Genomic DNA, 56138 nt, shown 5'->3' on the forward strand with positions numbered 1-56138 from the left:
GGCCGTGCCGCGGGCGGTCATCTGGCCGATGAGCTCCTCGGTCAGGCCGGTGCCGTGCTCGATGCAGTCGATGCCGGCCGCGATGAGCGCCGGCAGCGCGTCGGTGCCGAAGGTGTGCGCGGTGACCCGGGCGCCCTCCTCGTGCGCCGCCGCGATCGCCGCGGCCACGACGTCGGCCGGCCACTCGGGCGCGAGGTCGCCCACCGAGCGGTCGATCCAGTCCCCCACCAGCTTGACCCAGCCGTCGCCGCGGCGGGCCTGCACGCGGGTCTGCTCCACGAGGTCCTCGGGCTCGATCTCGATGCCCAGCCCGGGGATGTACCGGCGGGTGCGGGCGATGTGCCGACCGGCGCGGATGATCGTCGGCAGATCGGGGTCGTCGTCCAGCGCGCGGGTGTCCACCGGCGACCCGCAGTCGCGCAGCGCGAGCACCCCGGCGTCCCGTTCGGTCAGCGCCTGGGCGCGCGCCTCGGAGAGGTCCTCCGCATGTCCGCCGCCCCGCAGGATGCCGACGTGGCAGTGCGCGTCGACCAGGCCCGGAACCAGCCACCCACCGCGGCTGACCGTCTCGGCGCCCGGCACCGGCTCGAAGGTGAACCGCCCCTCGCGCACCCACACGTCGCGGTGCTCGCCCGCGGGCAGCACCACACCGGACAGGTGCAGCGGGGGCAGCGGCCGGCTCACCGGCCGTTGCCGTCCTTGAACTGGTCGAAGTTGAGCTTGGTGAGGTCCGGCAGGCCCTGACCCGGAGGCAGGCTCGGCATCCCCCCGGGCGCGCCACCGAAGGGGTTGCCGGCGCCGGCCGGGAGGCCCGGGGCACCGACGGGACGGCGGGCGGGCCCACCCTTGCCCTTGCCGCCCTTGCCCTTCTTGCCCTTCTTGGACTGCGCCTGCATCTGGCGGCCGCGGGCCTTCTTCGACATCGGCCCCATGCCGGGCATGCCCATGCTGCCGGCCATCTGGCCCATCATCTTCTGGGCCTGGGCGAACCGCTCCAGCAGCTGGTTGACGGCGGTGACGCTGACGCCGGACCCGTTCGCGATGCGCACGCGCCGCGAGGCGTTGATGATCTTGGAGTTGACCCGCTCCTCGGGGGTCATCGACCGGATGATCGCCGCGGTGCGGTCGAGGTCGCGGTCGTCGACCTGCTTGAGCTGCTCCTTCATCTGCCCCGCGCCGGGCAGCATGCCGAGAAGGTTGGCGATCGGCCCCATCTTGCGGATGGCCATCATCTGCTCGAGGAAGTCCTCGAGGGTGAAGCCCTCGCGCGAGGCGAGCTTGCCGGCGATGCGCTCGGCCTGGTCGGCGTCGAAGGTCTTCTCGGCCTGCTCGATCAGGGTGAGCACGTCGCCCATCCCGAGGATGCGCGAGGCCATCCGCTCGGGGTGGAAGACGTCGAAGTCGGTGAGCTTCTCGCCGGTGGAGGCGAACATGATCGGCTGGCCGGTCACGTGCCGGACCGACAGCGCGGCACCACCTCGGGCGTCGCCGTCGAGCTTGGTCAGCACCACGCCGCTGAAGCCGACGCCGTCCTGGAACGCCTGCGCCGTGGTCACGGCGTCCTGACCGATCATCGCGTCGACGACGAACAGGGTCTCGTCGGGCTTCACGGCGTCGCGGATGTCGGCGGCCTGCTGCATCAGCTCGGCGTCGATGCCGAGGCGGCCGGCGGTGTCGACGACGACGACGTCGTGCATGGTGCGCCGCGCGTGGTCGATCGAGTCGCGCGCCACCTGCACCGGGTCGCCGACGCCGTTGCCCGGCTCGGGGGCGTAGACGTCGACCCCCGCCTGGCCGGCGACGATGGACAGCTGGTTGACCGCGTTGGGGCGCTGCAGGTCCGCGGCGACGAGCAGCGGGGCGTGCCCCTGCTCCTTCAGCCAGCGGCCGAGCTTCCCGGCGAGGGTGGTCTTACCGGCACCCTGCAGACCGGCCAGCATGATCACCGTCGGCGACTGCTTCGCCAGCCGGATGCGGCGGGTCTCGCCGCCGAGGATCGCGATGAGCTCCTCGTTGACGATCTTGACGACCTGCTGCGCCGGGTTGAGCGCCTGGGAGACCTCCGCGCCGCGGGCGCGCTGCTTGACCGCGTCGATGAAGGCCCGCACGGCGGGCAGGGCGACGTCAGCCTCGAGCAGCGCGATGCGGATCTCGCGCGCGGTGGCGTCGATGTCGGCGTCGGTCAGCCGACCCTTGCCCCGCAGGCCGGTGAAGACCTTGTCCAGGCGGTCGGAGAGGGTCTCGAACACAGCACGTCCTCAGCTGGAGTCACGGGCACGGGAGACCCGCGCCACCTGACCCCAGGGTATCGACTGCGCTCAGGCGGCGACGCGGGCGCGCACGGTGTCGGCCACCACGGCCGGCTGCGCCACGACGACCCCGGTCAGCAGCGCGCCGCCGCAGTCGACGCAGGCCCACTCCGGGCACGGCCCGCCGTCGTCGGTGTGCCCGTCGGTGCACAGCGGCTGGACGAACTCGCGCTCGTCGCCGCAGTCGGAGCAGTGCCACACCTGGCTGTCCACGATCTGTCCTTCCCCCGATGGGACCGTTCCGTCCCGCTCGACCCCGACGGTCGCACGGGCCACCGACAGTTCCCAGGACGGCGGGGCGGCGTGTCGCCCACCCCGCGGCCGGAGGACCTAGGCCCGCGGCGTCTCCACTGCCGGCCGCATCGCCGTCACGAGGGCCGCGTCCACCCGCTGCCGCTGCTCCGGGTCGACGGCGTCGCCGGAGGGGTTGCACACGTAGAAGCAGTCCACCGCGTCGGCGCCCAGGGTCTCGATGCGCGCCGAGGTGACGTCGAGTCCCTCCCCCGCGATCGCCGCCGTCAGCCGGTACAGCAGCCCGGCGCGGTCCCCGGCGCGCACCTCGACGATGCCGGTGGCCGCACCGCTGACCTCGCTGTTGTGCCAGGAGATCCGCGGCGGCGCGGACCGCACGCCGTCCTCGCGGTAGTCGGCCTCCCGCTGCCGGAGGCGCTCGGCCAGCGGCAGGCTCCCCTCCAGTGCGGCGCGCACGCCATCGGCCAGGATCTCCGGAACCGGGGCCCGCCCGAACCGCGGGCGCACCGCGAACACGCTGGTGGCGTACCCGTCGGTGACGGTGATCTTCGCGGCCCGGACGTCGAGCTGGTTGAGCGCGAGCACGCCGGCACAGGTGCTGAGCAGGCCCGGCCGGTCAGGCGCCCCGATGGTCACCTGCTGGCCGTCGGCGACGTCCTCGATGCCGACGGTCACCAGCCCGGTCCACCCCGGGACGTCGGGGATGGTGGCGGTCACCGTCGGCGTGACCGGGTTCAGCACCGGGCTGGCCTGGTCAGCGGGCCCGCCGACCAGCTTCGCCTGCACCCGGGCCACCAGCGCGGCGACGAGGTGGGCCTTCCACGGCGACCAGGCCGAGGCGCTGGTGGCGGCGCCGTCGGCCTGCGCCAGCGCGTGCAGCAGCTGCAGGACGGCGGCGTCGGCGCCGATCGTGGCCGCCACCCGGTCGATGGTCGCGGGGTCGTCGATGTCGCGGCGGGTCGCGGTCGCCGGGAGCAGGAGGTGGTGGCGCACGAGCGTGCCGACCACCGCGACGTCGGCCTCGGTGAAGCCCATGCGGGCGGCGATGGCGGCCGCGATCGGCTCCCCCACCTCGCTGTGGTCGCCCGGCCAGCCCTTGCCGATGTCGTGCAGCAGCGCGGCCACCAGCAGCAGGTCGGGGCGGTCGACGTCCCGGGTGAGCTCGGCCGCGGCGGCCGCGGCCTCGACGAGGTGGCGGTCGACGGTGAACCGGTGCCACGGGTGGCGCTGCGGCAGCGACCGGACGCGGTCCCACTCCGGGATCAGGCGGGACAGCAGGCCCTCCTGGTCCAGCTGCTCGAGCACCGGGACGGCGGAGCGTCCGCTGGCCAGCAGGCGCAGGAACGACCAGCGCACCTCCGCCGGCCACGGCTCGGGGAGCTGCTGGCTGTGGACCGCCAGGACCTTGAGCGTGTAGGGCGACAGCAGGAGGTCCACCCGGGCGGCGGCGGCAGCGGCTCGCAGGAGCAGGCCCGGATCGGCGCCCGGGCGGGCGTCGCGGGCGAGCACGACCTCGTCGCCGTGGCGCACGACCCCGTCGGCCAGCGGCTCGCGGCGCACCCGCCGGTACCGGCTCCGGGGGCGTCGCACGAGCGCGGCCTCCACCCGCCGCCAGGTCTCGTCGGCCACGAAGGCCAACCGCCGGCCGGCCAGGCTCACCTCGCGCAGCAGGGCGTCCTCGCCCGGCAGGCCGAGCGCGACGGCGACTGGCCGCTGCTCCTGGCGGACCAGGACGTCGGTCGGCCGGCCGCTGCGCCGGCGGAGCTCGTCGCGCACGTCGAGCAGGAAGGAGTAGGCGGCCTCGACCTCGGCCGTGGGCTCGTCGGCCAGTTGCGCAGCGGCCACGGCGCGCAGCACCTGGCCCTCGCGCAGCCCGCCGAAGGCCTCCTTGAGATCGGGCTCCAGCAGGAAGGCCAGCTCCCCGACCTGGCGGGCTCGGGCCCGCCGGAGGTCGCGCAGCGCGGGCAGCAGACGCGAACCGGCCTGCCGCCAGCTGCTCAGCGTCGCGGTGCGCAGCCGGCCGGCCAGCTCGGGGTCGCCGGCCACCAGGCGGGCGTCGAGCAGCCCGAGCCCGGCCTTGACGTCGCTGGAGGCCACCGCGACCGCCTCGTCCACCGAGCGCACCGAGTGGTCCAGCCGGAGACCGGCGTCCCAGACGGGGTACCAGAGCGCGTCGGCGATCGCGGCGATCTCCGGGCGGCCGTCGTGGACGAGCACGAGGTCGAGGTCGCCGTAGGGCGGCAGCTCGCGGCGGCCCAGGCTGCCGACGGCCATCAGCGCCAGGCCCTCGGTGCCCGTGCGGGGCGGGGAGCCGCCGCGGCGCGGCAGCGGTGGCGGGGTGCCCGCGACGGCGTCGTCCAGCAGGCCCGCGAGCCAGGTGTCGACGGCCTGCACGCGCTCGGCGCGGCCCAGCCCCGGCAGCGCCTCGGTGTCCAGCACGCGTCCCCCTCCGGTCGAGCAGCAGCGGAAAGTGCGGCGGCCGGGGTGATGGACGGTCCCACCACCCCGGCCGCCGGGTGTGCTCAGCGCGTCAGAGCGCGTCGTCCCCGCGCTCGCCGGTGCGGACGCGCACGATCTCGTCGATCGTGGTCACCCACACCTTGCCGTCCCCGATCTGGCCGGTCGAGGCGGCCTCGACCACGGCGTCCACCACGCGGGCGGCGTCGACCTCACCGACGACGACCTCGATGCGGACCTTGGGGACGAAGTCCACCTGGTACTCCGCGCCGCGGTAGACCTCGGTGTGGCCGCGCTGGCGGCCGAAGCCCTGGACCTCGCTGACGGTGAGCCCGGCGACGCCGATCAGCTCCAGGGCGTTCTTGACGTCGTCGAGCTTGAAGGGCTTGACGATGGCGGTGACGAGCTTCATGCCAGGGTCCTCTCGGTGTTGCGGGCCTCGGCGCGCGCCTGGCCGGCCAATGGGGCGGTGGAGCCGCTGCTGCCGAGCGAGGCGAAGTCATACCCCGACTCCGCGTGCACGACGTTGTCGATGCCGGTGATCTCCTCATCCTCGCTGATCCGGAAGCCGATCGTCTTCTGGATCACCCAGCCGATGATCACGGTGACGACGAAGGAGAAGGCGAGCACCGCGAGGGCGCCGAGGACCTGCCTCCAGAGCTGGTCCAGGCCGCCGCCGTAGAAGAGGCCGTCGACGCCGGAGGGGGCGTCCGCGGAGCCCAGGAAGCCGATGGCGATGGTGCCCCACAGGCCACCGACGAGGTGGACGCCGACGACGTCGAGCGAGTCGTCGTAGCCCAGCTTGTACTTCAGGCCCACGGCCAGGGCGCAGAGCGCACCCGCGATGACCCCGATGAGGATCGCGCCGATCGGCGAGACCGCGTTGCAGGCCGGGGTGATCGCGACCAGGCCGGCCACCACACCGGAGGCGGCACCGAGCGACGTCGAGTGCCCGTCGCGCAACTTCTCCACCAGGAGCCAGCCCAGGATGGCGGCGGCGGTGGCGACCAGCGTGTTGACCCAGGCCACGGACGCCGTGTTGTTCGCCGCGAGCGCGGATCCGGCGTTGAAGCCGAACCAGCCGAACCACAGCAGCCCGGCGCCGATCATGACGAGGGGCAGGTTGTGCGGGCGCATCGCCTCGCGGCCGAAGCCGCGCCGCTTGCCCAGCACCAGCGCGAGCGCGAGGCCCGCGGCACCGGCGTTGATGTGGACCGCGGTGCCACCGGCGAAGTCGAGGGCCGCGAGGTCGTTGGCGATCCAGCCACCGACGACGTCGTCGCCGTCGAACGCGAACACCCAGTGCGCGACCGGGAAGTAGACGACGGTCGCCCAGATGCCGGCGAAGACCATCCAGGAGCCGAACTTCGCGCGGTCGGCGATGGCACCGGAGATCAGGGCCACGGTGATGATGGCGAAGACGGCCTGGAAGCCGACGAACGCCATGGTGGGCAGGCCGCCCTCCTCGCTCGTCGTGTCCTCCATGAGGCCCTTGAGACCGAAGTACTCGCCCGGATCGCCCAGGATGCCGGCGCCGCCGACGCTGTCGCCGAAGGCGATCGAGTAGCCGTAGAGCACCCAGAGCACGCTGATCAGCGCCAGCGCCCCGAAGCTCATCATCATCATGTTCAGCACGCTCTTCGCGCGGACCATGCCGCCGTAGAAGAGCGCGAGGCCTGGGGTCATCAGCAGCACGAGCGCCGCGCTGGTGAGGATCCAGGCGGTGTCGCCGGTGTTGACCACGGCAACCTCCTGAGGGGGTCGTCGGCCGGACGGCCGGTCGGTGGCGCCGGTCCCTGCGAGGTGAGGGCGACGTGGCGTTCACCGTGCCGCGCGCATGTTTCTGCTGGCAGCGCGCCGGTGTTTCGCCGCGGTGAACTCCGCACCGCGTGTCGGCACCCCAGGTTGCGACCGTGTTGCGCGGCCCCGTGCGGGCGGCTCCGCCACCGTCGCGTGGCTAATTGCAAACGACAGGCAATAAGGTCGGGGCGTGCACGTACCCGACGGATTCCTCGACGCCCCGACGTCCGCCGCCACCGGAGTGCTGGCCGCGGGGACCGTGGCCCTGGCCCTGCGGAAGGCACGCGAGGAGCTGGACGAGCGCACGGCCCCGCTGGCCGGCCTGACCGCGGCCTTCGTGTTCGCGGTGCAGATGATGAACTTCCCGGTCGGCGCCGGGACCAGCGGCCACCTGATGGGTGGCGCACTGACCGCCGTCCTCGTCGGGCCCTGGACGGCGGTGCTCTGCATGACCGTCGTGCTCCTGGTGCAGGCGGTGCTCTTCGCCGACGGCGGGCTGACCGCGCTGGGCACCAACGTGACCCTCATGGGGCTGGTGGCCGTCGGCGTGGGCTACGGCCTGTTCCGCCTCCTGGTGGCCGTGCTGCCGAGGAACCGGACCGGCTTCCTCACCGCGGCCGGGGTGGGTGCCTTCGCCTCCGTGCCCGTTGCCGCACTCACCTTCGTGCTGCTCTTCGCGGCCGGCGGCGTCGCCGACATCCCGGTCGGCACGGTCGCCGCGACGATGGGCGGCATCCACGTGCTCATCGGCCTCGGGGAGGCGGCGATCACCGTCGTGGTGCTCGGGGCCGTGCTCGCCGCCCGGCCCGACCTCGTCCACGGGGCCGCCCACCTGCGGAGCGCCGACGCGCTGCTCCGCCGTCCCGAGGCCGTGCTGCCGCGATGACCGACGCCCCCGTGAACCGCCGCGGCCGGACCACCGGCTTCCTCCTCGTCGGTCTGCTCGTCGCCCTGCTCGTCGCGGGCGTCGGCAGCTACTACGCCAGCAGCTCCCCCGACGGCCTGGAGTGGTCGGCCGAGGAGGAGGGCTTCCTCGACACCGCGGAGGACAGCGCGGCCGCCGACTCGCCGCTGGCCGACTACGCGGTCTCCGGCGTGGACGACGGCCGGCTCTCCGGGGGCCTCGCCGGGGTCATCGGGGTCGTCGTGACGCTGGTCCTCGCCGGCGGCATCACCCTGCTCGTCCGCCGCCGCTCCGGCAGCCCGGCCGACGACACCGCGGACGAGCGCGCCGACGCGGGGACCCCGCCCAGCCCGAGGTCCTGACGTGGGCGCCCGCCACGGCGGCGCGCTGAGCGCCCGGTACGTGGCGGGCACCAGCCCCGTGCACCGGCTGCCCCCGCACGTGAAGCTCGTCGCGGTCCTCGCGTACGCGCTGGTCGTCGTCGCCACCCCGGTGCACGCCGGCTGGGCCCCGTGGGCGTACGCCGGCTACCTGGTGGCGGTGCTCGCCGTCGCCGCGGTCGCGGGTGTGCGGCCGGGCCGGCTGGCCCGCAGCCTCGTCGTCGAGACGCCGTTCGTGGTCTTCGCCCTGTTGCTCCCCTTCGTCACGCGCGGGCCGCGGGTCGAGGTCGCCGGGCTGTCGCTCTCGGAGAGCGGTCTGCAGACCGGCGGCGCCCTGCTGGCCAAGGCGACGCTGTCGGTGCTGGCCGCCACCGTGCTGGCCGCGACGACCGAGCCCCGGGCGCTGCTGCGCGGCCTCGAGCGCCTCCGGCTGCCCGCGGCACTGGTGCAGATCCTCGGGTTCATGATCCGGTACGTCGACGTCGTCGGCGGCGAGCTGCACCGCATGCGGGTGGCCCGCGAGTCCCGCGCCTTCGACGGCCGGCGCCGGGGAGCGCTGCGGGTGGTCGGAGCGGCGGCGGGCGCGCTGTTCATCCGCTCCTACGAACGCGGCGAGCGGGTGCACCTGGCGATGCTGTCCCGCGGCTACACCGGCCGGCTGCCCGGCGGGCCGGCCGTCGCCGTCCCTCCACGGGACTGGGCGACCGGGCTCACCCTGCCCCTCGCCGCGGCCGCGGTCCTCGCGACGGGGATGCTGCTGGGGTGAGCACCACCCCCTCCCTGCTGGTCGAGGACGTCGCCTTCGCCTACCCCGACGGCCACCAGGCGCTGTACGGCGTGGACCTGCGCATCGAGCCGGGCGAGCGGGTCGCCCTGCTGGGCCCCAACGGGGCGGGCAAGACGACGCTGGTGCTGCACCTCAACGGGATCCTGCGGCCCGGGCGCGGGACGATCAGCGTGGCCGGGCTGCCCGTCACGAAGACCAACCTGCGGGAGGTCCGCCGCCGCGTCGGCATCGTCTTCCAGGACCCGGACGACCAGCTGTTCATGCCGACCGTCGGCGAGGACGTCGCGTTCGGTCCCCGCAACCTCGGGCTGCCGGAGCCCGAGGTCGCGGCTCGGGTGGCCGCCGCCCTGGAGCAGGTCGGCATGGAGGGGTACGCCGACCGCCCGCCGCACCACCTCTCGTTCGGGCAGCGGCGGCGGGTCGCCGTCGCGACGGTGCTGTCGATGCACCCCGAGATCCTGGTGCTGGACGAGCCGTCGTCCAACCTGGACCCGGCCGGCCGCCGGGAGCTCGCCGAGGTGCTCGACGCGCTACCGGTGACCCTGCTGATGGTCACCCACGACCTGCCCTACGCGATGCAGCTGTGCGCACGGTCGGTGGTGCTCGACCGCGGCGTCGTCGTCGCCGACGGCGGGACCCGGGGGCTCCTGGCCGATCCCGCGCTGCTGGCGCGGCACCGGCTGGAGCTGCCCTACGGGTTCGGCCCCACCCGGGCCTGACCCGCCGGCGTCAGCCGACGACGGCACTGGTCGGCTTCCGCCCCCGGTCCGCTCCTCGCTCGCTGGCGCTCGCTGCGATGCTCCCGCCGGCGTCAGCCGACGATCGCCTCCGCGAAGGCCTTCGGCTCGAACGGGGCCAGGTCGTCGGCCCCCTCCCCCAGCCCGACCAGCTTCACCGGGATGCCCAGCTCCTGCTGCACCCGGACGACGATGCCGCCCTTGGCGGTGCCGTCGAGCTTGGTGAGCACCACGCCGGTCACCTCGACGGCCTCGGTGAAGACCCGGGCCTGGACGACGCCGTTCTGCCCGGTCGTGGCGTCGAGGACGAGCAGCACCTCGGTGACCGGCGCCTGCTTCTCGACGACCCGCTTCACCTTGCCGAGCTCGTCCATCAGCCCCGACTTGGTGTGCAACCGCCCGGCGGTGTCGACGACGACGGTGTCGACCTCGGCCTCGACGCCGGTGCGCACGGCCTCGAAGGCGACCGACGCCGGGTCGCCGCCCTCCCTGCCGCGGACGGTGAGCACGCCGACGCGCTCGCCCCACGTCTCGAGCTGGTCGGCGGCGGCGGCGCGGAAGGTGTCGGCGGCGCCGAGGATCACGCTCTTCCCGTCGCCGACGAGGGCCCGCGCGATCTTGCCGACCGTCGTCGTCTTGCCGGCCCCGTTGACCCCCACCACGAGGACGACGCCCGGGCGGCCGTCGCGCCGCTCGGTGCCCAGGGTGCGGTCGAGGTCCGGGCCGAGGACGCCGGTGAGCTCGGAGACGAGGAGGTCGCGCAGCTCGGTGCCCGACGCGGTGGCCAGGACCATCGACTGGGTGCGCAGCCGCTCGACGATCCGGGTGGTGGCGCCGATCCCGATGTCGGCGGCCAGGAGGGTCTCCTCGATCTCCTCCCAGTCGTCCTCGGTCAGCTTCTCCCTGGCCAGCACGGTGAGCAGGCCGCGCCCCAGGGAGGACTGCGAGCGCGCCAGCCGGGAGCGCAGCCGCACGAGGCGGCCGGCCGAGGGCGGCGGGGTGTCGAAGACCAGCCCGGGCTCGGGCTCGGCCGGGGGCAGCTCGACGGTCTCCGGCGGCAGGCCGAGACCGGACGCGGTCGACCCGTGCGGCGTCGGCGGGGACTCCGGGGCCTGGGGCGCGGGCGGCCGCGGGCGGGTGAGGGTCGTGCCGGCCACGGCGTCGTCGTCCAGGCGGGTGGTGCGCCGTCCGGCGCTGACGAGCAGACCGATCCCGGCGACGAGCCCGACCACGAGGATCGCGATCGCGATCAGCACGAATTCCATGTCCCCGAGTCTCCCAGCCCGGGCCGGTACCGCAGCGGCGGCTCCCGGGGGGCGCGGCTCACAGGTCCGTAGGTCAGGCTTGGTCCATGGCACCGACCGCGGCGAACCCGCCCGCACTCCTCCTCGGCCCCCTGCTGCGGCACGTCGACCCCGTGTCGGCAACGGTGTGGGTGGAGACCGACCGGCCGTGCGTGGTCGACGTGCTGGGCCGCACGGCGCGCACCTTCTGCGTCGCCGGGCACCACTACGCGCTCGTCGTGGTGGAGGACCTCGAGCCCGGCAGCACCACGCCGTACGAAGTGCGGCTCGACGACGTCCGGGTCTGGCCCCCGGCGGACTCGGAGTTCCCGCCGAGCCGGATCCGCACCGCGGGAGGTCCCGGGCCCTTCCGGCTGGCGTTCGGCTCCTGCCGCTACGCCAGCCCGCGCACCGTGGAGGAGAGCGAGGGCATCCCGCCCGACGCGCTCGACCTCTACGCCCAGCAGATCGCCGCCCAGCCGGAGGACCGCTGGCCCGACGCGCTGGTGCTCCTCGGTGACCAGGTCTACGCCGACGAGCTCACGAAGCAGACGAAGTCGCTGCTGCACCGGAGGCGCGACCGGCACGCCGGGCAGGTGGCGCCCGAGGACGAGGTCGCGGACTTCGAGGAGTACACGCGCCTCTACTACGAGTCCTGGCAGGACCCCCAGGTGCGCTGGCTGCTCTCCACGATCCCGTCCTCGATGATCTTCGACGACCACGAGATGATCGACGACTGGAACACCTCGGCGGCCTGGCGCGCGACCGCGTCCCGGGAACCCTGGTGGACCGGACGGATCACCGGCGGGCTGGTCAGCTACTGGGTCTACCAGCACCTGGGCAACCTCAGCCCGCAGGAGCTGGACGCCAACGAGACCTGGCAGGCGATCCAGGACATGGCCGAGGACGACGAGGTGCGCGACGCCGAGCCGATGCTGCGCGGGATGGCCGAGCTGGCCGATGCCGAGCCGGCGACGATCCGCTGGAGCTTCGTCCGGCACTGGGGCGACGCGCGGCTGCTCATGATCGACAGCCGGGCCGGCCGGGTGCTCGAGGAGCAGCACCGCCGGATGCTCGACGAGGAGGAGTTCGCCTGGGTCGAGGCCGCCATGCGGCGGGCCGTCGACGAGGGTGTCGAGCACCTGATCCTCGGCACCTCGCTGCCCTGGCTGCTGCCGCACGCGATCCACAACCTGGAGCGGTGGAACGAGACGCTCAACGTCCGGCACCACAACCGCTGGCGCGGCCGGATCGCCGAGAAGGTCCGCCAGGGAGCGGACCTGGAGCACTGGGCCGCCTTCGGGCACTCCTTCGAACGCCTGGGCGCGGCGCTGACCTCGGTCGCCCGCGGCGACCACGGCCGGGCCCCGGCCACCGCGCTGGTCCTCTCCGGCGACGTCCACCACGCCTACGCCGCCGAGCTCGTCGAGCCCGGTGACCTCGAGGCGCGGGTGCACCAGCTCACCGTCTCCCCGCTCCACAACCAGGCGCCGCACCCCATCCGCGTCGGCTTCAAGATCGGCTGGAGCCGGACGGCGCGGCGCTGGACCGAGCGCCTGGCGCGCTTCGCCAAGGCCGAGCCCACCGACCTCCGGTGGGACAAGCAGGCCGGTCCGTTCTTCGGCAACCAGATCGGCGAACTGGTGCTGGAGGGCCGGGGAGCGCGCTTCCTGCTGTCGGTGTCGGAGATCGGCGACACCTCCCTGCGGCAGGTGCTCGACACCCCGTTGTCCGACGCCTGAGAGGCTGGGGCGGTGACCGACCCCTTCGGCATCCGCCCCGCCCCCGGGCCCGACCAGCCGCCCATCCCGGTCCGGCTGGTCACCTTCAACACCCACCACGGGGTCGGTGAGGACGACCGGCACGACCTCCCGCGGCTGGCCAAGGTGCTGGCCGCGGCCGACGCCGACGTCATCTGCCTGCAGGAGGTCGACCGCTGGTTCGGCGAGCGCAGCGAGGACGTCGACCAGGCGCTGCTGCTCTCCCGCGCGCTGGACATGCAGCTGGCCTGGGGGCCGGCCATCGACGAGCCGCACCCCGGGGACCGGCCGCGACGCCAGTACGGCAACGCGCTGCTGTCGCGACTGCCCATCCTGATCAGCGACGTGCACCGGCTGCCCGGCACCGGTGAGCCCCGCAGCGCCCTGCGCACGATGCTCGAGCTCGACGGCGGCACGCTGTGGGTGACCGCGACCCACCTCACCACCCGGTCGGCCGCCGAACGGGCGGAGCAGGTGGCCGCCCTCGCCGCGCTGCACACCGAGCAGATGGCGTCCGGCGTCCTCGTGGGCGACTTCAACGCCCGGCCCGACGCCCCGGAGCTGCACCCGCTGCGCGAGCGGTTCACCGACGCCTGGGAGCTGGCCGAGGACCGCGGTGACCAGGCCGGCTGGCGTTTCTGGCAGCGCGACGAGGGGCACACGCACCCGGCGCACTCCCCGCACCGGCGCATCGACCAGGCGTGGGTCTCCGCCGGCGTCACCGTCGCCGAGGCGCGGGTCCTGGATGCCGAGGGCGCGTCGGACCACCTGCCCTTCCTGGTGGACCTGCGCATCCCCTCCGGCGTCTGATGCCCGCGGCCGCGGTCGTCGGCGGGGACGACCCCCTGGGCCGCACCGTCGGTCGCACCTTCTACCGCGCCGTGGACCCGGCCCACCGCGACGCCGCGCTGGCCGGCTCGCGGTCGGCCGGCCGCTATTCGCGACCGGACGTGCCCACGCTCTACCTCAGCGCGTCCCGCGCCGGCGTCGCCGCCGCGATGATTGCCCACACGGATGCCCGGAGCCCGACCCTGGACGTGCTGGGCGTCGAGGTGGAGGCCGACCGGATCGTCGACCTGCGCGCACACGAGGCACTGCGATCCATCGGCATCGACCCCGCGGACGCCGCTGTCGACTGGCAGGAGATCGTCGCGGCCGGCGGCTCGCCCCCGTCATGGCGCGTCCGCGAGGCCGTGGAGCGGCAGGGAGCGCACGGCCTGATCGACCCGTCACGCAAGCAACCGGACCTCTGGCACCTGGTGCTCTTCAGATGGAACCACCCGGGTGCGCCCGGCGTCCGCGTGATCCCGGGCTGAGCGACCCCTCCGGCGTGGAGTGCGGTCGACTACGCCGGCAGGTCGTCCCAGCCGGCCGGCAGCCGCGGCGTGGCCCAGGCGGGGTCCGGACGCCAGCTGTCCCAGTCCTCGCCGAACGGCGGCTCGTTCCCCTCCAGCCGACGGATGACGTCGGCCGCCTCTGCGCGCACGCGCTCCCCGGTCGCGGCGTCGAAGACCCCGCGATCCACGAGCTGGTCGAACTCGTCGGCGTCCTTCCACCACCAGACCCGGTCGGGCGTGGCGACGACGTCGAGCGCCAGGTCCATCGACTCGATCCCGATCGCCGTCCTGCGGAACGGGCGCTGGAGGTTGACGTACCACCCGTACCGCTCGCCGGTCGGCAGCCAGCTGGCCCACACGGCGTGCCAGTCACCGGGCCGGAGGATCCACAGGCACGAGACGTCCCACACTTGCTCCACGTGCACCCAGTCGCCGCGTTCGAGCAGGTCGATGATCCTCGCCGTCCGGTCACCCGGGTCCTCCCGGTGCGGCGGGGTCATGGGCACCTTCCGCACCGTGCCGGCGGGGAGCCAGAACAGCAGGCGGTCGGGGGTGTCCTCGACGACCACGAGCGGACGGGCCGCCCACACGCGGTCCAGCCAGACCTCGTGGTGCACGACGACGTCCCCGGGCGCCCATGTCATGGGCCCGATCGTGGCAGCACCGAGCCCGATCAGGCGGCCGGGAGCTCCCGGAGCCGCTGGCTGATGACGCCGGTGATGCCGTCGCCACGCATGCTCACGCCGTAGAGGGCGTCGGCGATCTCCATCGTCCGCTTCTGGTGGGTGATGACGATCAGCTGGGACGTCGAGCGCAGCTGCTCGACCAGCGTGAGCAGCCGGCCCAGGTTGACGTCGTCCAGCGCCGCCTCGACCTCGTCGAGGACGTAGAACGGCGAGGGCCGGGCCCGGAAGATCGCCACCAGCAGGGCGACCGCGGTCAGCGAGCGCTCGCCGCCCGAGAGCAACGAGAGGCGCTTGACCTTCTTGCCCGGCGGGCGGGCCTCGACCTCGATGCCGGTGGTGAGCATGCTGTCGGGCTCGGTGAGCACCAGCCGGCCCTGCCCGCCCGGGAAGAGCGTGGCGAAGACGGCCTCGAACTCCCGGGCGACGTCGGCGTAGGCGGCGGCGAAGACGTCGTGGATGCGGTCGTCGACCTCGCGGACGACGGTGAGCAGGTCACGCCGGGTGCTCTTGAGGTCCTCGAGCTGGGTGGCGAGGAACGTGTGCCGCTCCTCCAGCGCCGCGAACTCCTCCAGAGCGAGCGGGTTGACCTTGCCCAGGGTGGCCAGGTCGCGCTCGGCGCGGGCGGCCCGCCGCTCCTGGACGGCACGGTCGTAGGCGGTGGGCTCGGGCGCCTCGGTGCCCGCCGACTCCGCTGCCGCCACCTCCGCCGGGGACGGCGGCACGGGCGCGGCCGGCCCGTACTCGGCGACCAGGGTCGGCAGGTCGACGCCGTACTCCTCGGCGGCCCGGCCCTCCAGCGCCTCGATGCGCAGCCGCTGCTCCGCTCGGGCCACCTCGTCCCGGTGCACCTCGTCGGTGAGCCGGTCCAGCTCCGCGGTCGCCGCACGCACCCGCCCGCGGACCTCGAGCAGCTCGGCCTCGCCGGCCGCCCGCTCGGTGGCCAGCGCGTCCCGCTCGGTGGCCGCACGGGCGAGGGACGTGCCGAGGGCGGTCAGGGCCAGCTCGGCGTCGGCACGCACCCGCTCGGCGACGGCTGCTCCCCGCTGGCGGGCGGCCCGTGCCTGGGCCGCGCGCTCGCGGGCGGCCCGCTCCTGCCGGGCCTGGCGCCGCAGGGACTCGGCCCGCCCGTGCAGCGCCCGTGCGCGTTCCTCGGCCGTGCGCACCGCGAGCCGGGCCTCGGTCTCGCCCTGCCGCGCCGTCGCCACCTCGGCGCGCAACCGGTCGCGCTCCTCGGTGGGCGGCTCCTCCTCCACAGGCGCCGCCTCGGCCTCGGCGAGCCGGGTCTCCAGCCCGGCGAGGGCGAGCTGCGCGGCCTCGAGCGAGCCCTCGGCGCGGACGCGGGCGCTCTCGTGCCGCTCCGCCTCGGCGGCGGCCGAGCGCGCGGCGGCACCCAGCTCGGCCAGCTCGGCGGCCACCTTCGAGCGACCGCGGTCGGCGGCCTGCCGGGCGGCCTGGGCCTCGTCGACCTCGGCGGAGCGGGCACGGGCCGCGTCGCGCGCGGCCGCCAGCTCGTCGGCGAGGGACGCGGCGCGGGTGATCGCCGCCTCCAGCTCGCGCTCCGCCTCGTCGACGCGGGCCCGCACCTCCAGGTTCGACGGGGCGTCGCGCTGCCCGCCCAGGGCCCAGTCGGCGCCGAGCAGGTCGCCGTCGGCGGTGACGGCCCGGACCCGCGGGTGAGTGGCGACCAGCTCGACCGCCGAGGGGAGATCGGGGACGAGGGCGACCCGTTCCAGCGCCCGGGCCAGGGCGGGCCGCAGCTCCTCGGGTGCGGTGACCGCGTCCAGGGCCCACCGCGATCCCCCGGGCAGCTCGGGCCAGCCGTCCCGGGGCACCGGCGGCAGCCCGCCGGTGACCAGCAGCCCGGCGCGACCGCCATCGGTGGTCCGGAGCCGCTCCAGAGCGGCGGCGGCGTCGGCCACGCCCGCGACGACGACGGCCTCGGCCATCCCGCCCAGGGCCGCGGCCAGCGCCACCTCGTCGCCCGGGTGCACGGTGAGCCGCTCGGCCACCGGACCGAGGACCCCGGGCAGCCCGGCGCCCAGGACGGCGGCGGCGCCGTCGACCGGGGCGAGACCCAGGGCGAGCGCGTCGCGGCGGGCCTGCCAGGAGGCGCGGTCCCGCTCGGCGGCCCGCTCGGCCGCGGTCAGCTCGGTGACGGCCTTGGCGGCGGCGGCGTGCGCCGCGACGGCGTCCTGGTGTGCGGTGACCAGGGCGACGTCGGAGTCCTCCTGCTCGGCCACCGACGAGCGGCGGTCGGCCAGCAGGTCGGCAGCCCGCTCGGCGCGCTCGGCCGCCTCGGCCGCGGCCAGTGCCAGCCGCTCGATCTCGGCCTGGCCGGCGGTGACGCGGGAACGCGCCGCCGCCACCTCGCCGGAGAGCCGGGCCAGCCCTTCGCGGCGGTCGGCCAGGGCCCGGGCGGCGGCGACCCACGCGCGCTCCGCCTCGGTGAGAGCGGCCTCCAGCCGGCCGCGCTCGGCGACGACGCCGGCCAGGCGGGTCCGCTCCGCCTCGAGCCCGGCCGCGAGCTCGGTCTCGTTCGCCTCGACCCGGTCGGCCTCGGCGTCCAGCTGGTCGGGGTCGCGGCCGGCGGTCGTCTCCGGCGCGGCCGCCGACAGGTGCCGGGACCGCTCGGCGGCCAGCGAGGCCACGCCACGGAACCGCTCGGTGAGGGCCGACAGCCGGTACCAGGTGTCCGAGGCGGCGGCGAGCCGCGGCGCGCTCTCGGCCAGACCCGACTCGAGCTCGGCCTCGCGCCGCGAGACGACGGCCAAGGTCTGCTCGACCGCGGTGCGGCGCTCGCGGGCGGCGGTCTCGTCGGCGACGTCCTTGTCCAGGGCGTCGCGCAGCTGCACCAGGTCGTCGGCGAGCAGCCGGAGCCGGGCGTCGCGCAGGTCGGCCTGGACGCCCGCGGCGCGCCGGGCGACCTCGGCCTGCCGGCCCAGCGGCTTGAGCTGCCGGCGCAGCTCGGCGGTCAGGTCGGCCAGCCGGTCGAGGTTGGCCTGCATCCCGTCGAGCTTGCGGAGCGCCTTCTCCTTGCGCTTGCGGTGCTTGAGGACGCCGGCGGCCTCCTCGATGAAGGCGCGACGGTCCTCCGGGCGGCCGGAGAGGACTGCGTCGAGCTGGCCCTGGCCGACGATGACGTGCATCTCCCGGCCGATGCCGGAGTCGCTGAGCAGCTCCTGCACGTCCAGCAGGCGCACCTTGTCGCCGTTGATCTCGTACTCGCTCTCCCCGGAGCGGTACATGCGGCGGGTGATCGACACCTCGGTGTACGCGATGGGCAGCGCGCCGTCGGTGTTGTCGATGGTCAGCGTCACCTCGGCCCGGCCCAGCGCTGGTCGACCGGCCGTGCCGGCGAAGATGACGTCCTCCATCTTGCCGCCGCGCAGGCTCTTGGCGCCCTGCTCGCCGAGGACCCAGGCGATGGCGTCCACGACGTTGGACTTGCCCGACCCGTTGGGGCCGACGACGGCGGTGATCCCGGGCTCCAACCGGAGCGTCGTCGCGGACGCGAAGGACTTGAAGCCCTTGAGCGTCAGGCTGGAGAGGTGCACGGGACGAGGAGCTTAGTGGCGCCGGCCGCCCCGTAGGGGCCGCTCGGGGCCGGTGGTGCGGGTGGGACGGTTCAGGCGAGCGCCGGCTCGCCCGAGCCGGTGAGCGAGAGCAGCTCGTGCGCGATGGCGGCGTCGCGCTGGGCGCGCAGCTCCTCGAGCTCCTGCTCCAGACGCCGCACCCGGGTGCGCAGGACGGCGTTCTCCTCGACCAGCCGGAGCTGCGCGGGGGCGACGACGTGACCGAACAGGGCCTTGGCCATGGCAGGGACGGCCTTTCAGACAGCGGGAGGATGAGCCGGCGCCCCGGGACCCGGTCGGCGCGGCTGTGGTGGTACAAGCGTGACAGGCGCGCATCCGCAGGTCAACGGCGGCACCGCACCCTCACCGTGTCCGGGGGATGTCGGATTCGTCACGTCGCGGTGACACCTACCGGCTCAGGCCGGGCGTTTCCGGGCCGAGGACGCGCGCGGGCGGGGCTGGCAGGCCGGGCAGCTGTAGCTCGACCGGTTCATGAACGACTCCCGGCGGATCGGCGTCCCGCACCGGGGGCACGGCCGGTCCTGCTGCCCGTACACGGCCAGGAAGCGGGAGAAGTAGCCGCTCTGCCCGTTGACGTCGACGTACAGGGAGTCGAAGGACGTACCGCCCTGCGCCAGGGCCTCCCCGAGCACGTCGCGGATGCCCTCGAGCAGGTCGGCGACCTGCGCGCGGGCGAGCTTCTCCGTGGGCCGCGCCCCGTGCAGCCGCGCCCGCCACAGCGCCTCGTCGGCGTAGATGTTGCCGACGCCGCCGATCAGCGTCTGGTCGAGCAGCGCCCGCTTCACCTCGGTCCGGCGGCGCCGGAGGGCGGCGGAGAAGGCGTCCACGTCGAAGGCCTCGTCCAGCGGGTCGATGGCGATGTGCGCCAGACGCGGCGGCACGGAGTCGCCGTCACCGAGGTCCTCGACCGCCAGGCCGCCGAACGTGCGCTGATCGACGAAGCGCAGCTCGCGACCGCCGTCGGTGAAGGTGAACCGCGCCCGCAGGTGCGTCTCGTCGGGGGACGACGCCTTCTCGACCAGCAGCTGCCCGCTCATGCCCAGGTGCGCGACGAGCGCGCGGCCGGTGGACCTGCCGTCGGGCTCGGCGACGGGCAGCCAGAGGTACTTGCCGCGGCGGTGCGCGGCGACGAAGGTGCGGCCGGTCAGCGCCTGCACGAAGGAGTCGGCGCCCTCGAGGTGGCGCCGGATCGCCCGCGGGTGGTGCACCTCGACGGAGGCGACGGTGCGGCCGGTGACCCACTGGTCCAGACCGCGGCGCACCACCTCGACCTCGGGGAGCTCGGGCACGGCTCAGGCCTCGGCGGACAGGGCGCGCCAGGCGGCCTCGGCGGCCTCCTGCTCGGCGGCCTTCTTGGTGCGTCCCCGGCCCCGGCCGCGCACCGTCCCGGCCAGCACCACGCTGGCGGTGAACGTCTTGGCGTGGTCGGGTCCCTCGTCCTGCGTCTCGTAGCCCGGGGCGCCCAGGCCGAGCGACGCACCGAGCTCCTGGAGGCTGGTCTTCCAGTCCAGGCCGGCCCCGCGGGTCGCCGACTCGGCCAGCAGCGGGTCGAACAGCCGGTGGACGAGCCCGGAGGCGGTGTCCAGACCGCAGCCCAGGTGCACCGCGCCGATCAGGGCCTCGACGGCGTCGGCCAGGATCGAGTCCTTCTCGCGGCCGCCCGTGGTCTCCTCGCCGCGACCGAGGAGCAGGTGCGGCCCCACGCCGTCCTCCCCCAGCCGCCGGGCCACGCGGGCCAGCGACGTCATGTTCACGACCGAGGCACGCAGCTTGGCCAGCTGGCCCTCGGGGAGGTCCGGCTGGCTGCGGTAGAGCTCGTCGGTCACGACCAGGCCGAGCACCGAGTCGCCGAGGAACTCCAGGCGCTCGTTGGTCGGCAGGCCGCCGTTCTCGTACGCGAACGACCGGTGGGTGAGGGCCAGGCCCAGCAGGTCACCGGGAAGCTCGACACCGAGGGCGGATCGCGCCCACTCGGCGGCGCGTGCGGCGTGCTCCGGACCGCCGGGGGGACGGCCGGCGGTGCTCCCCTCGTCGGGGTGCGTCACGGCGGCCGTCCTCCCTCCGGCGGTGCGGTGGTCGGTCAGACCGACAGGACCTGGCGGCCGGCGTGCTGACCGCAGTTCGGGCACGCGATGTGCGGCGGCTTGAGCTCACCGCACGCGCGGTTGGGGCAGGGTGCCAGCGTGGTGGCGGTGGTCTTCCACTGCGAGCGGCGCATGCGGGTGTTGGCGCGGGACATCTTCCGCTTCGGAACAGCCACGATCAGTTCTCCTTGGTGGTGTCGTCACCGGGGGTGCCCGGTGAGGAGGCGAAACGTTCGGCGAGGCCGGCCCAGCGCGGGTCGGTGATCTCGTGGGCGTGGTCGGCGGGCAGGTCGTCGATCCGCTGGCCGCAGTCGACGCACAGCCCCGAGCAGTCCTCGTCGCAGACCGGCGACAGCGGCAGGCTGAGGACGACGGTGTCGCGGACCATGGGCTCCAGGTCGAGGAAGTCGCCCTCGACGAGGCGGACCTCGTCCTCCTCGCTGGTGGCCTCGGTGGTGCTGCCCTCGTAGGCGTACAACTCCTGCACGTCGAGCGTGAGGGTGTCCTCGATCGGCTCCAGGCAGCGGGCGCAGGAGCCGACCAGCAGCGCCTCGATCCCACCGGAGACGAGCACGCCCTCCATCACCGACTCCAGGCGCAACCGCAGGTGCACGTCGGCGCCCGCCGGGACGCCGATGAGCTCGACCTTCCACGCCTCGGGCGCGGGAATCGTGCGGTCGATCTCCTGCATCGTGCCCGCGCGGCGGCCGAGCTCGCGGAGATCGAGCCGCCAGGGGTTGGCGGAGGGACGCCGGCCCGGAGAGGGCGTGGCGTCGCGGCGGGGCGCAGGAGCGGCAGGCATGTCGGTACTCACGGTAGGTAGTGGGGGGACGGCCCGACCCGGGGCGGACCCACCGGTGGTCGAACCAGTGGACCAGCCTACCCGACCAGCCGGAAGGCGCCGCTGCGGGCGAGGGAGATCACCCCGCGGATCGCCACGCGGCGCGGGACTACAGCCGCAGGACCGCCGCGACGGCCAGCCAGAACAGGTCCCGCCGCGCGGACGACGTCTGCCACTGGCGGCTGTCCCACTCGCCTCCGCTGACGTCGTCGCCCGCGTACAGGTACTGGCCGAAGGTCACCGATCGATGACGGGCGACCGCGAAGAAGGCCGCCGTCTCCATCTCCACCGTCAGGCATCCCTCGGCCCGTCGCGCGGCGATCCTGGCGTGCGTCTCCCGGTAGGGGGCATCGGTCGTCCACGTCTTGCCCACGACGTGCGGGACGTCGCGTTCCGCCAGCACTGCGGAGAGGACGGCGGTCACCGCCGGGTCCGCGGCGACCTCCCGGCTCGCCGGCAGATAGTGGTACGAGGTCCCCTCGTCACGGACGGCGGAACTCGGGACGACGACGTGCCCCAGCGCCAGGCCGGGGATCACGGCTCCCGCACCGCCGCAGGCGACGAACGTGCGGCAGCCCGACGCGATCATCTCCTCGAGGACACCGCTGGCGAGCGGGGCTCCGACACCGGGGTGGAAGACCCCGACGTGACCGCCCTCCACCGGCAGCCGGTACAGGCGGTGCACACCGCTCTCCCACGTCGTCTCGGCCACGACCTCGGCGCGGCCGTCCCCGCAGACCTCGTCGATCACGTCGCGGAAGAAGCACACGACCGCGCGCTCGGGCACGTCCCCGGTGGCGGCGATGGCCGCGGGTTCGATCAGTGCAGGCGAGTTCCCGTCGAACTCCGCGAGCGGGAAGTCGGAGGCCGTCACGGCTACTCGCGCAGGGTGGTGCGGGCCTTCTCGACCGAGCGGAGCATCCGCTCGAGGGTGGTGCCGAAGTCGGCCAGCCGGGTGTCGACGTACTCGTCGACCTCGGCGCGCATGCGGGCGGCGTCGGCGTGTGCCCGGGCCCCGAGCTCGTCGGCCCGGTCGACCGCGGTGCGGTAGACCTCGGTCTCGGTGATCAGCCGCTCGTGCTCGCCCTGCGCCTCGGCGATCATCGCCTCGCGGCGGCGCCGACCGTCGGCGAGGAGCACCTCGGCCTCGGCCTCGGCCTCCAGGAGCAGCTGCTCGGCGTCGGCCTGCGCCTGGGCGATCAGCTCGTCGCGCTGCCGGCGGGCGGTGCCGAGCAGTTCGTCTCGCTGGCGGCGGCCGGCCTCGAGCAGCCGCTCGGCCTCCTCGCGGGTCTGGGTGGTCAGCCGCTCGGCCTCGGCCTGGGCCTGCTGGAGGATCTCGGTGCGCTGCTCGACGATGGCGCCGGCCGCCTGCACGTCCTCGGGCAGGGACTCCCGCAGGTCGTCGAGCAGGTCAAGGACGTGGTCGCGCGGGACCATGCACGAGCTCGACATCGGGACGCTGCGGGCGTTCTCGATGACGGTGGTGAGCTCGTCGACGGTCTCGTAGAGGCGGTAGACGACCTCGGTGGTGTGCGTGCGCCCGGGGCGCGTCATGCCTTGTCCCGGGCGGCGCGCTCCCGCAGCCGGTCGTCGACGACCTTGGGGACCAGCCGGGAGACGTCCCCACCGAAGGTGGCGATCTGCTTGACCAGGCTGGACGAGAGGTGACCGACCTGCGGGGCCGTCGGGACGAAGAGCGTCTCGATCGCGGCCAGTTCCCGGTTCATCTGGGCCATCTGCAGCTCGTACTCGAAGTCGCTGACGGCACGCAGGCCCTTGACGATCACCGGGATCTCGTGGGCGCCGCAGTAGTCGACGAGCAGCCCCTGGAAGCTGTCCACCCGCACGTTGGGCAGGTGGGCGACGGCCTCGCGGAGCAGCTCCATGCGCTCCTCGACCGGGAAGAAGCCCGCCTTGCCCGGGTTCACCAGCACGGCCACGACCAGTTCGTCGTAGAGCGTGGCGGCGCGGTTGATGACGTCGACGTGGCCGTTGGTGACCGGGTCGAACGAACCGGGGCACACGGCGCGTCTCACGACAGCCGACCGTACCGGAGCACGGCCTCTCCGTACCGCCGATCGCGCACGCCGATCAGGGGTGTCGGCCATTCCCAGGGATCCTCGCGCCGGCCGCGCTCCACGACGACCACCGCCTCGGGGGCCAGCCAGCCGCCCGTGACGAGCGATCCCAGTACCGCGAGCACCTCCTCGACCGGCGTCGCGTAGGGCGGATCGGCGAGCACGAGGTCGTACGCCTCCGGCGCCGGGCCGGCGACGACGGCGGGCACGGACCCGGCCTTCACCCGGCCGCCGGGGAGCCCGACGGTGGCGAGGTTGGCGCGCAGCACCGGCAGCACGCCGCCGCCGTTCTCCACGAACAGCACCGAGCGCGCGCCGCGGCTGAGCGCCTCGAGGCCCAGCGCACCCGAGCCCGCGTAGAGGTCGAGGACGGCGGCGCCCTCGAGGTCGAGCATCGAGGCGAGGCTGTTGAACAGCGCCCCGCGGGCCTTGTCGCCGGTGGGCCGGACGCCCGTGCGCGGAACGGCCAGCTTCCGCCCTCCGGCCACGCCCGCGATGATCCGGGTCACGCTTTCTCCAGGTAGTCGGCGCGCTCGTCGGTGGCCAGCGCCGCGACCTCGGCGGCGAGCCCGGGGTGGTCGGCCAGGCCGCGGTCGGTGGCGAGCAGGGCGGTGGCCTCGGTGCGGGCGGTGGCGATGAGCTCCTCGTCCTCGAGCAGCGACAGCAGCCGGATGCCCGAGCGCCGGCCGGACTGGGCGGCCCCGAGCACGTCGCCCTCCCGGCGCGTCTCCAGGTCCAGCCGCGCCAGCTCGAAGCCGTCGGAGGTGGCCGCGACCGCGGCCAGCCGCTGCCCCGTGGGCGACGAGGTGGGCGCCTCGGTGACGAGCAGGCACAGGCCCGGGTGCCTGCCCCGGGCCACGCGGCCGCGCAGCTGGTGCAGCTGGCTGACGCCGAACCGGTCGGCGTCCATCACGACCATGACGGTGGCGTTCGGGACGTCGACACCCACCTCGACGACGGTGGTGGCCACCAGCACCTGGGTCTCCCCGGCCGCGAAGGCGCGCATGGTGGCGTCCTTCTCCTCCGGGGTCATCCGGCCGTGCAGGACGTCGAGCCGCAGCCCGGCCAGCGGCCCGGAGCGGAGCAGCTCGGCCACGTCGAGGACGGCGAGCGGCGGACGCCGGTCGCTGCGCGGCCCCTCCTCGTCCTCGGGCGGGGCGCCGTCGGCGTCCTCGGGCTCGTCACCGGCGACGTCGCCGATCCGCGGGCAGACGACGTAGGCCTGCCGCCCGGCACCGACCTCCTCGCGCAACCGCTCCCAGGCGCGGTCCACCCAGCCGGGCTTCTCGACCGCCGGCACGACGGAGCTCGAGACCCCGCCCCGGCCACTGGGCAGCTGCCGCAGGGTGGAGATCTCCAGGTCGCCGTAGACGGTCATGGCGACGGTGCGCGGGATCGGCGTCGCGGTCATCACCAGCACGTGCGGCGGCCGGTTGCCCTTGGCCCGCAGTGCGTCGCGCTGCTCGACGCCGAAGCGGTGCTGCTCGTCGACCACCACCAGCCCGAGGTCGGCGAACTCCACGCCCTCCTGCAGCAGGGCGTGGGTGCCGATGACGATGCCCGCGCTCCCGTCGGCCACCTCGGCGCGCGCCTGCCGCCGGGCCGCCGCCTTGAGCGAGCCGGTGAGCAGGACGACCCGGGTGCCCGCCGGGTCGCCGTCCAGCTCGCCGGCCCGGCCCAGGGTGCCCAGCAGCTCGCGGATGCCCCGGGCGTGCTGGGCGGCGAGCACCTCGGTGGGTGCGAGCAGCGCGGCCTGACCGCCGGCGTCGACCACCTGGGCCATCGCCCGCAGCGCGACCACCGTCTTGCCCGAGCCCACCTCGCCCTGCAGCAGCCGGTGCATCGGCTGGTCGCGGTCGAGCTCGGCGGCGAGCTCCTCCCCCACCTCCCGCTGGCCCTCGGTCAGCGCGAAGGGCAGGGCGGCGTCGACGGCGTCGAGCAGTCCGCCGGACCGTCGCGGCCGCGCGATGCCGGGCTCGAGGGCGGCCGCGCGCCGGCGGGCGGCGAGGGTGAGCTGCAGGACCAGCGCCTCGTCCCACTTGAGCCGGCCCACCGCCCGCTCGACGTCGTCCAGGGTGGTGGGCCGGTGGATGTCCAGCAGGGCCCCGGCCAGCGGGAGCAGGCCGTGCCGCGTGCGGATCTTCTCGGGCAGCGGGTCCTGCACCAGCTCCTCGAGCCCACCGGAGGCGCCCAGCAGGAGCTTCACCGACTTCTGGATCACCCAGCTCGAGACGTCCTTGCTCGCCGGGTAGATCGGCACCAGGGCCCGGGCCCAGTCGTCCTCGTCGTCGGTGCCCTCGAGCAGGTGCATGTCGGGGTGGGCGAACTGCTTCTCCCCGCGCCATTCGCCCACGGTGCCGGCGAACATCCCCCACGCGTTCGGCTTCAGCTGCGCGTGCCGGTGGTTGAAGAAGACCAGCTTCATGCGCCCGCTGCCGTCACCCACGACGACCTCGGTGAGCGACCCCCGCCGGTTGCGCATCGGCCGGGTGGTGACGCTGCGGACCTGCGCCAGCACCGTCACCCGGTCGCCCACCTGGACGTCGGCGAGGTCGGCCTGCTCGCCGCGGCTGGCGTACCGGCGTGGGTAGTGCCGCAGCAGGTCCCCGACGGTGTGCAGGCCGAGCTGGTCGGCCATGCTGCCGGCGGTCTTCGGGCCGAGCACGCGCGTCAGCGGCGTCCCCATGGTCACGGCCACGTCAGCTCCGCCGGCTCACTCGACGCCCACCTGCAGGGGGATGCCGGCCGGTCCACCGCCGTAGCGGACGACCTCGATGGTGGGGTGCCGCGAGGAGAGGTGGCGGCAGACGGCGTCGCCCAGCTCCTCGTCGGCGCCCACGAGGAGCGTGGCCATCTCCCCGCCGGCGGAGAGCAGCCGGTCGAGCAGGTCCCGGGCCACCTCGGCGACGTCCTGCCCGATGAGCAGGACGTCGCCCTCGGCCGAGCCCAGGGCGTCCCCGGGCTGGCAGCGCCCGGCGGAGGTGAGCGCCTCCTGCTCGGCGCGGGTCACCTCCGCCCACCGCGTGGCGGCGGCCGCCTCGGCCATGGCGATGACGTCGTCGCCGAAGCGCCGTCCGGGGTCGCCGACCGCGCAGGCGGCCAGCCCCTGCACCGGCGCGCGCGTCGGCACGACCCCGACCTCGCGGCCCAGCTCGCGGGCCCGGGCGGCGGCCCTCGCCGCGACGGGGATGAGCTCGGCGTCGTTGGGCAGGACGGCCACCTCGTGCGCCGCGGAGGCGAGGATCTCGTCGAGGACGTCGTCCTCGGTCACGCCGTCGGGGCCGCAGGTCACCACGCGGACGCCCGCCTCGGCGAACAGCTCCGCCAGCCCGTCGCTGGACACGACGGCGACCAGCGCACGGGTGCCGGGCTCCGGCTCGGGCGGGAGGACGGGGGCCAGCGGCTCGACCGAGATCCGGTAGGGCCGGCCGGCCTCGATGCCGGCCTCGATGGCCGCGCCGATGTCGGAGACGTGCACGTGCACGTTCCACTCGCGGCCCGTGGGGGTGTCGACGCCGACGACGACGAGGCTGTCCCCGAGGGCGGCGAGGCGGGTGTGCAGCCGGGTGACGGACTCCTCGTCGGCGTCGGCGAGCAGGTACTGCACCTCGCTGCCCGGCCCGGGTGGGGGCTGGTGCGGGACGTGCCGCGGGTCGGGGCGGTGGGCGTGCAGGTGCCCGGCCTCGCGGCGGGAGGCCAGCGGCGGGCGGGCCGGCTCGACGCCGGTGACGGTGGTGACCAGGGCGTCGAGGACGGCGCACAGCCCGGCTCCCCCGGCGTCGACCACGCCGGCCTCGCGCAGCGCCGCCAGCTGGTCCGGCGTGCCCTCGAGCGCGATCCGGGCCCCGTCGGCGGCGGCGGTGACGACGTCGGCCAGCGCGGTGCGCCCCTCGGCGACGCAGGCCATCGCGCTCTCCGCACCGCCGCGGGCCACGGTGAGGAAGGTCCCCTCCTCCGGGTCGGCCACGGCGGTGTAGGCGGTCTCGGCCGCCTTGAGCAGTGCGCCGGCGAGGGCCGGGCCGTCCGCCGGCGGCTGGCCGGCGAGCTGGTCGGCGAGACCGCGAAGCAGCTGGGCGAGGATCGTGCCCGAGTTGCCCCGGGCACCCAGCACCGCGCCACGGGAGAGCACCGACCAGGCCGGCTCGGTGGTGCGGGTCCCCTCCCGGTCGAGGGCGGCCAGGGCGGCCTGCGCGGTGAGCAGCAGGTTGGTGCCGGTGTCCCCGTCGGGCACCGGGAAGACGTTCATCGCGTCGAGGCGGCCGCGGGCTTCGGACAGCGCCTCGACCGCGGTGCGGCACCAGTGGCCGACCGCGGCCTCGTCCAGCGCCTGCAGCACGGGCGGAGGGTACCTGTGGAGGGCGACAGCTCCGCCGCCCACGACCCCCCGGCCGGGGCGGTGGCGGCACGTCGTCCCGGGAGCGGTTAGACTCCTGGACGGTCTTGTTGCGGGTGCTTCCTTGCCCCGCCGTCTGTGAACGATTCTTTCTGGGAGTGATCCACCGTGGCTGCCGTGTGCGATGTCTGTGGCAAGGGCCCCGGTTTCGGTATGTCGGTGTCTCACTCGCACCGCCGCACGCCGCGCCGTTGGAACCCGAACATCCAGTCCGTGCGGGCGCTGATCGCCCCCGGCAACCGCCGGCGCATCAACGCCTGCACCTCGTGCATCCGTGCGGGCAAGGTCGTCCGCGCGTAGAGAAGGACCCCCTTCCCCCCACGCCTCGCAGGCTCGGCGCGGGACCCTGAAGGGGGCCGTTCCATCACGTCACGGGGAACCCCGGAGGTCACCGACCTCCGGGGTTCGTCGTGCTGTGCCTCAGACGGCGCCGATGCCGCGGCTGCGCGCCGCGACGACGACGAGCTCCACGACGGTGTCCAGCAAGAGTGCGGTGCTGTCGACGACCAGGTGGTAGTGCTTCGGCGAGGACGCGTCGGCCCGGTAGAAGTGCCGGACGTAGGCCTCACGGGCCCGGTCGTTGGCGTCCATCTCGCGGCGCAGCTCCTCGGCCGGCTTCGCGTACCGCGCCACCGCGGCCTCCAGGCGCCGCTCGCGCCGTCCGCCGAGGCGCACGTGGAGCACGTCGGGCCGGTCGCCGAGCACCATCGCCGCCGCCCGGCCCAGCACCACCCCGCCGGGACCGCCGGGCGCGGCGATCTCGGTGAGCACCCGCTCGGTCTGGTCGCGGAACGCGCGCGCGTCGGGGACTCCCGACGCCGGCAGCACCCCGCCGACGGCGTCCGGCATCGTGCCGAGGTTGGCGACCATCCGCCAGAGCCCGGTCACCACGGTCTCGTCGTTGGCCTCGGCCTCCTCGACCGGCACCCCGAGCCGGCCGGCGACCTTCACGGGGATGACCCGGTCGTGGAAGGGCAGCCCCAGGCGCTCGGCCACGGCCGGAGCGACCTCCGGACCGCCCGCCCCGTAGGAGGCGGACAGCGTCACGACGCCCATGAGTTCCCCTTTTCGTCGTCGGTCCCGTCGCGCTGCCCCAGGTCCCTGCCCAGGAACACCGCGTCCGGCGCACATGCGTACACCCCGTAGCCCTGTACCGGCCGGTAGCCCAGCCGGTCGTACAGGACCAGCGCCTCGGGCTGCTCCTGGCCGGTGTTGAGCACCACGGAACGGTGCCCCGCGCGAGCGGCGCTGTCCTCCAGCGCGGCCATGATCACCCGGGCCAGTCCGCGGCGCCGGTGGGCCGGCTCCACGTACACCCGTTTGATCTCCACCTCGCCCGAGGGCAGCAGGCGCCAGGCCCCGCAGCCGGCCGCCTCCCCGTCGACCTCGGCGACCAGGAAGACGCCCACCGGTGGCTCGAAGTCGGCGGGGTGCACCACTGCCTCGTCCCGCCCCCCGTACCGCTGCACGTACTCCTGCTGCACCCGCTCGACCAGGTCCTGCGCGACCGGGTCGTCGTAGGGCACGGCCCGCAGCACCACGGACGCGCCGTCGCGCAACCGCTCAGCCGAAGTGGGCATGGCCGGTCCCTCCCGCACCGAGCGCGGCGGCGACGGCCTCGGCCGCCTCGCCGTCCACCAGCACGCCGGGCGCCGTGCCGGCCGCGCGCACCGCCCCGATCGCGGTCCACCCCTGGGGCAGCGGGGTGCCCGCCGGGAACGTCGCCACGAAGGCATGGTCCTCACCGCCGGTGAGCACCCACGCCAGCGGGTCGGTGCCCAGCGCCGCCCCCACCTGCTGCAGCGGGCCGTCGGGCACCAGGCAGGCGGCGACCAGGGCGGCCCGATCCAGCTCCAGGACCACGCCGCTCGCGGTGGCGATGTGCCCGGTGTCGGCCAGCAGGCCGTCGCTCACGTCGCACATGGCGGTCGCACCCGCCTCGGCCGCGGCCGGTCCGGCGGCGTAGGGCGGCGAGGGACGCCGGTGCGCCGCGACGACGGCCAGCGGGCTGCTGAACCCGCGGCGGAGCACCGCCAGGCCGCACGCCGACCAGCCCAGCCGGCCGGCCAGCGCGACGACGTCGCCGGGCCGCGCCCCCGAACGCAGCACCGGCCGGCGCCCGCCCAGGTCGCCCAGCGCCGTCACCGACAGGACGACGGCCTCGCTGCCGGGCGCGGCCGCGACGGTGTCCCCGCCCACGACGGCGGCACCCAGGGGCGCGCACTCGTCGGCCAGCCCGGTCGCGACGCCCTCGAGCCAGCTCGTCGGCGTGTCCGCCGGGCACGCCAGGCCGACCAGCAGCGCGGTCGTGGTGCCCCCCATGGCGGCGACGTCGGCCAGGTTCGCCGCCGCCGCCTTGTGCCCGACGTCCTCGGCGGAGGACCAGTCGCGGCGGAAGTGACGGCCCTCCACCAGGACGTCTGTGGTTGCGACGACCCGGCCATCGGGGGTCGCCACCACCGCGGCGTCGTCGCCGGGCCCCACCTCGGCCAGCCGCGCCGAACCCGCCCGGGCCAGCACACGGGCGATGACGCCGAACTCGCCCACGGTCCGGACGGTGTCCGCCTGGTCGGGGCGCGGGACGAGCGGACGGGGCCGAGTCACGAGGTGCCTCCGGTCACTGGGGTAGGTTGCCGAACTGTCCGCCACCTGGCGGGGACGACGTATCGGCCGAGTTGCCGGAGGAAGGATCTCCCGTGGTCCACGCCTACATCCTCATCCAGACCGAGGTCGGCAAGGCCGCCCAGGTCGCCTCCACCATCAGCGAGATCAGCGGCGTCACCCGTGCCGAGGACGTCACCGGGCCCTACGACGTGATCGTGCGCGCCGAGGCGGAGACCGTCGACGACCTCGGCCGCCTGGTGGTCGCCCGGGTGCAGTCGGTCGACGGCATCACCCGCACGCTGACCTGCCCCGTCGTCAACATCTGACGGTCGTCCTCCCCCGCCCGCCGCACTCCCGCGAGCTCTGACGCCCTGACCGAGCACCCGCCCCCGCCGGCAACGCCCGACGACCCGCTCCGGCGCATCGCGCTGATCGTGACCGCCGTGCTGGTGCCGGTGGTCGTGGCGGTCGTGGTGCTCGTCAACGTCCTGGGCGGCGACACCGCCGACGAGGACGCCGGCACGCCGCGGGAGCCCGCCGAGATCGAGGGCACCACCCCGCCCGAGCGCGCCGATCTGCCACCCCTGCCCGTCGTGGTCCCCCCGGTGACGCCCGAGGCCGACCAGTACTGCCCCGCGGTCATGCGCGTCCTTCCGCTGGAGCTGGCCGGTGAGCCGTCCCGCCCGGTGCAGTCCGACTCGCCGTTCGCGTACGCGTGGGGCGAGCCGCCGGTCGTCCTGGTCTGCGGCGTCGACCGTCCGGCGGGCTGGGTGGTGGGGGCCTCGGCCATCCAGATCAACGGCGTCCAGTGGTACGTCGACACCGCCGACCCCGACACCACGGTGTGGACCACCGTCGACCGGCCGGTGTACGTCGAGGTCAGCCTGCCCGCCAGCGTCGACAGCGCCCCGGTGACAGCGCTGACCACCGGCCTGGCGCAGGCGCTGCCCTTCCAGGAGCCCGTGCCCGGCGGGTGAGCCGGACTGCTGGCCCGTCACCCGGCGGGCAGCCGGTCCAGCTGGTCGCGGGCGACCGCGCCGACCTCCTCCGTCGCGGCGTCCAGCGAGCCCGCCACGGCGCTGACCGCCACGCTGAACGGCCCGCTGGTGCACCAGGCGAAGGCGGCCGGACCCCAGAGCCCGTCCTCCGGATCGGGCTCCTCGACCACCAGGCGCCGGCAGCCGTCGGGCAGGTCCGGAGACCCCTCGCTGAGCAGCCCGCCGTAGTGCTCGGCGTCGTTGCTCGCGAGGTCCTCGGCGTAGGAGTCCGCTCCCCCGGCGGCCTCGAACTGGTCGACGAACACCCCCGTCTGCGGGCCCTCGCCGGTCCCGGCACCCCAGAAGCGCTCCCAGCCGTGCCGGTAGCCGTAGTCCTCGAGGACCGCCCGCTCGCGCGCGGGGTCGTCGGAGTAGCCGGCCACGTCCTCCACGCGCTTGGCGCCGGCCGGTGGCTGGATCGCCTCGTCCGGCACCCGCGGCAGCCCGGAGGGCACCTCCTCCACGACCAGCGGCTCGAGCTCCTCGGGGGTGGCCGGTCCGGACGGCTTCGCCTCGGGTGCGGCCGCGGGTGAGTGCGCGCCCGCGCACCCGCCGGCCGCGGTGAGGACGGGCAGGAGTGCGAGCAGGACGGCGACCCGGGACGCGCGGGACCGCCGTCCGCGGCTCACCGCGGGGCCAGGGCGCCGGACACCAGCCGGTCGACCAGCTCGGCGAAGTCCACCCCGGTGGCCGCCCACATGCGGGCGAACATCGAGATCGGCGTGAACCCCGGCATGGTGTTCACCTCGTTGATGACCAGCAGGTCCTCGCCGTCCTCGCCGGTGCCCAGGAAGAAGTCGACCCGGGCCAGCCCCCGGCAGTCCAGGGCCAGGTACGCCCGGCGGGCGGCCGCCTGGACCGCCGCGGTCTGCTCGGGGGTGAGGTCGGCCGGGATGTCGAACTCGGCCGCGTCGTCGAGGTACTTGGCCGCGAAGTCGTACCAGTCGACCCCGTCGCGCAGCCGGATCTCCGCGGGCAGGCTGGCCTCCGGCAGACCGGTGCCCCGCGCCGCCAGCACGCCGCACTCGATCTCGCGGCCGGGGACGGCGGCCTCGACGATGACCTTCTCGTCGACGGCCGCGGCCTCGGCCACCGCGGCCGGGAACTGCGACCAGTCGGTGACCCGGGTGATGCCGATGCTGGAGCCCGCGCGGGCGGGCTTGACGAACACCGGCAGGCCCAGCCGGTCGCGGGCGGCGTCGTCGAGCACGTCGGGATCGGCGCTGATCGCGCCGTCGGCGTCCCGCAGGACGACGTGGTCGCCCTGGGGCAGGCCGGCAGCGGCGAGGAGCTTCTTGGTGAACTCCTTGTCCATGGACGCGGCGCTCGCGAACACCCCGGAGCCGACGTAGGGCAGGCCGGTCATCTCCAGCAGCCCCTGGATCGTCCCGTCCTCGCCGTAGGCCCCGTGCAGCACCGGGAAGACGACGTCGACCTCGGTCAGGGCCCTGCCGACCGCCTGGCCGGGGTCGAGCACGGCCAGGCCGCGGCCCTCGGGGTCGCCGACGAGGGAGACCGCCGTCCCGCCGGCCACCTCGGGCAGCGCGCCGTCGGTGATGGCCAGCTGCTGGCCGGGATCGGCGAGCACCCACCGGCCGTCCTTGGCGATGCCGACCGGCACCACCTCGTAGCGCTCGGGGTCCAGCGCCGCCATCACGCTCCCCGCCGAGACGCAGGAGATGGCGTGCTCGGCGCTGCGCCCTCCGAACACGACCGCGACGCGCACCTTGCCTGCCTGCCCGTTCATCGCCGTCGACCCTAGCTGCCGGTTCGGCGGCCCCGCGTCGTCCCGCCGTGTCCGCGGCGGTGTGGCAGCCTCGTCGCGTGCAGGATCAGGCAGCTCCCCCGGCGGAGGCGTTCTCGCGGCGACAGCGGCTGGCCGGCGCGGCGGTGCACCTCTACACGGCCAGCGGCTCGGTGCTGGGCCTGCTCATCGTGCTGGCCGCCCTCGAGGGCGAGGTGGAGGCAGCCCTCTGGCTGGGCCTGGCCACGCTCTTCATCGACGGCACCGACGGCATGCTGGCGCGCCGCTTCCGCGTCAAGGAGACGATCCCCTGGTTCGACGGCGCCCTGCTGGACAACATCGTCGACTACCTGACCTACGTCTTCGCCCCGATCGTGCTGCTGTGGACCACCGGCCACCTGCCCGAGGGCGCGGTCGGCTGGGTGCTCGCGTCGATCCCGCTGCTGGCCTCCTGCTACCAGTTCTGCCGGGTGGACGCCAAGACCTCCGACCACTTCTTCCTCGGCTTCCCGAGCTACTGGAACGTCGTCGCCTTCTACGTGATCGTGCTGGACACCAGCGAGCTGGTGACGTCGGTGACCCTCGGCGTCTTCGCGGTGCTCGTCTTCGTCCCGATCCGGTACCTCTACCCGTCGCGGATGCGCGCCCTGCAGGGCCTGACGCTCGTGCTCACCCTGGTCTGGCTGGTCACCTACGCGGTCCTGGTCGTGCAGCTGCCGGATCCCGACCCGTGGGTCATCGCGCTGTCGCTCGCCTACGTCGTCTACTACGCGGGGCTGAGCCTCTGGATGACGGCCCGGGGGGCCGGCGCGCGCCGGGCCGCCCGCTCAGTCCGCGGCAGCCAGGGCGACTGACAGGTCGGCCACCAGGTCGGCGGTGTCCTCGATGCCGCAGGACAGCCGGACGAAGCCCGGCGCCACGGCGTCCCCGCCCCACTGCGCCCGGCGGTCGATCGTGCTGTGCACCCCGCCGAAGCTGGTGGCGGCGGCCCAGAGCCGGCTGGCGCCCAGCAGCCGGGCCACCGCGGCCTCGTCGGCGAGCTCGCAGGACAGCACACCGTTCGGCCGCAGCATCTGCCGCGACGCGAGGGCGAACGAGGGGTCGCCCTCGCGCCAGGGCCAGCGCAGCCCGGTGACCGCGGGCGAGGACGCCAGCACCTCGGCCACCGCCGCGGCGTTGGCCGCCTGGCGGGCCAGCCGCAGGTCCAGGGTGCTCATCGACCGGTGCCCCAGCCATGCCTCGAACGGCCCGGGCGTGCTGCCGGTGCGGTCCCGGAAGCCCTTGAGCCGGGCGTGCAGCTCGTCGTCGGTGACGCTGACGTGCCCGAGCAGCAGGTCGCTGTGGCCGGTCAGCGCCTTGGTGTCGCTGCCGACCGTCATGTCGGCGCCCAGCTGGAGCGGCCGCTGGCCCAGCGGGGTCGCCGTCGTGTTGTCGACGGCGACGAGCGCACCGGCCGCCCGGGCGGCGGCGGCCACCGCGGCGATGTCGCAGACGTCGAGCAGCGGGTTGCTGGGGGTCTCCAGCAGCACCATCCGGACGCCCTCGAGCCCGCCGCCGGCGGCGAAGGCCTCGACCTCCGGCGTGGGCACCTGCGTGACCTCGATGCCGAAGCGGGTCAGCTCCTCGGCACCCAGCAGGCGGGTGGCGTAGTAGCCGTCCGAGGGCAGGACCACCCGGTCGCCGCTGCCGGCACAGGCCAGTACCGCCGCGGTGAGCGCGGCCATCCCGGTGGCGAAGGACAGGCACCGGCCGCCGTCGAGCTCGCCGACGGCGGCCTCGAAGTCGCGGAGGGTGGGCTGCTCCGTACGCGCATAGGCGTCGACGCCCCCGGCGCGGGGCGGCTGGTCACCGAGGTGGAACGGGGCCGCGAACACCGGCGAGGGCCGCAGCGGCGCCCCCGGGACGGCGGGCTGCTCCCCCGCCCGCACCGACCGGGTGCCGTCGCCCCAGGAAGAAGGGCTCACTCGGGCTTCGCCTCGCGCGACATGATCTCCCGCACCATCTGCGCCGCCGACTCCCCCTCGTGGCACACCCGGACGACGGCCTCGGTGATCGGGACGTCGACGCCGTGCGCGCGGGCCAGGTCGAGCACCGACCGGCAGCTCTTCACGCCCTCGGCGGTCTGGCGGGTGCTCTCCTGCACCTCCTGCACGGTCATCCCGCGGCCGAGCTTCTCCCCGAAGGTCCGGTTCCGGGACAGCGGCGAGCTGCAGGTGGCGACCAGGTCCCCGAGGCCGGCCAGCCCCGCGAAGGTCGTCAGCTCCGCGCCCAGTGCGAGACCCAGGCGGGCGGTCTCCGCGAGTCCCCGCGTGATCAGCGAGGCACGGGTGTTGTCGCCGAACCCGAGGCCCTCGGCGATGCCGCAGGCCAGCGCGACGACGTTCTTCAGCGCGCCGCCCAGCTCGCAGCCGACCAGGTCGGTGTTGGTGTAGGGCCGGAAGTACCGGGTGTGGCACGCGGCCTGCAGCGCGGCGGCCCGGTCGGCGTCGGTGCAGGCGATGACGGTGGCCGCCGGCTGCTCCTCGGCGATCTCGCGGGCCAGGTTCGGTCCCGAGAGCGCGGCGACGCGGTCCGCGCCGGCGCCGGTCACCTCGCAGATGACCTCGCTCATCCGCTTGGTCGTCCCGAGCTCGATGCCCTTCATCAGGCTCAGCAGGGTCGCGTCGGCCGGCAGCAGCGGCGCCCACGCGATGAGGTTCTGCCGCAGCGACTGGGACGGCACGGCGAGGACGACGACGTCGGCGCCGTCCAGGGCGTCGGCGGCGTCCCCGGTGGCCCGCACGGCCGCGGGCAGCCGGATCCCGGGCAGGTAGTCGCGGTTCTCCCCGTCGTCGGAGATCGCCTGCACCAGCTCGGGGCGGCGGGCGTGCAGCGCGACGTCGCACCCGGCGTCGGCGAGCACCTTCGCGAACGTCGTCCCCCAAGAGCCTGCGCCCAGGACGGCGGCGCGCTTCACGCGGCATCGCCGGGCAGGTCGCCGGGCAGCTCGCGCCGGGGGCGGGGGTGGAACAGCGCGGGTGCAGGCTCCCCGCGGAGCTCGGCCAGCTGATCGCGCACGCGGCCCATCATGAGGTCGGTCGTCTCCCGGAGAACGTCGGTGGTCAGTGGCCGCCCCGCCCGCAGCTCGGCGCGCAGGCGGGACAGGTCGATCGGCTCGCCGACGAGGTACTCGGTCGGTGTGCGCAGCCGCAGGTGCAGCTTCCTGGCGTGGTAGTCGTGCAGCCGCTGCGGGCCCCACTGGGCGACGGGCAGGACGACGGCGTCGGTGGTCAGGGCCAGCCGCGCCGCCCCGGTGCGGGCCTCCATGGGCCACCAGTTCGGGTCGCGGGTGACCGAGCCCTCGGGGTAGATCACCACGACGTTGCCCGCGGCGAGGTCGTCCTGCGCGGCGGAGAGCGCGCCGACCGCGTCGGACGAGTACCGGGCGACCGGGATCTGGCCGGCCGAGCGCAGGATCGTCCCGGCCAGGCCCTTGAACACCGACTCCTTGGCCAGGAAGTGCGGCATCCGGCCGTGGTCGAAGACCAGCCGCGCGCAGGCCAGCGGGTCGAGGATCGAGACGTGGTTGGCCACGAGGAGGACCGGGCCCTGGGCCGGGAACCGCTCGCCGTGGCGGTACCGGATGGCGAACATCAGCTTCGAGGCGGGGAACACCACCGCGATGCACAGCCAGAACGCCCAGCCGATGCGACCGCGGGTGCGCCACTTGCCGGGGCGCCGGCTGCCCGGCCGCGTCACCGGAGGAGCACCGGCCGACACCGTGCCCACCGAGGACCTCTCCTCCGCCACCGGATCGCCTCCCGTCCCTGTGATCTGCCCCATGATCGACCCTCCCCCGCCCCGACGAGACCACCGGGTCCCGGGCGGCGCGGCCCGCGCCCCGGCGCGCGTGTGTTCACATGGTCGGCGTGCCTGCCTGGTCGGTCGTCGTCCCGGCCAAGCGGCTCGCCGTGGCCAAGACCCGCCTGCGGCCGCTGACCGACCGGACGGACCGGCCCGCCTCCGCCCACGAGGCGCTGGTGCTGGCGCTCCTGGCCGACACCGTCGCCGCCGCCCTGGCCAGTCCACCGGTCACGGAGGTCGTGGTGGTCACCGACGAGCCGGCCGCCGCCGAGCTGGTGCGCCGGCTCGGGGCGCGGACCGTGGGCGACGATCCGGACAGCGGCCTGAACGCCGCCCTGGAGCACGGTGCACGAGCGGTGGCCGGCGACGCGGTGGCGGCCCTCTCCTCGGACCTGCCCGCGCTCCGCCCGGCCGAGCTCGCGGCGGCCCTCTCCGCCGCCGCCGCGGAGCCGCGCTGCTTCGTGGCGGACGGGCACGGCACCGGGACCACGCTGCTCACCGCGGCGGGGACGCCGCTGCGCCCACGGTTCGGTGCGGGGTCGGCGCAGGCCCACCGGGACGACGGCGCGCTCGCCCTCTCCGGCGGATGGCCCGGGCTGCTCCGCGACGTCGACGCGCTCGAGGACCTGCGCGCCGCGGTCGCTCTGGGTGTGGGACCGGCCACGGCCGACCTGCTGGCCACCTCGCCGACTCTCGCCGTTCAGCTGGGTGCGGCACGATGATCGTGTGCCGACCCCCGACTCCGCGCCGCTGCCGGCCGACCGCTTCCTGAACCGCGAACTGTCCTGGCTGGACTTCAACTCCCGGGTGCTCGAGCTGGCGGAGGACGACTCCCTGCCGCTGCTCGAGCGGGTGAAGTTCCTGGCGATCTTCGCCAGCAACCTCGACGAGTTCTACATGGTCCGCATCGCCGGGCTGAAGCGCCGGCAGAGCACCGGGCTCACCGTCCGGTCCCCCGACGGGCTCACGATCCGGGAGCAGCTGGAGCGGGTCACCGCCCGCACGCAGGAGCTGGTGCAGCGGCACTCCGACGTCTTCAACGACGACGTGCTGCCCCGCCTGGAGGAGGCCGGCATCCGGATCGTCCGCTGGGACGAGCTGGAGGAGGGCGCGGCGCTCAAGCTGCGCGAGTACTTCCGCGACCAGGTCTTCCCCGTGCTCACCCCGCTGGCGGTCGACCCGGCGCACCCCTTCCCCTACATCAGCGGGCTGTCGCTGAACCTCGCGGTGTCGGTGCACGACCCCGACACGAACGCACCCCGGTTCGCGCGGCTCAAGGTGCCCAACAACGTGCCGCGCTTCGTGCCGGTCGGCTCGCACGACTCCCCCGCCACGGCGGTCTTCCTGCCGCTCGAGGACCTCATCGCCGCGCACCTCAACCAGCTGTTCCCGGGCCTGGACGTGCTCGACCACCACTTCTTCCGCGTCACCCGGAACGCCGACGTGGAGGTGGAGGAGGACCGCGACGAGGACCTGCTGCAGGCCCTGGAGCGGGAGCTCGCCCGGCGCCGGTTCGGCCCCGCGGTGCGCCTGGAGGTCGCCGAGCCGATGGACCCCCGGATCCTCGAGGTGCTCATCTCGGAGCTGGAGGTCTCCCCCGCCGACGTCGTCCACGTGCCCGGACTGCTGGACCTCGCCTCGCTGATGGCGCTGTACGACCTGGACCGGCCGGAGCTCAAGGACGAGCCGTTCGTCCCGACCACCCACCCGCGGCTGAGCGAGGGCGAGACGCCCAAGAGCGTCTTCGCGACCCTCCGCGAGGGTGACGTGCTGGTCCACCACCCGTACCACTCGTTCGCCACGAGCGTGCAGCGGTTCATCGAGCAGGCCGCCGCCGACCCGCACGTGCTGGCCATCAAGCAGACGCTGTACCGGACCTCGGGCGACTCCCCGATCGTCAACGCGCTGATCGAGGCGGCGGAGGCCGGCAAGCAGGTCGTCGTCCTGGTGGAGATCAAGGCCCGCTTCGACGAGGAGGCCAACATCAGCTGGGCCCGTTCGCTGGAGCGCGCCGGCTGCCACGTCGTCTACGGGCTGGTCGGCCTGAAGACGCACTGCAAGACGGCTCTGGTCGTGCGCCGCGAGCAGGGCGTCATCCGCCGGTACTGCCACATCGGCACGGGCAACTACAACCCGAAGACGGCGCGGATCTACGAGGACCTGGGCATCCTCACCGCCGACCCCCGGGTCGGCGCGGACCTCACCGACCTGTTCAACGTGCTCACCGGGTACTCGCGGCAGACGAACTACCGGACGCTCATGGTGGCGCCGCACGGCGTCCGCAACGGCCTGATCGAGAAGATCCGCCGCGAGGTGCGGCACGCCGGCGAGGGGCGCCCGGCCGGCATCCGGATCAAGGCCAACTCGATCGTCGACGAGAAGATCATCGACGCGCTGTACGAGGCGTCCCGGGCCGGCGTCCGGGTGGAGCTGTTCGTGCGCGGGATCTGCGCGCTGCGCCCGGGCGTGCCGGGGCTGTCGGAGAACATCCGGGTGCGCTCGATCGTCGGCCGGTTCCTCGAGCACTCGCGGGTGATCTCGTTCGTGAACGGCGGCGAGGACGAGTGGTGGCTCGGCAGCGCCGACCTCATGCACCGCAACCTGGACCGCCGCGTCGAGGTGCTGCTGCGTGTGTGCGACGAGCGGTCCCGCGTACAGCTCGAGAAGACGCTCGCCCCGGCCATGGCGCCGGGCGTCCGGTGCTGGGAGCTGCGCAGCGACGGCAGTTGGGAGCAGCACGAGGGGCGGGACTACCAGGCGGAGCTCATGGAGCGCATCCATGAGATCGCGAACTGAGGACCGCGTGATCGCCGCGGCCGGCGGCGTCGTCTGGCGGCCGGGTGGGGGCGGGGGCATCGAGATCGCCGTCGTGCACCGCGAGCGGCACGACGACTGGTCGCTGCCCAAGGGCCACGTGGACGCCGGCGAGCACCCGCTGCAGACCGCCTGCCGCGAGGTGCTCGAGGAGACCGGGCTCGCCGTCGCGGCCGGGCGCCGGGGCCTCACCACCCGCTACGAGGTCGACGGCACACCCAAGCGGGTCGACTACTGGGTCATGCGCTGCACGGGCGGCGGCTTCGTGGCCAACGACGAGGTCGACGAGCTGCGCTGGCTGCCCCCGGTCGACGCCGCGGCCCTGTGCAGCTACGAGCACGACCGCGACGTGATCGCCGATGCCGCCCGCACCGACCTGCCGCGCGAGGTCGCGGTCCTGCTCGTCCGTCACGGCAAGGCCGGCAGCAGCGACCGGTGGGAAGGGCCGGACGAGAAGCGCCCGCTGAGCTCCGCCGGCCGGGAGCAGGCCCGCCGGCTCGCTGCCGTCCTGCCGCTGTTCGACCCGGTGTCGGTGGCCAGCGCGACGCCGCTGCGCTGCCGGCAGACCGTGGCACCGCTCGCCGAGCGCGTCGGGCTGACCGTCGCCGAGCGCCGCGAGTTCGGCGAGCCCGAGTTCGGGGGCGACCCGCAGGAGGCCCTGGACGCCGTGCAGCGCGCGCTCGGCGCACCGGGCGTCGACGTCGTCTGCAGCCAGGGCGGGACGATCCCCGCCGTGCTGCAGGCGCTGGGCGTGCACGGGCACGGGGTGACCGGGCTGCTCCCGCCGGCCGCCAAGGGCAGCGTGTGGGCCCTCGGCGGCCGGGCGGGCGCGCTGGTCGCGGACTACTACCGGGACCTCGACCCCGATCCGGACGCCCGCGCCTGAGGGCCAGAATGGCCATTCTGGCCCTCGGGGGGCACCTCAGACCGCCGGGAGCGCCTTCGGCTTCCAGGCAGGCCGGTTCGCCTCGAACGCCTCGATGTCGTCGAGGTGCCGCTCGGTCAGACCCACGTCGTCGAGCCCCTCGAGCAGCCGCCAGCGGGTGTAGGGGTCGATCTGGAACGGCACGGTCGTGCTGCCGTAGGTGACCTGCTCGGCCTGCAGGTCGACGGTCACCGGCAGCGCGGGGTCGGCCTCGATCGCGTTCCACAGCGCCTCGACGTCGGCCTCGGGCAGGACGACGGTCAGCAGCCCGGCCTTGGTCGAGTTGTTGCGGAAGATGTCGGCGAACCGCGGGCTGATGACCACCCGGAACCCGCCGTCCAGCAGCGCCCAGTTGGCGTGCTCGCGCGAGGAGCCGGTGCCGAAGTCCGGGCCCGCCACGAGGATCGAGGCGTTGGCGTACTCGGGCCGGTTGAGCACGAAGTCGGGCTCGTTGGTGCGCCAGGCGACGAACAGGCCGTCCTCGAAGCCGGTGCGGATGATCCGCTTGAGGTACTCGGCCGGGATGATCTGGTCGGTGTCGACGTTGGTCCGGCGCAGCGGGGCGGCGGTCCCGGTGTGGGTGGTGAAGGCGTCCACGAGTCAGGCTCCGATCAGGTCGGCGGGGGCGGTCAGGCGGCCGGTGAGCGCGGTCGCCGCGGCCACGGCGGGGCTCACCAGGTGGGTGCGCCCGCCCTTGCCCTGGCGGCCCTGGAAGTTGCGGTTGCTGGTGGAGGCGGAGCGCTCCCCCGGCTTGAGCTGGTCGGGGTTCATGCCCAGGCACATCGAGCACCCGGCGCCGCGCCACTCGGCGCCGGCCTCGGTGAACACCCGGTCCAGCCCCTCGGTCTCGGCCTGCGCCTTGACCGCCACCGACCCGGGGACGACGAGCATCCGGGTGTCGGCGTCGATGCGCTTGCCGCGCAGCAGCTCCGCGGCGACCCGCAGGTCCTCGATCCGGCCGTTGGTGCAGGAGCCCAGGAAGACGGTGTCCACCTCGATCTCGCGCAGCGGCGTGCCGGGCGTGAGGCCCATGTACTCCAGCGCCTGCTCGGCGGCGCGGCGGTCGCCCTCGTCGGCGAACTCGGCCGGGTCGGGGACGCGGGCGTCGATGGGCAGGCCCTGGCCGGGGTTGGTGCCCCAGGTGACGAACGGCGTCAGCGCGGTGGCGTCGAGGTGCACCTCGGCGTCGAAGACGGCGTCCTCGTCGGTGCGCAGCGTCGACCAGTGGGCGACGGCGGCGTCCCAGTCCGCACCCCGCGGGGCGTGCGGGCGGCCCTTCAGGAAGTCGAAGGTCGTCTGGTCGGGGGCGATGAGACCGGCCTTGGCCCCGGCCTCGATCGACATGTTGCAGATGGTCATGCGGGCCTCCATCGAGAGCTTCTCGATGGCGCTGCCGCGGTACTCGATGACGTAGCCCTGGCCGCCGCCGGTCCCGATCTGGGCGATGACGGCGAGGATGACGTCCTTGGCGGAGACGCCCGGGGGCAGCTCGCCGTCGACGGTGACCGCCATCTGCTTGGGCTTGTACTGCGGCAGCGTCTGGGTGGCCAGCACGTGCTCGACCTCGCTGGTGCCGATGCCGAAGGCCAGCGCGCCGAAGGCGCCGTGGGTCGAGGTGTGGCTGTCGCCGCAGACGATCGTCATGCCCGGCTGGGTCAGCCCGAGCTGCGGGCCGATGACGTGCACGATGCCCTGGTCGCGGTCACCCATGGGGGCCAGCCGGATGCCGAACTCGGCGGTGTTCCGGCGCAGCGCCTCCACCTGGGCGCGGCTGACCGGGTCGGCGATCGGCGCGAGGATGTCCAGCGTCGGGACGTTGTGGTCCTCGGTGGCCATCGTGAGGTCGGGACGGCGCACCGTGCGGCCGGCGGCGCGCAGTCCGTCGAAGGCCTGCGGGCTGGTGACCTCGTGCACGAGGTGCAGGTCGATGTAGAGGAGGTCGGGCTCCCCCTCGGCGCTGCGCACCACGTGGGCGTCGTAGACCTTCTCGGCCAGGGTCTTGGGCACGGTCCGTCCTCTCGCCGGGGGTCGCCCGGCTCGTCGCGCTTGTTTCTCACTGTGTGAGATGCAAGTATTGCTGTGTGGGACAGCCTAACCCCGTCGCCGTTCTGGACAAAGCGGTCGCGATCCTCCGTGCCGTCGCCGACGAGCCGGCGACCCTCGCCGAGCTCGTGGCCCGCACCGGGTTGCCGCGGGCCACGGCCCACCGGCTGGCGGTCGCGCTCGAGGGGCACCGCCTGGTCCGGCGCACCGACACCGGCACCTGGGCGCCCGGCCCGGCGCTCGCCGAGCTCGGCCGCGGGTCGGCCGACCTGGGCGACATCGCCGGCCGCCACCTGGCCACGCTGCGGGACGCCACCGGCGAGAGCGCCCAGTTCTACGTGCGGGACGGCGCCAGCCGGGTCTGCGTCGCCGCCGCCGAGCGGACCAGCGGCCTGCGCGACACGGTGCCGGTCGGCGCACGGCTGCCCATGACGGCGGGCTCCGCGGCGCACGCACTGCTGGCGTTCACCCCCGCCGACGAGGTCACCCGCCTGCTCCCCTCGGCGAGCTTCACCGCGCGGACGCTGCTCGACGTCCGCCGTCGCGGCTGGGCGCACAGCATCGCCGAGCGCGAGCCGGGCGTCGCCTCACTGTCGGCCCCGGTGCGCGACGGCTCCGGCGCGGTCCTGGGCGCGGTCTCCATCTCCGGACCGGTCGAGCGGCTCGGCCGCCGTCCCGGCCCGGAGGTCGTGGGCGCGGTGCTCGACGCCGCGGCCGCGATCGCCCGCGCGGCCAGGTAGATCAATCGCCGGCCAGACCGACCTGGTGATCAGAACGAGCGCCGTACCGGATTCCGCATCTCTACGTCCGCCGGTGCTGCCAACCGACTCGGAGCGCCTACCGCTCGGGACAACTGGCGGTCCTCTTCCCACGCCTGTGCGGCGGCGAGCCGCTCCACGCATCGACCCGAGCGGCACGCGGTAGGCGCAGAAGCCGTAGGGCGTCTACCGCCTCCCACGTGGTGAGCAGGGTCGTCGAGCTTCCAGGAGTCGCAGCCACCGTCCGCACCCGACCGTGGCCCTCCACCCAGCTCGCGTGGTGACGAGGAAGGCGGGCAAGCCGAGCACCAGCCCATCCCGTTCCCGCCGCCCGACTCCGGTCCTCGTGTGCAGTGGTCACGTTCTGTCCTTCGGAGGTGATGGCCGTGCCGGCCGAAGGTGTCAACGGAGCCACGCGGGGGCGGCGAAGCCACCGAATGGCGCGGCTACGGCGCTCCGCAGCCGTCGGACCGTGCACGGCGCGGCTTCATCGGGCAGCTCCGGTAAGCGACGCCTCGAGAGCGTCGAGCATGCGCCCGACCCCGACCAGCGCCTCGGCACGATCCTCGGGAGGGCAGCCCTCGTTGCGGTAGGTCAGCTGGGTGCCGGCCGCTCCGAGGTCGGTCAAGGTCATGGTTACGACCTCGGGCGGCCCGCTGAATCCGAACTGCACCGTCCACGGTGGCTCCACGCGCCCGTAGGTCGCGCTGAACGGGATCTCCTGGCCGTCCTGCTGCGCCACCATCGTGCCGCTGATACGTCCACCGGGTCGGGCGTCGAGGGTGACCCGGTCGGGTGGGGTGGTGTGGCCGTCGACGACGAACCAGCGGCAGAACGGCGCGGGTTCGGTGAAGTGCGCGAAGACGACGGGCGGTGCGGCGGGGTACACCCGGGTCAGCGTGAACGCGGGGGTACCCGCGTCCGGCTGAACGCCGTCCGGCACCTCGCGTGGAGGCGTCACCTCGAAGTGGGCCACGGTGCTTTCTCGCTCGAGGAGGTACTCATCGTCCTCCGGGTAGTAGATGGCCAGCTCGATGTCCTCGCCGGCGAAGGACTTGATGTGCTGCAGGTCGGTCCACCAGCTGATCGTGATGAGCTCGGTCCTGCCCTCCCCCAGGTCCCGGGTCAGCAGCTGGGCGCCAGCGTTGCCCGGAGTACGTCGATAGCCCGCGAGGCCGGTCCGGTCGACGATGGCCACGTACTCAGCGAGCCGCTCCGTCCGGACCCATCCCCGCCACACCCGGGCGATCACGATGCTGTCTTCGGTCGGTAGGTGAGCAGCATCACCCCGGACCTCAGGGCGCGGTGCGCAGCGAGCTCGAGGTGGCCGACAGCTCCCGCATTGAGCAAGAGGTCGGCCCACTGTCCGGTGCCGCCGGCGAGGACAGGGTGGACGAACAGCCGGATCTCATCCAACAGGCCGTGCTCAAACAGGTTCGCCGCGACGGGCCCGAAGCCGTACATCAGGATGTCGCCGCCGCGTTGCTGCTTGAGGTCGGCGACCTCGCCGGCGACGTCGCGGATGACAGTGGTGTTGGTCCACGTCGCGTTCCGTAGGGTGCCGGACGCCACGTACTTGGGCATCGCGTTGATCCGGTCGGCGTAGTCGCCGCCGCGCTCGGGCCAGCTGGCCGCGAACACGTCGTAGGTCTGGCGCCCCATGAGCAGCGCCTCGGCCGCATGGAGGTCTTCGGTGGTGACCCCGACGGCCTCGTCGTCCATGTACTGGAAGTGCCACTCCGGCAAGCGCTCGCTGACTCCGTCGAGGGTCACGTTGGTGGAGTTGATGATGCGTCGCATCGGTGAGTTCTCCTTCACGGGTCGATGTGCGGGGTGTCGGCCGGCTGTCGGCGGGACAAGCCACCGCTGGTGTCCTCGTCGACCGCACCGGGGCCCTGCATGACGGCGTCGAGACCGAGGAAGACGTCGAAGCCGAGTTCCATGTGCGGAGTCTCTCGACCGGCCGGGACGGCCGGCAGGGGCACGAATACACGGTTCGTCGTGACGGACGTCATCCCACCGAAGGCACGACGGAAGATCACGCGCCAGGCGCGTCAGGCGCAGTCACGGCGCGCTGGTTCAGCCGCGCCGGCCCACAGCGACAACGCTGCGCCCAGGTGCAGGCATCCCCCGACGACGAACCAGGGCTCGACCGCCAGGAGCACCAGCGGAGGTGCCTGCCCGTCCGTCCCGGTCACCGCGTCGACGAGCAGCAGCACGACACCCAGAGCACCCCGCACGAGCAGGACCGTGGCCGCCGCCAGCGCTGTCCGGCGCACCCACGGCCGGGCCCGCAGGCCGACGCCGCGGCGGAACAGGGCGAGGGCGAGCACGCCGGCCACGACGGCGAGGACGGCCACCACCAGGTTGTAGGCGGCGAACCACGGAGTCGCCAGGGCATCATCGGCCGCGCTCGTTTCCTCCCCCAGGCCCCGTCGGCCCCCTCCCGCCCAGTACAGGTGGGGGGCGGCGAAGGCGAGCGCCCACCCGGCGATGCCGAGGAGCCAGGGGCCGGCACGGCCGGCCGGTCTCGTGGTGCCGGCCACGGATCCGTCGTCGCTCACAGCCAGCCGGAGTCGCGGGCGATACGGATCGCGTCGATGCGGTTGCGTGCACCGGTCTTGCTGATGGCGTTGGACATGTAGTTGCGCACGGTCGCCGTCGAGAGCGCCAGGTCGACCCCGATCTGCTCGGTCGACGCGCCCCCTTGGGCGGCCCGCAGGACATCGGTCTCCCGCGCGGTCAGCGGGGTGGACCCCGTCTCGAGGGCGGCCGCGATCAACTCGGTGTCGATCACCCGCTCGCCGGCGGCGACCCGCCGGATACCTCGGGCGAGCGCTCCCGCCGGGGCATCCTTCAGCAGGAAGCCGCGGACGCCGCCCTGGAGCGCGCGCAGTAGGTGACCGGGCTGGGAGAGCCCGGTGAGGACGAGCGTCCGGCATTCAGGCACCCGTGTGTGGAGTTGGGCTGCAGCGGTGATGCCGTCCGTTCCTGGCAGGTCGATGTCGACGACGGCGACGTCGGGGCGCGTCCGCAGTGCCGCCTCCACGATCTCGTCGCCTCGGTCGAGCTCGGCTACGACCTCCATGCCGTCCTCGAGGGCGAGCAGTGCCACCAGGGCACCCCGGATCATGTGCATGTCCTCGGCGATCAGCACTCGGATGCTCACGGAGCCTCCTCGAGAACGTTCACATCGGCTCCTCGGGCAGGTCCACGGCTAGCCGGAAGGTCTCGCCGTCCAGCGCTCCGGCGGTGAGGGTGCCGCCGAGCGGCGCGATGCGGTCCCTCAGCCCGTCCAGCCCGCTGCCCGTGGCACCGGGCCCAGGAGCCGACCCGGTGCCGTCGTTGACGATCTCCAGGCGCCGTTGCCCAGGACACCGCTCGGCGCGGATCACGACGTGCGTGGCCTCGCTGTGCCGCAGGACGTTGGTGACGCCCTCACGCAGCAGCCACCCCAGCGCCTGGTCCTCCGCGGCGGACATCGCGTCGCTGAACGGTGCGGTCTCGATGCGCGCGACGATGCCGGCCGCGTGCAGCAGTTGTCGTGCGGCGGCGAGTTCATCGTCGAACGAGGTCGGGTGCCGGTCGAAGGCGACCGTCCGTACGTCCCGCAGCGCGGCGCGGCCGATGCCGACGAGCCCCTCGAGCTCCGCGATCGCCGCGGGCCGATCGCCGTTCACGAGGCGAAGGGCGAGGTCGCCCTTGAGCGACATCGCGGTGAGACTCTGCCCGAGCAGGTCGTGCAGGTCACGGGAGATCCGGAGACGCTCGCGCTGGGTCGCCGTCTGCGCCAGTTGCGCCCGCGCAGCGGACAGCTCGTCCAGCACTCGTACCAGCCGGATCACCGCGAGCAGCGCCACGGGACCGAGAACCGCGACCACCATGTTGTAGACCGCCGACCATCCCGCCACAGCCGGTGGGAGACCGGCGGTGCGGATCACGTGACCCGAGAGCACGATCTCCGAGCCGAGGACGAGCAGCGCCGCGAGGGCCGCGCCCATGCGCCGCGGCAACAGCATGACCAGCGACGCGGCGAGCGCCCACTGGATCACCAGCCACCCACCCGGCAGCCACCCCAGCGGGACGTACACCAGCGTTGTGAGGGCGGCCAGCGTGATGGGCCAGGCTCTCGGGACCACGCCCGCGGCGAAGGCCAGCGCATGGCGGACGTGGAGCGCGAGCACGAGCGCGCCAGCTCCCACCGCGAGCGCCGCGGTGGCCGCAGGGCCGAGCGGATCGGGCCGGGTGTCGAACAGGACGGAGAGCACGCTCGCTGCCAGCAAGGGCAGGTGCGCAGCGACCATCAGGCGCCGATACGGGAGCCGCAGTTCCGCTGCTCCCCGAACCTGGTCCCGCTCCGTGGCCGCGATCATCGCAAGGCCCCGACCGGACGACGCTGCGATGGCCCGTCGGCGCCGACGTGGCCGGCGACGAGACGGTATTCGCCCGTCGGACCCAGAGCCACGCGCAGCACGACCAGCCCGCCGGGATCCTTCTGACGCAGCAGCGACATCACCACGGCCTGGAGGTCAGCGCGCAGCGCCTCCTCCACCGGGGGCGGCAGTTCGACGCTCGGGGGCACCGCACGGACTTCCCGGCCGGTTGCGGAGAGCAGCCTGGCGGCCGTCTCGAGTTCCGCCCGCAGCGTCGGACGCACGAATCCTCGGGCCAGCCGGCGTGCGTCGGCCAGCGTTCCGCGAGCCGCTGCGACGAGTCCGGCGATCTCCCCGTCCGCGTCCTCCGCACCCGCTCGGACCGCGCCGCACGCGTGCTCGGCGCGGCCCACCAGCTCGGCCAGTGCCGGTTCGACGGTGGACCGGAGGACGTCGTCGATCCGCAGCCGCTCGCGCACCAGCGCCTCGTCCGCAAGCTCCCGGCGAGCCCGACCCAGCTGCCGCGCCGCCCCGACGAGCGCCACCAGCGTCGCCTGCCACAACAGCTCGCGCGGGTACAGCAGCTCGATCAGCGGTGCGCCGGCCACCAGTGCGAGCGGCGCCGTCACCGCAGCGAGCAGGACCACGACCGGGATCGCCCGCCCCGGGCGGACCAGCACGATCACCGAGACCGCCAGCGCCGGGAACACCGGCAGGATCATCTGTCCGCGGTGGAGCAGGACCTCTACCACCAGTACGAGCCCGATCCACGCGACGCACCACCACGCTCCCCGGCGGCGCCCGCCGCCGAGCGCGGCCGTCAACAGCCAGAGGAAGGGTGGCAGGTAGGCGACCGTGACGATGGTCTTCGTCAGGAACGTGCCCGGGTCGGCGGTCACCGCCACGCCGGCGAGTTCCAGCACGGGGAAGACCCCGCACAGCAGCACGGCGAGCGCGGTGAGTGCCCGCCCGCCGTCCCGAGGCACGCTCGCGAAGGGGGCGGGGTCGTGTACCAAGGGCCCTCCTTCCCTCTGCGGCCGCCACTCTGCCGCGCGGCGGCCCCGCGCGGGGACGCGGCGTGCGCCGCCCCGCGCACGCGACGGCGGTGGCGCGAGGCGGGGTGCCGCCGGCCAGGAAGGAGGAAGACGTCGCCAGTGGGCGATCCCGGTCGTCACGGGCCGTGGCCGGGCGCCGCATCGGTGTAGGCCGTGACGTACCGTCCGGTCGCCGGGACGTTGGTGATGACGTCGACCAGGTAGCCGCCGGGCGCGGCGAGGATGAAGTGGCGCTGACCGAAGTCCTCGGTCCTGATGTCCCGCACGCACGGCAGTCCTCCGCGCACGACCAGCCGCTCCCACTGGTCGTCGACGTCGTCGACCTCCAGGTTGACGAGCAGTCCGGCCACGGGGCGGCGGTGCCCGGCGGGGACCGTCTCGTGATCCCAGCGCAGGAACGCCAGCTCGTGGCCGTGGTCGTCCACCAGGCTGACGTACCAGTCCGACGCGAACGTGGTCCGAAAGCCCAGCCACGACCGGGCGAACCCGGCCGCCTCGGCGACGTCCTCGACGGCGATCACGGGATAGCAGCTGGACACGTCCATAGGAACTCCTCGATGAGGCCGAAGGCTGTGTGCGCCGGGGTGAAGGAGAAGGTGCCCTGCGGTCCAGCGGCCCACCGGGTCACGTGTCCACCTCGCCGCGGGCGAGTGCGACGAGTTGGTCGTTCACCTCGCGCCTGGCGGTGACGTAGAGGCCGTGCGGCGCCCCGTCGAGCATCCGGAAGCGAGCTCGGGGCAACAGCTTCGCGGTGGGTCGGCCGGTGAGGTCGATCGGAGCGGACGCGTCGGCATCGCCGTGGAGGACGAGCGCCGGAATGTCCATGGCCTGCAGGTCCGCGGTCAGATCCGTGCCGGTGAACGCCCGCAGACAGGCGATCTGCACCTCCAGCGGGGTGGCCAGGATCTGACGGATGCCGTCGTCCACCAGCGCCGGTGACACCCACGACCCGGTTCCTCCAGTGGCGAAGTACGCCGGTGCCGATTCCTGGAACCAGCGGGGCCGGTCGGCCACCAGTGCATCGACCATCGCCTCGACGAAGGCGGAGCCGACTGCGCCCGCGAGGTGTGGCGTCATAGCGCCGAGGAGGGCGACACGCCGCACCCGATCAGTACCGTGCCGAGTGAGGTAGCGGGTGGTCTCGCACGTACCCATGCTGTGCGCCACCACCGTCACGTCCCGGAGGTCGAGCAGCTCGATCAGCCGGGCGAGGTCGTCGGCGAGGGTGTCGAGGTCGTAACCGCTCCCGGGCACGTCGGACCGACCGTGCCCGCGCCGGTCCATCGCCACGCAGCGGAAGCCGGCCTCGACGAGGGCCCGCACCTGGTACTCCCACATCGCGGAGCTGAGCGACCAGGCGTGGACGAGCAGGACGGGCGGGCCGTCGCCGACAGCTGTGTAGAACAGGCCGGTGCGGTCCGCTGTCTGGATGTAGGGCACGAGGTCCTCCCGGTCACGTGGGTACAGGTACGGGGTCGCTCCCGTCGTAAGCGACGAGCGACCTCGAAGCGACGCAACAGGGCGGCGACCGGCGGGCGGTGCCCGACGTCCGAGACGGCTGGCCACTGAGTGCAGGTCTCTGCTCTGCGTGAAGGTCGTCCGACGCCGTCAGACTGGCCGATGGACTCGCGGCTCGGCAGAGTGCGATGTCCTCGATCAGCGATGACAGACGTCACTGCCCGGTCGATGTGGGTACGGCTCGCCGTCCGGGCGCACGATCCGCATCCTCATGTCCGGCACCGTCGCCGGGGTGCACGACCGGCCCCACCAGGTCGCCCTTCCGGCGTGCCTGCGCCGCGGCTCGGGAGGGCGTAGGGAACTCGCCCTGGACGTCCGCCAGCAGATCGCCGCCATCGGCGGCCGCAGGTGATCCGATGCCAGGGAGCGGTTCGTCCGAATCGACCCCCTGCCGCTATCCGGGTGAGCGTGGTTCGGCCGCACGCCGGTCACGCGCGTCGAGGTCAGCACCGACGGCGGCTGTTCGTCGGACGACGCCGAGTTCACGCCGGCCGACGCGCTCCACCCCTTCGCCGGGCGCCCGGACCTACGGGTGGGCCGCGGGGGCTGGGACGGTGCGAGATGCGCGTCCGGGCATCCGTCGAGCTGGGCGCCCAGCCAGTCGAACCGGGTGGAACCGGCAGTAGGCGCTCAGTGCGCGGGCCCGGCCCCCTCGTCGTCCCCGGTCTCCGGCGACGGCACCACGATCGGCCGGAGGCGGGCCCAGAGGGCGAAGATCAGCGCGAACGCGAGCATGGCCAGGCCGACCCAGAGGTTGGCGTTGACCCCGCCGGCCTTCGACAGCGCCTCCTCGTCGTTGTCGACCAGGCCCACGACGACCAGGACGACGCCGTAGAAGCCGATCAGGGCCGCGATGACGTTGCGGACGTCGAACGCGCCGGCCGCCTTCTTCTCGCCGGTGGTTCCTGCTGTGCTCATCGGATGCGCCCCTGACTCAGCGGAAGATGATGTTGAGGATGATGACCATGGCCAGGGAGATGCCGGCCAGCGGCACCGGTGACCGGTACCAGGGCAGGCGGTGCGCCTCGGGATCGGTGCGCTGCTCCTTCGGCGTCTCGGAGTAGACCAGCCCGACCAGCTGCTCGGCCGGCTTGGGCTGCGTCACCTGCGTGACGACCACGCTGACGACGACGTCGACGACGAACGCGGCACCGGCGGCCACGAAGCTGGCGCCCTGGCCCCCGAGCGGGAGCACGCCGAGGGAGACCTCGCCGAACGCGTCCTCGCTCAGCAGCGCGACGGTGACGGCGGCCAGGGTGCCCGACACCAGGCCGGCCCAACCCGCCGTCGGCGTCATCCGCTTCCAGAACATGCCCAGGATGAACGTGGCGAACAGCGGCGCGTTGAAGAAGCCGAACAGCGTCTGCAGGTAGTCCATCAGGTTCGTGTAGCCCGACGCGATGAGCGCCGTCCCGATGGCGGTGACCGTCGCACCGACCGTCGCCCAGCGACCGACCTTGAGGTAGTACTCGTCGGGCCGGTCCTTCTTCACGTACTGCTGCCACAGGTCGTAGCTGAAGACGGTGTTGAAGGCGGAGATGTTGGCCGCCATGCCGGCCATGAAGGCGGCCAGCAGACCGGCGAGCGCGACGCCGAGCAGGCCGTTGGGCAGCACGTCGCTGATCAGGTACAGGATCGAGTTGTTGTAGTCGAAGTCCTCGTCCCCCGCCGCCTTGGCCTCGACCACCTCCGGCACGAGGACCGTGGCGATGATGCCGGGGATGACCACGATGAACGGCACGAACATCTTCGGGAACGACCCGATGATCGGCGTCGCCCGCGCGGCGGAGATCGAGTGCGTGGCCATGGCCCGCTGCACCTCGACGAAGTTGGTCGTCCAGTAGCCGAAGGACAGCACGAACCCGAGGCCGAAGACGATGCCGACGACCGACCAGAACGGGCTCTCGAAGCCGGTCAGCTCGGTGGCCGGCCACGAGGCCAGCATCTCCTCGTTGCCGGCGTCACGGACGCTGTCGATCAGGCCGCCGATGCCGCCGGCGCGGTGCAGGCCGATCAGGGTCAGCGGCAGCAGCGCGGCGACGATGACGAAGAACTGCAGGACCTCGTTGTAGATGGCCGCCGACAGTCCGCCGAGGGTGATGTAGCTGAGCACGACGACCGCGGCGACGATCAGCGAGATCCACAGGGGCCAGCCCAGCAGCAGCTCGACGATGCGGGCCAGCAGGTAGAGGTTGATGCCGGCGATGAGGATCTGCGCGACGGCGAAGCTGAGCGCGTTGACCAGGTGCGCCCCGGGACCGAACCGGCGGCGCATGTACTCGGGGACGCTGCGGACCTTCGACCCGTAGTAGAAGGGCATCATCACGACGCCCAGGAACAGCATCGCCGGGACGGCGCCGATCCAGAAGTAGTGCATCGTCGCCATGCCGAACTGGGCCCCGTTGGCCGACATGCCGACGATCTCGACCGCGCCGAGGTTCGCCGAGACGAAGGCCAGGCCGGTCACCCAGGCCGGCAGCGACCGCCCGGACAGGAAGAAGTCCAGGCTGTCGGAGACCCGGCGCCGGGCGGCGAACCCGATCCCGAGGACGACGGCGAAGTACGCCGCGACCAACGCGTAGTCCACGAAATTCGCGTCGAGCTGCAGGGCGTCGTCCACGGATGTCCTCTTCTCGGAGTGCGGTCAGACCAGCCGCCGGGCCCCGGATGAGGGCACGGCGACGAAGGAACGGGGTGCGGGGGCGCCCTCGCGGGCGAAGCGTGCGGTGACGGCGGAGGTGACGGCGTCGACGGCGTCCACGTCGACGAGGGCCAGGGCGCTGCCGCCGAACCCCCCGCCCACCATGCGGGCGCCGTGGGCGCCGGCCTCGACGGCCGCCTCGACGCAGGCGTCGAGCAGCGGGACGGAGACCTCGAAGTCGTCGCGCAGCGAGGCGTGGCCCTCGGTCAGCAGGGGGCCGATCGCCCGCGGGTCGTCCCCCGACCGCAGGGTGTCCACGACGCGGAGGACGCGGGCGTCCTCGGTCACGACGTGCCGGGCGCGGCGGTGCAGGACCTCGCCCTCGGGCGTCCCGTCGGCCAGCGCCTCCAGGGCGGCCACGTCGGGGACCTCGCGCAGCAGGTCCACGCCCAGCCGGGATGCAGCCTGCTCGCACTCGCGGCGCCGGTCGCCGTAGCCGCTCTCCGCGTGGTCGTGGGTGACGCCCGAGTCGACGACCAGCAGGGCCAGTCCGGCGGCGTCCAGGTCGAAGGGCACCTGTTCGGTGCTGCGGTCCCGGGTGTCGAGGAACAGCGCCGCGCCGGCCTGGCACAGCACGGACGCGGACTGGTCGAGGATCCCGGTGGGGGCGCCGACGAAGTCGTTCTCCGCCCGCCGGGCCAGGTCGACCAGGTCGCCGGGACCCAGGTCCAGGCCGAGCAGGTCGCGCAGCGCGAGCGCCACGGCGCACTCCAGCGCCGCCGACGAGGAGAGGCCCGCACCGGCCGGGACGTCGCCGTCCACCAGGACGTCCAGCCCGCCCGGCACGTGCCCGGAGAGCTCGTGCACGACCCCGGCGACGTACCCGGCCCAGCCCGACGGCGTGCCCTGCGTCAGGTCGGCCACGGCCACGTCGGCGTCGTCGTCCGGGTGCTGCAGGGAGCGGAGGACCAGGCGGCCGTCGTCGCGCCGGGCCACCGCCGCCCGCGTCGTGTGCGGGAGGGCGATGGGCAGCACGAAGCCGCCGTTGTAGTCGGTGTGCTCGCCGATCACGTTGAGCCGGCCGGGCGCCGCCCAGACCCCCTCCGGGGACCGGCCGAACCGTTCCGCGAAGGCGTCGGCCGCCCGGGTCGCCGCGTCGCTCATGGGAGCACCACGGCCCGCAGCTGCTCGGCGACGTCCTCCGGATTGGTGTCGGTGATGAACGCCCCCATGCCCGACTCCGACCCCGCCAGGTACTTGAGCTTGCCCGGAGCGCGCCGCAGGGAGAACAGCTGCAGGTGCAGCCACCACTCGTCGCGGGCGCGCGTGGGCGCCTGGTTCCAGGAGGCGATGTAGGGCATCGGGGTGTCGAAGCGGTGCGCGAAGCGGCCCAGCACGTCGAGGTAGACGGCCACGAAGGCGTCCCGCTCGTCGTCGGTCAGCGCCGGCAGGTCGGGCACCCGGCGGGTCGGGAACAACTGCACCTCGTAGGGCCAGCGCGCCGCGGCCGGCACGAACGCCGTCCAGTGCTCGTTCTGCGCGACCACCCGGGGACCGGACCGCTCGGCGGCCACGACCTCGCCGAACAGGTCGCCGCCGGTGGCCTCCCGGTGGCGGCGGACCGAGCCGAGCACCTTCTCCACCCGTGCGGGCACGAACGGGTAGGCGTAGATCTGCCCGTGCGGGTGGGAGAGCGTCACCCCGATCTCCTCGCCGTGGTTCTCGAAGACGAAGACCTGCTCGACGCCGTCGATGCCGGACAGCTCCGCGGTCCGCTCGGCCCACACGTCCACGACCAGGCGCGCGCGGGCGGCCCCCAGCTCGGCGAAGTCGCGGTCGTGGTCGCTGGTGAAGACGACGACCTCGCAGCGGCCGAACCCGGGGCGCAGCTCGGCGAGCGGTGCTCCCGGGGCGCTCGGCGGGACGTCCCGCTCGACGCCGGTGGCCAGCGACGGGAAACGGTTCTCGAACGCGACGACCTGGTAGTCGGCGTCCGGGATCTCCGTGGGCCGCCCGGGCCGCGACGGGCACAGGGGGCACTGGTGGGCCGGCGGGAGGAAGGTGCGGCTCTGCCGGTGGGAGGCGATGACGACCCACTCGCCGAGCAGCGCGTCCCAGCGCAGCTGCGAGTGGGTGGAGACCGGCGGCAGGTCGCGGGTGTCGGCGGCCTCGTGGGCCGACGGCGACGGCCCGTCGTCGAAGTAGAGGATCTCCCGGCCATCGGCCAGGCGACGACTGGTCCGGATCACCGTGGAAGCGCCTCCTGCACAGGTCAGGCGGCTCATCACCGTCCGTGAGCGGCCGTCGAAGACGCTAGACCTCCCCGTCGTCCCAGGCCACGCCACCTGGTGCTCCGGTTCACCCGGTCGCGCTAGGTTCCGCGTCACACCACCTCCCGCGACCCTCGACGAGAACGGGCCCATGACGAACCCCGCCGCACCGACGGACACCCAGCTCGGCGACGCCCTGGCCGCGCTCTCCCTCGAGGAGAAGGTCCAGCTGCTCACCGGGCGCGACTTCTGGACCACCTGGCCGCTGGACCGGATCGGCCTGCGCCGCATCCTGGTGTCCGACGGCCCCTCCGGGGTGCGGGGCGAGACGTGGGACGAGCGCGACCCCTCGCTCAACCTGCCCTCGGCCACCGCCCTGGCCTCCTCCTGGGATCCCGCCATCGCCCGGCGGTACGGGGCTGCGGCGGCGGTCGAGGCCCGGCGCAAGGGCGTCGACGTCGTGCTCGGCCCCACCATCAACCTGCACCGCTCCCCGCTCGGCGGCCGGCACTTCGAGTGCTTCAGCGAGGACCCGGTGCTCACCGCGGATCTCGCGGCCGCCTACGTCCAGGGCGTGCAGGTCAACGGCGTCGGGGCGACGCCGAAGCACTACATCGCCAACGACTTCGAGACCGAGCGCTTCACCGTCGACGTCCGCGCCGACGACCGCACCCTCCGTGAGCTGTACCTGCTGGCCTTCGAGAAGGCGGTGGTCCAGGCCCGCGCCTGGCTGGTCATGAGCTCCTACAACTCCATCAACGGCACCACGGCCAGCGAGAACCCGCTGCTGGAGACGCCGCTGAACAGCGAGTGGGGCTTCGACGGCGTCGTC

General features: G+C 74.1%; 60 protein-coding genes (2 of these 60 only partly in view). 17 read left to right on the top strand and 43 right to left on the bottom strand.

All coding sequences use genetic code 11. The features are described from left to right. The 6 genes from BLS70_RS06895 to BLS70_RS06920 all read right to left on the bottom strand — a co-directional run. Positions 1–684 carry the 5' portion of an amidohydrolase family protein gene (locus tag BLS70_RS06895; RefSeq protein WP_255362288.1) on the bottom strand. It extends 408 nt beyond the left edge of the window, so only the first 684 of its 1092 coding nucleotides appear in the window; its start codon is at positions 682–684; the stop codon falls past the left edge of the window. Then, positions 681–2249 (bottom strand): signal recognition particle protein, encoded by a 1569-nt coding sequence (gene ffh / locus BLS70_RS06900; protein WP_091765001.1) that lies wholly within the window; start codon positions 2247–2249, stop codon positions 681–683. The genes BLS70_RS06895 and ffh overlap by 4 nt, the downstream gene beginning before the upstream one ends. Positions 2250–2318: 69 nt before the next feature. Beyond that, the gene (locus tag BLS70_RS06905; RefSeq protein ID WP_091765004.1) at positions 2319–2522 is read right to left on the bottom strand and encodes a hypothetical protein; all 204 of its coding nucleotides are present in this window, start codon (positions 2520–2522) and stop codon (positions 2319–2321) included. A gap of 117 nt (positions 2523–2639) precedes the next feature. Continuing rightward, entirely contained in the window at positions 2640–5000 is a 2361-nt protein-coding gene (locus tag BLS70_RS06910; protein WP_091765006.1) for a [protein-PII] uridylyltransferase, read from the bottom strand. Positions 5001–5091: 91 nt separating this feature from the next. Further along, a complete protein-coding gene (locus tag BLS70_RS06915; protein WP_091765008.1) occupies positions 5092–5430 on the bottom strand; it encodes a P-II family nitrogen regulator in 339 nt (112 codons plus the stop codon). After that, positions 5427–6761, bottom strand: coding sequence for an ammonium transporter (locus tag BLS70_RS06920; RefSeq protein WP_091765012.1), 1335 nt, complete (start codon positions 6759–6761; stop codon positions 5427–5429). Before BLS70_RS06920 ends, BLS70_RS06915 begins: the two co-directional genes overlap by 4 nt. Before the next feature lie 247 nt (positions 6762–7008). Between BLS70_RS06920 and BLS70_RS06925 the strand changes: the two genes are divergently transcribed. The 4 genes from BLS70_RS06925 to BLS70_RS06940 are packed head-to-tail and all read left to right on the top strand — an operon-like array spanning position 7009 to position 9608. After that, complete coding sequence (locus BLS70_RS06925; RefSeq protein WP_091765017.1) at positions 7009–7704, top strand: energy-coupling factor ABC transporter permease; 696 nt, start codon at positions 7009–7011, stop codon at positions 7702–7704. After that, the gene (locus tag BLS70_RS06930; RefSeq protein WP_091765020.1) at positions 7701–8084 is read left to right on the top strand and encodes a PDGLE domain-containing protein; all 384 of its coding nucleotides are present in this window, start codon (positions 7701–7703) and stop codon (positions 8082–8084) included. The genes BLS70_RS06925 and BLS70_RS06930 overlap by 4 nt, the downstream gene beginning before the upstream one ends. A 1-nt stretch (position 8085) precedes the next feature. Further along, positions 8086–8868, top strand: a complete 783-nt coding sequence (gene cbiQ, locus BLS70_RS06935) for a cobalt ECF transporter T component CbiQ (protein WP_091765023.1) — start codon at positions 8086–8088, stop codon at positions 8866–8868. Next, a complete protein-coding gene (locus tag BLS70_RS06940; RefSeq protein WP_091765027.1) occupies positions 8865–9608 on the top strand; it encodes an energy-coupling factor ABC transporter ATP-binding protein in 744 nt (247 codons plus the stop codon). Before cbiQ ends, BLS70_RS06940 begins: the two co-directional genes overlap by 4 nt. A 92-nt stretch (positions 9609–9700) precedes the next feature. Here BLS70_RS06940 and ftsY read toward each other — a convergent pair whose 3' ends face one another. After that, complete coding sequence (ftsY, locus tag BLS70_RS06945) at positions 9701–10891, bottom strand: signal recognition particle-docking protein FtsY (RefSeq protein WP_091765032.1); 1191 nt, start codon at positions 10889–10891, stop codon at positions 9701–9703. A gap of 86 nt (positions 10892–10977) precedes the next feature. On the opposite strand from ftsY, the gene BLS70_RS06950 reads away from it, so the two are divergent. Genes BLS70_RS06950 through BLS70_RS06960 form a run of 3 tightly spaced genes read left to right on the top strand, consistent with a single transcriptional unit; the run spans position 10978 to position 13985 of the window. Next, a complete protein-coding gene (locus BLS70_RS06950) occupies positions 10978–12651 on the top strand; it encodes an alkaline phosphatase D family protein (RefSeq protein WP_091765036.1) in 1674 nt (557 codons plus the stop codon). Between the two features lie 12 nt (positions 12652–12663). Continuing rightward, the gene (locus BLS70_RS06955; RefSeq protein ID WP_091765041.1) at positions 12664–13479 is read left to right on the top strand and encodes an endonuclease/exonuclease/phosphatase family protein; all 816 of its coding nucleotides are present in this window, start codon (positions 12664–12666) and stop codon (positions 13477–13479) included. Then, positions 13479–13985, top strand: a complete 507-nt coding sequence (locus BLS70_RS06960; protein WP_091765045.1) for an RES family NAD+ phosphorylase — start codon at positions 13479–13481, stop codon at positions 13983–13985. The genes BLS70_RS06955 and BLS70_RS06960 overlap by 1 nt, the downstream gene beginning before the upstream one ends. A 29-nt stretch (positions 13986–14014) precedes the next feature. Here BLS70_RS06960 and BLS70_RS06965 read toward each other — a convergent pair whose 3' ends face one another. From BLS70_RS06965 to BLS70_RS07025, 13 genes are all read right to left on the bottom strand, one after another. Beyond that, on the bottom strand, positions 14015–14650 hold the full coding sequence (locus tag BLS70_RS06965; protein ID WP_091765049.1) for a ribonuclease FAU-1 family protein: 636 nt from the start codon (positions 14648–14650) through the stop codon (positions 14015–14017). Between the two features lie 29 nt (positions 14651–14679). Further along, the gene (gene smc / locus BLS70_RS06970; RefSeq protein WP_091765052.1) at positions 14680–18246 is read right to left on the bottom strand and encodes a chromosome segregation protein SMC; all 3567 of its coding nucleotides are present in this window, start codon (positions 18244–18246) and stop codon (positions 14680–14682) included. A gap of 71 nt (positions 18247–18317) precedes the next feature. Continuing rightward, the gene (locus tag BLS70_RS06975) at positions 18318–18506 is read right to left on the bottom strand and encodes a hypothetical protein (protein WP_091765055.1); all 189 of its coding nucleotides are present in this window, start codon (positions 18504–18506) and stop codon (positions 18318–18320) included. 174 nt (positions 18507–18680) lie between these two features. Next, positions 18681–19574 (bottom strand): bifunctional DNA-formamidopyrimidine glycosylase/DNA-(apurinic or apyrimidinic site) lyase, encoded by an 894-nt coding sequence (gene mutM / locus BLS70_RS06980; protein ID WP_091765057.1) that lies wholly within the window; start codon positions 19572–19574, stop codon positions 18681–18683. A gap of 3 nt (positions 19575–19577) precedes the next feature. Further along, positions 19578–20330, bottom strand: a complete 753-nt coding sequence (rnc, locus tag BLS70_RS06985) for a ribonuclease III (protein WP_091765060.1) — start codon at positions 20328–20330, stop codon at positions 19578–19580. 35 nt (positions 20331–20365) lie between these two features. Then, a complete protein-coding gene (gene rpmF, locus BLS70_RS06990) occupies positions 20366–20545 on the bottom strand; it encodes a 50S ribosomal protein L32 (RefSeq protein WP_091765065.1) in 180 nt (59 codons plus the stop codon). A 2-nt stretch (positions 20546–20547) separates the two neighbouring features. Continuing rightward, positions 20548–21171, bottom strand: a complete 624-nt coding sequence (locus BLS70_RS06995) for a YceD family protein (RefSeq protein WP_091765069.1) — start codon at positions 21169–21171, stop codon at positions 20548–20550. 148 nt (positions 21172–21319) lie between these two features. After that, positions 21320–22084 carry a nucleoside phosphorylase gene (locus tag BLS70_RS07000; RefSeq protein WP_091765074.1) on the bottom strand — a complete coding sequence of 255 codons (765 nt, stop codon included), beginning with the start codon at positions 22082–22084 and terminating at the stop codon, positions 21320–21322. 2 nt (positions 22085–22086) lie between these two features. Then, the gene (locus tag BLS70_RS07005) at positions 22087–22764 is read right to left on the bottom strand and encodes a hypothetical protein (protein WP_091765079.1); all 678 of its coding nucleotides are present in this window, start codon (positions 22762–22764) and stop codon (positions 22087–22089) included. Beyond that, complete coding sequence (gene coaD, locus BLS70_RS07010; RefSeq protein WP_091765083.1) at positions 22761–23246, bottom strand: pantetheine-phosphate adenylyltransferase; 486 nt, start codon at positions 23244–23246, stop codon at positions 22761–22763. The genes BLS70_RS07005 and coaD overlap by 4 nt, the downstream gene beginning before the upstream one ends. After that, entirely contained in the window at positions 23243–23797 is a 555-nt protein-coding gene (gene rsmD, locus BLS70_RS07015; protein WP_091765088.1) for a 16S rRNA (guanine(966)-N(2))-methyltransferase RsmD, read from the bottom strand. The genes coaD and rsmD overlap by 4 nt, the downstream gene beginning before the upstream one ends. Next, entirely contained in the window at positions 23794–25986 is a 2193-nt protein-coding gene (recG, locus tag BLS70_RS07020; protein WP_218122315.1) for an ATP-dependent DNA helicase RecG, read from the bottom strand. Before recG ends, rsmD begins: the two co-directional genes overlap by 4 nt. A gap of 15 nt (positions 25987–26001) precedes the next feature. Beyond that, complete coding sequence (locus BLS70_RS07025) at positions 26002–27624, bottom strand: DAK2 domain-containing protein (protein WP_091765094.1); 1623 nt, start codon at positions 27622–27624, stop codon at positions 26002–26004. 174 nt (positions 27625–27798) lie between these two features. Between BLS70_RS07025 and rpmB the strand changes: the two genes are divergently transcribed. After that, on the top strand, positions 27799–27981 hold the full coding sequence (gene rpmB, locus BLS70_RS07030) for a 50S ribosomal protein L28 (protein WP_425427062.1): 183 nt from the start codon (positions 27799–27801) through the stop codon (positions 27979–27981). 120 nt (positions 27982–28101) lie between these two features. Here the strand turns inward: rpmB and BLS70_RS07035 are convergent, their stop codons facing one another. Genes BLS70_RS07035 through BLS70_RS07045 form a run of 3 tightly spaced genes read right to left on the bottom strand, consistent with a single transcriptional unit; the run spans position 28102 to position 30285 of the window. Then, positions 28102–28737: a cytidylate kinase-like family protein gene (locus tag BLS70_RS07035; RefSeq protein ID WP_091765099.1), complete on the bottom strand. Its 636-nt coding sequence runs from the start codon at positions 28735–28737 to the stop codon at positions 28102–28104. Beyond that, entirely contained in the window at positions 28725–29261 is a 537-nt protein-coding gene (locus BLS70_RS07040) for a GNAT family N-acetyltransferase (RefSeq protein ID WP_091765925.1), read from the bottom strand. The genes BLS70_RS07035 and BLS70_RS07040 overlap by 13 nt, the downstream gene beginning before the upstream one ends. After that, a complete protein-coding gene (locus BLS70_RS07045) occupies positions 29245–30285 on the bottom strand; it encodes a thiamine-phosphate kinase (protein ID WP_091765102.1) in 1041 nt (346 codons plus the stop codon). Before BLS70_RS07045 ends, BLS70_RS07040 begins: the two co-directional genes overlap by 17 nt. A gap of 92 nt (positions 30286–30377) precedes the next feature. Here BLS70_RS07045 and BLS70_RS07050 point away from each other — a divergent pair, with 92 nt between their 5' ends. Both BLS70_RS07050 and BLS70_RS07055 read left to right on the top strand, forming a co-directional pair. Then, complete coding sequence (locus BLS70_RS07050; RefSeq protein WP_091765104.1) at positions 30378–30611, top strand: Lrp/AsnC ligand binding domain-containing protein; 234 nt, start codon at positions 30378–30380, stop codon at positions 30609–30611. Between the two features lie 108 nt (positions 30612–30719). Continuing rightward, positions 30720–31262, top strand: coding sequence for a DUF3515 domain-containing protein (locus BLS70_RS07055; RefSeq protein WP_091765107.1), 543 nt, complete (start codon positions 30720–30722; stop codon positions 31260–31262). A gap of 17 nt (positions 31263–31279) precedes the next feature. Here BLS70_RS07055 and BLS70_RS07060 read toward each other — a convergent pair whose 3' ends face one another. Beyond that, positions 31280–31951, bottom strand: a complete 672-nt coding sequence (locus BLS70_RS07060) for a hypothetical protein (protein ID WP_091765109.1) — start codon at positions 31949–31951, stop codon at positions 31280–31282. After that, positions 31948–33069: a D-alanine--D-alanine ligase family protein gene (locus BLS70_RS07065; protein ID WP_091765112.1), complete on the bottom strand. Its 1122-nt coding sequence runs from the start codon at positions 33067–33069 to the stop codon at positions 31948–31950. The genes BLS70_RS07060 and BLS70_RS07065 overlap by 4 nt, the downstream gene beginning before the upstream one ends. Before the next feature lie 77 nt (positions 33070–33146). Here BLS70_RS07065 and BLS70_RS07070 point away from each other — a divergent pair, with 77 nt between their 5' ends. After that, a complete protein-coding gene (locus BLS70_RS07070; RefSeq protein ID WP_091765115.1) occupies positions 33147–33920 on the top strand; it encodes a CDP-alcohol phosphatidyltransferase family protein in 774 nt (257 codons plus the stop codon). On the opposite strand, the gene BLS70_RS07075 is transcribed toward BLS70_RS07070, so the two are convergent. Genes BLS70_RS07075 through BLS70_RS07085 form a run of 3 tightly spaced genes read right to left on the bottom strand, consistent with a single transcriptional unit; the run spans position 33894 to position 36888 of the window. Then, the gene (locus tag BLS70_RS07075) at positions 33894–35030 is read right to left on the bottom strand and encodes a cystathionine gamma-lyase (RefSeq protein WP_091765119.1); all 1137 of its coding nucleotides are present in this window, start codon (positions 35028–35030) and stop codon (positions 33894–33896) included. The two genes, BLS70_RS07070 and BLS70_RS07075, sit on opposite strands and share 27 nt — an antisense overlap. Beyond that, positions 35027–36022, bottom strand: coding sequence for an NAD(P)H-dependent glycerol-3-phosphate dehydrogenase (locus tag BLS70_RS07080; protein WP_091765123.1), 996 nt, complete (start codon positions 36020–36022; stop codon positions 35027–35029). The genes BLS70_RS07075 and BLS70_RS07080 overlap by 4 nt, the downstream gene beginning before the upstream one ends. Continuing rightward, the gene (locus BLS70_RS07085; RefSeq protein WP_091765126.1) at positions 36019–36888 is read right to left on the bottom strand and encodes a lysophospholipid acyltransferase family protein; all 870 of its coding nucleotides are present in this window, start codon (positions 36886–36888) and stop codon (positions 36019–36021) included. The genes BLS70_RS07080 and BLS70_RS07085 overlap by 4 nt, the downstream gene beginning before the upstream one ends. A gap of 77 nt (positions 36889–36965) precedes the next feature. On the opposite strand from BLS70_RS07085, the gene cofC reads away from it, so the two are divergent. Genes cofC through BLS70_RS07100 form a run of 3 tightly spaced genes read left to right on the top strand, consistent with a single transcriptional unit; the run spans position 36966 to position 40609 of the window. Beyond that, positions 36966–37631: a 2-phospho-L-lactate guanylyltransferase gene (gene cofC / locus BLS70_RS07090; protein WP_091765129.1), complete on the top strand. Its 666-nt coding sequence runs from the start codon at positions 36966–36968 to the stop codon at positions 37629–37631. A 4-nt stretch (positions 37632–37635) separates the two neighbouring features. Further along, the gene (locus BLS70_RS07095; protein ID WP_255362289.1) at positions 37636–39705 is read left to right on the top strand and encodes an RNA degradosome polyphosphate kinase; all 2070 of its coding nucleotides are present in this window, start codon (positions 37636–37638) and stop codon (positions 39703–39705) included. Further along, entirely contained in the window at positions 39689–40609 is a 921-nt protein-coding gene (locus tag BLS70_RS07100) for an NUDIX hydrolase (protein ID WP_176946320.1), read from the top strand. The genes BLS70_RS07095 and BLS70_RS07100 overlap by 17 nt, the downstream gene beginning before the upstream one ends. Before the next feature lie 36 nt (positions 40610–40645). Here the strand turns inward: BLS70_RS07100 and leuD are convergent, their stop codons facing one another. Together leuD and leuC are read right to left on the bottom strand one after the other, a co-directional pair. Then, entirely contained in the window at positions 40646–41245 is a 600-nt protein-coding gene (gene leuD, locus BLS70_RS07105) for a 3-isopropylmalate dehydratase small subunit (RefSeq protein ID WP_091765138.1), read from the bottom strand. Positions 41246–41248: 3 nt separating this feature from the next. Next, on the bottom strand, positions 41249–42655 hold the full coding sequence (gene leuC, locus BLS70_RS07110; RefSeq protein ID WP_091765141.1) for a 3-isopropylmalate dehydratase large subunit: 1407 nt from the start codon (positions 42653–42655) through the stop codon (positions 41249–41251). A 74-nt stretch (positions 42656–42729) separates the two neighbouring features. Here leuC and BLS70_RS07115 point away from each other — a divergent pair, with 74 nt between their 5' ends. Continuing rightward, positions 42730–43431, top strand: coding sequence for an IclR family transcriptional regulator (locus BLS70_RS07115; RefSeq protein WP_091765144.1), 702 nt, complete (start codon positions 42730–42732; stop codon positions 43429–43431). A gap of 505 nt (positions 43432–43936) precedes the next feature. On the opposite strand, the gene BLS70_RS07120 is transcribed toward BLS70_RS07115, so the two are convergent. The 9 genes from BLS70_RS07120 to BLS70_RS07155 all read right to left on the bottom strand — a co-directional run bounded on the left by BLS70_RS07120 (position 43937) and on the right by BLS70_RS07155 (position 50317). Beyond that, on the bottom strand, positions 43937–44701 hold the full coding sequence (locus BLS70_RS07120) for an SRPBCC family protein (protein ID WP_091765147.1): 765 nt from the start codon (positions 44699–44701) through the stop codon (positions 43937–43939). Then, complete coding sequence (locus BLS70_RS07125) at positions 44698–45249, bottom strand: dihydrofolate reductase family protein (protein WP_091765150.1); 552 nt, start codon at positions 45247–45249, stop codon at positions 44698–44700. The genes BLS70_RS07120 and BLS70_RS07125 overlap by 4 nt, the downstream gene beginning before the upstream one ends. 14 nt (positions 45250–45263) lie before the next feature. Continuing rightward, complete coding sequence (locus BLS70_RS21250; RefSeq protein ID WP_255362290.1) at positions 45264–45392, bottom strand: hypothetical protein; 129 nt, start codon at positions 45390–45392, stop codon at positions 45264–45266. A gap of 111 nt (positions 45393–45503) precedes the next feature. Further along, on the bottom strand, positions 45504–45995 hold the full coding sequence (locus tag BLS70_RS07130) for a DUF3995 domain-containing protein (protein ID WP_176946321.1): 492 nt from the start codon (positions 45993–45995) through the stop codon (positions 45504–45506). A gap of 14 nt (positions 45996–46009) precedes the next feature. Beyond that, a complete protein-coding gene (locus BLS70_RS07135; protein WP_218122316.1) occupies positions 46010–46618 on the bottom strand; it encodes a response regulator transcription factor in 609 nt (202 codons plus the stop codon). Positions 46619–46637: 19 nt separating this feature from the next. Then, on the bottom strand, positions 46638–47753 hold the full coding sequence (locus BLS70_RS07140) for a sensor histidine kinase (protein WP_176946322.1): 1116 nt from the start codon (positions 47751–47753) through the stop codon (positions 46638–46640). A gap of 65 nt (positions 47754–47818) precedes the next feature. Further along, positions 47819–48745 carry a sensor histidine kinase gene (locus BLS70_RS07145; RefSeq protein WP_143030357.1) on the bottom strand — a complete coding sequence of 309 codons (927 nt, stop codon included), beginning with the start codon at positions 48743–48745 and terminating at the stop codon, positions 47819–47821. Positions 48746–48993: 248 nt separating this feature from the next. Beyond that, on the bottom strand, positions 48994–49422 hold the full coding sequence (locus BLS70_RS07150; RefSeq protein WP_091765161.1) for a VOC family protein: 429 nt from the start codon (positions 49420–49422) through the stop codon (positions 48994–48996). 79 nt (positions 49423–49501) lie between these two features. After that, positions 49502–50317 (bottom strand): alpha/beta fold hydrolase, encoded by an 816-nt coding sequence (locus BLS70_RS07155; protein ID WP_091765164.1) that lies wholly within the window; start codon positions 50315–50317, stop codon positions 49502–49504. 289 nt (positions 50318–50606) lie between these two features. On the opposite strand from BLS70_RS07155, the gene BLS70_RS20720 reads away from it, so the two are divergent. Next, entirely contained in the window at positions 50607–50747 is a 141-nt protein-coding gene (locus BLS70_RS20720; RefSeq protein ID WP_176946323.1) for a hypothetical protein, read from the top strand. A 278-nt stretch (positions 50748–51025) separates the two neighbouring features. On the opposite strand, the gene BLS70_RS07160 is transcribed toward BLS70_RS20720, so the two are convergent. Genes BLS70_RS07160 through galT form a run of 4 tightly spaced genes read right to left on the bottom strand, consistent with a single transcriptional unit; the run spans position 51026 to position 55285 of the window. Further along, complete coding sequence (locus BLS70_RS07160) at positions 51026–51313, bottom strand: hypothetical protein (RefSeq protein ID WP_091765167.1); 288 nt, start codon at positions 51311–51313, stop codon at positions 51026–51028. Positions 51314–51329: 16 nt separating this feature from the next. Next, on the bottom strand, positions 51330–53015 hold the full coding sequence (locus BLS70_RS07165) for a sodium:solute symporter family protein (protein ID WP_091765170.1): 1686 nt from the start codon (positions 53013–53015) through the stop codon (positions 51330–51332). 24 nt (positions 53016–53039) lie between these two features. Beyond that, a complete protein-coding gene (galK, locus tag BLS70_RS07170) occupies positions 53040–54200 on the bottom strand; it encodes a galactokinase (protein WP_091765173.1) in 1161 nt (386 codons plus the stop codon). Then, positions 54197–55285: a galactose-1-phosphate uridylyltransferase gene (galT, locus tag BLS70_RS07175; RefSeq protein ID WP_091765176.1), complete on the bottom strand. Its 1089-nt coding sequence runs from the start codon at positions 55283–55285 to the stop codon at positions 54197–54199. Before galT ends, galK begins: the two co-directional genes overlap by 4 nt. 172 nt (positions 55286–55457) lie before the next feature. Here galT and BLS70_RS07180 point away from each other — a divergent pair, with 172 nt between their 5' ends. Further along, positions 55458–56138 carry the beginning of a beta-glucosidase gene (locus BLS70_RS07180; RefSeq protein ID WP_091765179.1) on the top strand. Its footprint extends 1773 nt past the window's final position, so the window shows 681 of its 2454 coding nt (coding positions 1–681); the start codon lies at positions 55458–55460; the stop codon falls past the right edge of the window.

It is taken from the genome of Blastococcus aurantiacus (genome assembly GCF_900102425.1).
Taxonomy (GTDB): domain Bacteria; phylum Actinomycetota; class Actinomycetes; order Mycobacteriales; family Geodermatophilaceae; genus Blastococcus; species Blastococcus aurantiacus.

Coding starts and splice junctions, on each gene's coding strand:
- BLS70_RS07005 (WP_091765079.1), bottom strand. CDS start 22,764: ATGACGCGCCCCGGGCGCACGCACACCACCGAGGTCGTCTACCGCCTC.
- BLS70_RS21250 (WP_255362290.1), bottom strand. CDS start 45,392: ATGGAACTCGGCTTCGACGTCTTCCTCGGTCTCGACGCCGTCATGCAG.
- BLS70_RS06965 (WP_091765049.1), bottom strand. CDS start 14,650: ATGACATGGGCGCCCGGGGACGTCGTCGTGCACCACGAGGTCTGGCTG.
- BLS70_RS06995 (WP_091765069.1), bottom strand. CDS start 21,171: ATGCCTGCCGCTCCTGCGCCCCGCCGCGACGCCACGCCCTCTCCGGGC.
- cofC (WP_091765129.1), top strand. CDS start 36,966: ATGGTCGGCGTGCCTGCCTGGTCGGTCGTCGTCCCGGCCAAGCGGCTC.
- BLS70_RS07150 (WP_091765161.1), bottom strand. CDS start 49,422: ATGGACGTGTCCAGCTGCTATCCCGTGATCGCCGTCGAGGACGTCGCC.
- BLS70_RS06975 (WP_091765055.1), bottom strand. CDS start 18,506: ATGGCCAAGGCCCTGTTCGGTCACGTCGTCGCCCCCGCGCAGCTCCGG.
- BLS70_RS07125 (WP_091765150.1), bottom strand. CDS start 45,249: ATGCGACGCATCATCAACTCCACCAACGTGACCCTCGACGGAGTCAGC.
- BLS70_RS06950 (WP_091765036.1), top strand. CDS start 10,978: ATGGCACCGACCGCGGCGAACCCGCCCGCACTCCTCCTCGGCCCCCTG.
- BLS70_RS07100 (WP_176946320.1), top strand. CDS start 39,689: ATGAGATCGCGAACTGAGGACCGCGTGATCGCCGCGGCCGGCGGCGTC.
- BLS70_RS20720 (WP_176946323.1), top strand. CDS start 50,607: ATGTCCGGCACCGTCGCCGGGGTGCACGACCGGCCCCACCAGGTCGCC.
- BLS70_RS07160 (WP_091765167.1), bottom strand. CDS start 51,313: ATGAGCACAGCAGGAACCACCGGCGAGAAGAAGGCGGCCGGCGCGTTC.
- BLS70_RS07035 (WP_091765099.1), bottom strand. CDS start 28,737: ATGGGCGTCGTGACGCTGTCCGCCTCCTACGGGGCGGGCGGTCCGGAG.
- BLS70_RS07140 (WP_176946322.1), bottom strand. CDS start 47,753: ATGGTCGCTGCGCACCTGCCCTTGCTGGCAGCGAGCGTGCTCTCCGTC.
- ftsY (WP_091765032.1), bottom strand. CDS start 10,891: ATGGAATTCGTGCTGATCGCGATCGCGATCCTCGTGGTCGGGCTCGTC.
- BLS70_RS07040 (WP_091765925.1), bottom strand. CDS start 29,261: ATGCCCACTTCGGCTGAGCGGTTGCGCGACGGCGCGTCCGTGGTGCTG.
- BLS70_RS06930 (WP_091765020.1), top strand. CDS start 7,701: ATGACCGACGCCCCCGTGAACCGCCGCGGCCGGACCACCGGCTTCCTC.
- BLS70_RS06915 (WP_091765008.1), bottom strand. CDS start 5,430: ATGAAGCTCGTCACCGCCATCGTCAAGCCCTTCAAGCTCGACGACGTC.
- BLS70_RS06960 (WP_091765045.1), top strand. CDS start 13,479: ATGCCCGCGGCCGCGGTCGTCGGCGGGGACGACCCCCTGGGCCGCACC.
- galK (WP_091765173.1), bottom strand. CDS start 54,200: ATGAGCGACGCGGCGACCCGGGCGGCCGACGCCTTCGCGGAACGGTTC.
- BLS70_RS07065 (WP_091765112.1), bottom strand. CDS start 33,069: ATGAACGGGCAGGCAGGCAAGGTGCGCGTCGCGGTCGTGTTCGGAGGG.
- BLS70_RS07085 (WP_091765126.1), bottom strand. CDS start 36,888: ATGGGGCAGATCACAGGGACGGGAGGCGATCCGGTGGCGGAGGAGAGG.